Source organism: Polaromonas sp. (genome assembly GCF_036676035.1).
In the GTDB taxonomy this organism is placed as follows: Bacteria; Pseudomonadota; Gammaproteobacteria; order Burkholderiales; family Burkholderiaceae_C; genus Polaromonas.
Window position 1 is genome coordinate 1 of sequence record NZ_JAKFDR010000112.1, and the last position, 57671, is coordinate 57671.

Consider the following 57671-nt stretch of genomic DNA (forward strand, 5'->3'; position numbering starts at 1 on the left):
AAAGCCTGGCCACCGCCTCCTATGCCGAAGGCGGCGGCTTCCTGTCGTCTGCCAGCACCGAGCTGCGCAACAGCGATGCCTTCACCCAGGCCGTGGGCAGCCAGCTGGGCGGGCGCAGCGTCAGCATAGCGTCCGGCAAAGACCTCAGCGTCCAAGGCTCCAGCGTCATCAGCGACCAGCAAACCAGCCTGCTGGCCGGCAACAATATCACCATCGAGGCCGCGCAAAACACCCAGGCCGGCAGCAGCTTCAAGGAAAGCAAAAGCTCAGGCCTGTCCCTGGGCGACGGCATGAGCGTCAGCTACGGCAAGCAGCAGCAAAGCCTGGAGCAGCAAAACCAAAGTACAACAGCGGCAGCCAGCACCGTCGCCAGCATAGGCGGCCACGTCACCCTGGTAGCCGGCAACCAGTACCAACAAGTCGGCAGCGACGTGCTGGCACCAGGCGGCGACATCACGATTGCGGCCAAGAACGTCGAGATCGTCGAAGCCCGGGAAACCAGCCGTACCGACATAGAGCAGAAATCCAAACAGTCCGGCATTACCGTGGGCCTGAGCAACCCGGTGCTCAGCGCCCTGCAGACCGGCCAGCAAATGGTCGAAGCCGCCAGCCAGACCAGGGACGCCCGCATGCAGGCGCTGGCAGCCGCCAGCGCGGCACTCAAAGGCTACAACACCTACAAAGACCTGAGCACCAACGGCAAGTTCGACCCCGCCAAGGCCGCCGAGATCAACCTCACGGTCAGCCTGGGCAGCTCCCAAAGCGAAAGCAAAAGCAGCCAAAACAGCAACAGCGCCGCCGCCAGCACCGTGGCCGCCGGCCACAACGTCACCATCGTCGCCTCCCGCACCGCAGGTGCGTCCACGGACTCGGGCCAAGACAGCAACCTGACGGTGCAAGGCGCCAGCATCAGCGCCGGCCACAACGCCACGCTGCTGGCCGACAACCAGATCAAGCTGCTGGCCAGCCAAAGCAGCGCCAGCCTGAGCAGCTCCAGCATAGGGGCCAGCGTGGGCACCAACCCCGGCGTCACCCTGTCAGCCAGCAAAGGCCGGGGCCATGCCGATGGCGCCGATACGAGTTACACCAACACGCGGGTCAGCGCCGGCAACACCGCCAGCCTGATATCGGGTGGCGACACCAAGCTGATCGGCGCAGTGGTCGCCGCCAACACGGTCCAGGCCGACGTGGGCGGCAATCTCAACATCGAAAGCCCGCAAGACAGCAGCAGCTACACCAGCCGGCAAAGCAGCTCCGGCGGCTCCATCACCATCAGTCCTGCGGGGGTTCCGACCGGTGGTGGCATCAGCGCCTCCAAAAGCAACATCGACAGCAACTACCGGTCCGTCAACCAGCAAAGCGGCCTCAAGGCCGGCGATGGCGGCTTCCAGGTCAGCGTCAATGGCAGCACCGACCTCAAAGGCAGCGTGATCGCCAGCACCGACAAGGCGGTCAACGATCAAAAGAACAGCTTCCAGACTGGCGGCGCCTTAACGATCAGCGACATCCAGAACACAGCGAGCTATCAAGGAAGTGCAGCCGGCATCAGCCTGGATGTGGGCCAGCAGGCCGGCAAGTTCGGGGTCAGCGGTGTCGGCGTGGGGGTTGGCAGCGACAAGGGCCATGCCGGCAGCACCACGAGCAGCGGCATCTCGGGCATGGCCGGCAACACAGCGGTCAGAAGCGCTGATGCGGAAACTGGCATCAAACCAATATTTGACGCTGACAAAGTCCAAAAAGAGATCAATGCGCAGGTGCAGATCATGCAGGCGTTTACCAAAGAGGCGCCCAAGGCAGCGTCCACATTTGCAGCAGGCCAGGCCGCAGAACTCCGAAAACAGGGCCAAGAGGAAGAAGCCAAGAAGTGGGATGAAGGCGGCGTTTACCGTATCGCGCTGCACACCGCTGCCGGGGCCTTGAGCGGGGGCGCGAGTGGTGCAGCAGGCGCAGCCGCCAGCGCCAGTGCTGCGCCCTTGCTGAATGAGTTGCAGGACGGTATCCAGCAAGGACTACAAACAGCGGGCCTGAGCCCAGAAGTAGCCAAGGGCATTGCGCAGAGCGTTGCCGGGTTAACAGCGGCGGGAGTTGGTGCGGCTGTCGGTGGTGTGCAGGGCGCGGCGACTGCGCTGACGGTGGATGTTAACAACCGGCAGCTGCATCCGACGGAAATCAAGTGGATCAAGGATAACGCGAAGCGCTTTGCCCAGCAGCAAAACATCAGCGAAGCCGACGCTGAAAAACGCTTGGCTCAGCAGGCCTTCCGTGAAGTGCAGTTTGGCGCGGAAGGCCAGACCGATGGTAGCGCGCAAGCCTTTCTCAAATCTGCGGGCAACCAGTTGCTGCCAGGAGACCCGAACATTCCGGGCCAGACGATGGGCTATATGTTCAAGGCTGACCCGGTGCAAAAGGCCAGTCCGAACATGTACGCCAACACCGTGGTCAAGGACCCTGAAGCATTAGCTTTCTACGGCAAGAACGGCATCACCCAGCCCACAGCGGCACAGATACAGGCAGCTGTGATTAAAGACGCTGCCGCACGCAACACGCTGACAAATGCCACATTGGGCGTGGCAGGCTTGGCCGTGGTGGCCACACTGCCGCCAGCCTTAAGCTGGTGCCTGACCAATCCAGTGGCGTGTAACCGCATCGTGATTGCGGGTGGTGAAATTGCAGCGGGCGATGCATTGGGGCCAACCAGTCTGGCCGTGCTGGGTACTGCTTCTGCCGTCAAGGCGGTGCGCTCCGCCGATGAGGTTAACGCGGCGATGAAAGCGCGTGGTTGGGAACCGGCATGGTCGCCGGGCACGCCGGTGATTACGACGGAACTCAAGCCGGGGACAAAGGTGCAGATGGTCGTGACGGAGGCGGATTACGCGAAGTACAAGAACGATCCGACGATTCCGCCTATTGGGGGATGGGCCACGTTTGATGATGTTGCCTCGCAGGTTGCCGCACGCCAAGACATGGCTTTGCTCAAGCAGTTCAAACCGGATGTGAAATATGTTATTGAGTACGAGGTGGTAAAACCAATTGCTGCAGATATTGGTTTCGTGGGAAAGCAAACAGAGCCGAGTGGACAGCTGCTGCGGGGTGGTGGCACGCAAGCGGCGTTTGACTGGAAAGATGGAATGAACCGGTCTGACTATCTGCGGATGGTTGGAGTGCCAAAGCAACTGCCCGCCCTTTCGAAGTAAGAGGTTCAGTCATGGAAAAAATTATTGATCCTGTGTCAGTAAGGGACAACGGGAGACTTCGACCGAAAGATCGTTTGCCTAAAAATTTCTACGAACTTGATATTGAGGCATATTGGAAATTTTGGGGGAACGAGGTTGCTACGCGATGGACGTTTCGCGATCAAACATTCCAAGTAGATTTCAAAAGTCGAGGGCTTGGAGTTGTTGAAATCCTTCCTGATGGCAGTGGCTTTCTAGCTATGAAGCAAGAACACTATTCTGAAGCTCACATCCTCAACGGCGACGCCACGGTCAGATTCGTGCTTAAGCCAGCCGTAAACATGCGCGGTTTTGACGCTGCGCGCTTGGCAGTCATTGAGAAGCTAGAGATCGAGCGGGCATACAGGTCAGGAGAGGTGATTAAGTCCTGGCAACCAACCGCCTTGTTTCACTACAAAACACAGCGGCAGGATTGCTTGGAAATCTTCGGTGATGACGGTTTTGGTGATTGCTACTATCGCTATGACACCAATACAGGCGAGCTTCTATCGGCAGAAACCCATCCACGGAGAAGTTGAGCCATGAATTCCAGCGCCACCGCATCATCTCCAACAGTTTCGCGGGCAATTCATGGCAACAGCTGAAGCCGCCAAGCCAAACCATTTCTATGGGCGAAATAGGTCTTCAGCCCAAATGAAACGTGCGCAAGCAGCTATCAATTCAGTAGTGTTTCGCGACAGTGCCGGGACTCTGCGCCCCTGCCGCGAAGGCCTGGCTCTGCCAGTCCAGGCGCAAGCTCATGCAGTAGGCGCTGCCGCCCGAAAGCATGAAGGGCGACAAGTCCACTTCCACCACCGTGTAGCCGCGGCCCTGCAGGCGCTCTCGCAGCGCGGGTGTGCAGCGGCTCATGACGATGTGGCGGCCGACACAAACGGCGTTGAGGCTGAAATGCACCAGGTCGTCTTCGCTGGCCTCGATCAGCAGGCGCTCGTCCACCCGGGTGCGCAGCGTGCGCAGGGCCTCGGGGGTCAGGGCCTCGGGCAGGTAGAAGATCTCGCCGCCGCTGAGCACGCAGAAACACACGTCGAGGTGGTAGCAGCGGCTTGATGTCAGCTCCAGCGGCACGACCTCGTGGCCAAAGTGGCTGGCGATGGCAGCTAGGGCCTGGCGCGACGAGCGTGGCCCAAAGCCGCCCCAGAACTGCTGGCGCGTCGCATCCCAGACGCAGTCGCCCGCGCCTTCCTGAAAGCAGCCCGGCGGCAGCTGCGCCACCTCGCGCAGCAGGCCCTTGGCTTGCAGCGCCTTGAAGATGGCCAGAAAGCGCTCTTCTTCCGCGCGTCGCTCGGGATGCCGAAAACGCGACAGCAAGGCCTTGCCGTCAAGCACCACCGCCGAGTTGGCGGGAAACACCATGTCGGGCAGGCCGGCACTGCCCGGGGCCAGCTCCACCTCGGCACCCGTGCCCTGCAGCGCCTGGCACAGGGCCGCCGATGCCGCCTGGGCCTGGGCATGCATGCCTTGCGGGTCCTGGCGCCAGCGCCCGGGGTCCATCCACGGGTTGATGCTGTACGACACGTTGTAGTGGGTCGGTGCGACCATCAGAAAACGCGGGGGGACTGACATGCGCTGTGCTCCTGCTGCGGTAAATAAGTTTGGGCCGATACGGGCCGGGTTGACGACAGGCAAGCATAAAAACTAATGACCTCAAGCAAAAGCGCAAAAAATGTTCTGTTTGCGCAATAGATCTGTAAAAATGACTGTCATGAATAACGAATTGATCAATCTTGACGATACCGACCGGCAGCTAATTGCCTTGCTGCGCGACGATGCGCGCACCAGCATTTCCGAGCTGGCGAAGCGCCTGAAGGTGTCGCGCGGGACGGCGCAAAACCGCTTGACGCGGCTGGAAAAAGCGGGCGTGATCACCGGCTACACCATCAAGCTCAAGCCGGCCGCGCAGCCGCACCGCATCCGGGCCTGGACCACCATTGCGGTCGAGGGCACCACCGCACCGGCCGTCATCCAGGCGCTGCGCGGCGAGCCGGCGGTCAGCGCCCTGCATTCCACCAACGGCCGCTGGGACGTGGTGGCCGAGATCAGCGCCGACAGCCTTGAAGCCTTTGACCGGGTGCTGGGCAGCATCCGCCAGATCAAGGGCATCATGAACACCGAAACCAATATCCTGCTGTCCACCCACAAAGTTTAAGAGCAGGCTCTCAACAGGCTGCTAACCTAGCGGGATGCGCGAGACCACCAGCCCACCCCCCAGCCCATCCGCCAACCCACCCTTCATCCCCCAGATCACGCTGTACCGCAACTGGCTGAGCGAGACACGCGGCCTGTCCTTCGACAGCTACGACGCGCTGTGGCGCTGGTCCACCACCGACCTGGACGCGTTCTGGCAAAGCGTCTGGGACTACTTCGAGCTGCAGTCGCCGACGCCGCACAGCGCCGTGCTGGCGGAGCGCCGCATGCCCGGTGCCCAGTGGTTTCCCGGGGCGCAGGTCAACTACGCGCAGCAGGTGTTTCGCCATGTGGAGCCGGCCCATGCCGCGGGCTTTGCCGCCATCCTCAGCCGCAATGAAAAGGGCCAGCACCGCGAACTGGGCTGGCCGGAATTGCGCCGGCAGGTCGCCTCACTGGCCCTGCACCTGAAAGCCCAGGGCGTTGAGCCCGGCGACCGCGTGGCCGCCTACCTGCCGAATATTCCCGAGGCCATGGTGGCCTTTCTTGCCGTCGTCAGCCTGGGCGGGGTCTGGAGCATCTGCGCGCCCGACATGGGCACGAACGCGGTGCTGGACCGCTTCAAACAGATCGCCCCCAAGGTGCTGATCGCCTGCGATGGCGTGAGCTACGGCGGGCGCGACTTTGACCGCAGCGCCGTCGTGGCCGAACTGCAGGCCGCGCTGCCCAGCGTGCAGCATGTGCTGCTGTACCGGAATCTGGGGGGTGATCAATTTGCTACGAATTTAATAGCTGACTACGCCGATTTTACGGGGGCTACAGCCAGAAACGACCAGGAGACGGCAGCCTTTGAGCCGCGCTGGCTGCCGTTTGATCATCCGCTGTGGATTGTCTACTCCAGCGGCACCACCGGCCTGCCCAAGCCCATCGTGCACGGCCACGGCGGCACCGTGCTGGTGGCGCTGGCGCTCAAGACCCTGCACAACGACGTGGGCTGCAGTTACGAGGCGAACAGCTGGGGCGAGCGCTACCACTGGTACAGCTCGACCGGCTGGGTCATGTGGAACGCGCAGATGAGCGGCCTGCTCAACGGCACCACCTGCTGCATTTACGACGGCAACCCCGGTGGCTCCAAAGACAAGCCCGACTGGACCACGCTGTGGCGCTTCGCGGCCGACCTCGGCGTGACCTTCTTCGGCGCCGGCGCGGCCTTCTTTGCCAACTGCATGAAGGCGGGCATTGAGCTGTCGCAATGCGGTGACCTGACGAAGGTGCGCGCGCTGGGCACCACGGGCTCGCCGCTGTCGCCCGAAGCGCAGAACTGGGGCACGCAGCAGTTCCGCAAGCTCCATGCCGTTCGCCCTGAGCCCTTCGACGAGCTCAGGACAGGCTCTGTCGAAGGGTCCTTCGACCTTGCTCAGGACAGGCTTCGACAAGCTCAGCCCGAACGGGAAGATATCTGGTGGTGCAATATTTCTGGTGGGACTGACTTTGCAGGGGCCTTTATTGGTGGGAATCGAGAATTACCGTTGGTGCCGGGCGAGATGCAGTGCCGCCTGCTGGGCTGCGCGGTCGAGGCCTGGAACGAAGAGGGCCAGCCCGTCATCAATGAAGTGGGCGAGCTGGTCTGCACGCAACCGATTCCGTCCATGCCGCTGTACTTCTGGGGCGACCAAGGCGCAATGGAGCCCCCGGGCGGCGGTGCCGCCCACCCCCCGAGGGGGTCCGGAACCGGCTCGGGGCGGCCCAGCGCCGAACCCGGTCCGCGCTACCTGTCCAGCTACTTCGACATGTACCCCCATGTCTGGCGCCATGGCGACTGGCTCAAGGTCACGCCCTCGGGCGGCTGCATCATCTATGGCCGCAGCGACGCGACCATCAACCGCCATGGCCTGCGCATGGGCACCAGCGAGCTCTACAGCGCGATTGAAGCGCTACCCGAGGTGCTCGATTCGATGGTGGTCGATCTCGAATACCTGGGCCGTGAAAGCTACATGCCGCTGTTCGTGGTGCTGCGCGCTGGCGTGGCGCTGGACGACGCCATGAAGGCCAGGCTCAACAACGCCGTCAAGACGGCGTTGAGCCCGCGCTTCGTGCCCAACGACATCTTCCAGGTGCCCGAGATTCCGCGCACGCTGTCGGGCAAGAAGCAGGAGCTGCCGATCAAGAAGCTGCTGCTCGGCCAGCCGCTGGAGAAGGTGGTCAACCAGGACGCGATGGCCAACCCGGCCTGCCTGGCGTGGTATGTTCAGTTTTCAGAAAACTACCTGAGCAAATTGAGCAAGAGGGCTGCATGAAACGACGAATGATGACCATGGCCGCGCTCGGCGCACTGGGTTTGCTGACGGCTTGCGCCACCGGCCCGGCCTCTGCGCCGCAGTCAAGCGCACCGGCCGCGCCGGCCGCATCCTCCGGGGTGCGCGTCACCGGCAGCATCTCCTACCTGCAGCGCGTGGCCCTGCCGCCCGATAGCGACGTCATTGTGCAGCTGCGCGATGTCTCGCGCGTGGACGCGAAGGCCGACATCCTGGCCGAGCAGCGTTTTACGGCCCGCAGCCAGGTGCCCCTGCCGTTCGAGTTGACGGTGGATCCCGGCAAGATTGACCCCCGCATGCGCTATGCCGTCGCGGCACGCATAGAACGGGGCGGCAAACTGATGTTCATCAACGACAAGCTCTACCCGGTCCTCACGCAAGGCCACGGCAGCCGTGTCGACCTGATCCTGCACATGGTGGCCAGGCCCTGAGCTGGCGCAGTGCGCCGCGCAGGGCCGCCCCAAGGGAAATTAGCCCCCTCGGGGGGCAGAGAGCTACACGCCAGTGAGCGAACGTGGGGGCCAGTGAAAGCCGCTCAGCCGGCCTGTTTGCGGTTGACCAGCACAATGCCCAGGGCCACCAGCGCCAGCGCCGCGAGCAGGCTGGGCGTTACGTTTTCATGCAGCCACAGCGCGCCAAACAGCAGCGCAAACAGCGGCGTGAGAAACACAAACACCGAGAGCTTGGTGGCCGGGTAGCGCCCCAGCAGCCACATCCAGGCCAGGTAGCTGGCAAACGCGCCCACGGCGGTTTGCGCCAGCAGCGAGCTGATGGCAAAGGGGCTGAACGACCACACCCACGTCTCGCCCAGGCCCAGCGACAGCAGCGGAAAGGCCAGCGCGCTGACCGCCAACTGGTAGAACAGCAGTTTTTCGGCCGCCACCTTGACCAGGCTGGAGGCCCGGATGACCACCGTGGTGAGCCCCCACAGCATGCCCGCAGCGAGCGCCAGCAGATCGCCGTAGGCCGTGGCGGCCTGGCCGCCGGTGAAGCCTTCGCGCAAGGCAAAGGCCACCGCCACAAAGGCAAACAGCAGCCCCGCCCACTGCAGGCCGCGCAGCTTTTCCGCCTTGACCCACAAGGGCACCAGCAGCGCCACCCAGAACGGCGAGGTGTACAGAAACACGGTCAGCCGAGACGCCGTGGTGTGCTGCAGCCCCAGATAAATGCAGGCAAACTCGCCGCCGAACAGCGCACCGGCCAGCAGCCCGGCCCACAGCGAGCCATCGCGCTTGAACAGCGGGATACCGCGCCACAGACACCACAGCCACAGCAAAACCGTGGCACCTACCAAGCGCAAAGAGGCCTGGAACATGGGCGGGATTTCGCTGATGGTGGCCTTGATCAGCACCTGTTGAAAGCCCCAGAACAGGCAGCAGACCAGCAGCAGTGAAATGGCGAGGGCATCGAGGTGGGTCTTGCGTGCGATCATGTCTTGATGGTAGCCGGGCTTCCCGCGGCCCGGCAGCGGGTGACAAGGAATACCATCCACGAACTGACTGGACAAGGTGTTGCTGTGGACCATAAATGGCTGGAAGACTTCATTGTGCTGGCGCGAGAGCGCAGTTTTTCACGGGCGGCCGAACTGCGTCATGTGACGCAACCGCAGTTCTCGCGCCGCATACGCGCGCTGGAGCTTTGGGCGGGCGCGGACTTGATCAACCGCGCCAGCATGCCGCTGGGGCTGACTGCCGCTGGCGAGGAACTGCTGCCGGTGGCACGCCGGGCAGCGGCCAGTCTCAACGACGCCCGCGCCCGTATCCGCCATGCGCGTGGCGGTCTGGACTGGGTCACGCTGGCGACCGGGCGCACGCTGTCACGCACGGCCGTGCCAGACTGGCTCGCACGCGTCAAGCGTTCGGCCGGCGAGTTTCGGCTGCGCATCCTGACAGGCTCCATCCACGAGGGGGCCACGGCCCTGGAGCAGGGCGCCGCCGACTTCCTGTTGTCGTTCACACATCCGCGCCTGCCGCTGCTGCTGGACGAGCAGACGTTTGAAGGCATCACGCTGGGCACCGACGAGTTGGTGGCCGTGAGCGCACCGCGCGGCGATGGCCAACCACGGCATGCCTTGCCTGGCACGGCCCGCAACCCGGTGCCGGTGCTGGGCTATGCCCCGACGCTGGCGCTCAGCCAGATCCTTCAGGACGGGCTCAGCCGCAGTTCGCGCGAGCTGCATCTGCACACGGTGACAGAATCGGACTTCGCCGAGTCGCTGCATGAGCAGGCGCTGCAAGGCGTGGGCATGGCGTGGCTGCCACGCGGGCTGGTGGATGGCGACCTGCGCAGCGGCCGGCTGGTGGAGGCGGACGACAAAGGTGCGGCGGTCCGCTTTGAAATCCGCCTGTACCGCCCACGGAGCCCGCGCAACGAGTTGGTGCAGCGCATCTGGTCGGCCAGCACCACCGCCGGCGCCTGAATACGGGCTCGCATGCTCCTATGCGTGATGCGCATGCGCGGCGCGCGGACGACTTCTAGACTGGCGCCATCAACAAGGAGCCCGTTATGCCTGAAACGTTTACCCTCAACCGCCGCGGCGTGGCCCGCACACTCTGCTTGGCCGCAGCCGGGCTGCTCTGCCTGCCCGCTGCATGGGCGCAGGCCTGGCCCGCCGGCAAGCCCATTTCCCTGGTGGTGGGCTACCCCGCTGGCGGGAGCGTCGACCTGGTGGCACGCATCATTGCGGAGCCGCTGGCCAAGCGCCTGGGCACCCCCGTGGTGGTGGACAACGTGGGCGGCGCCGGTGGAACGATAGGGGCGCAAAAGGTGGTCAGTGCCGCAGCCGACGGCTATACGCTGTTGCTGGGCTCCGGAAGCGAAGTTTCCATCGCAAGGCTCTTCAATGCGGCGGTCAGGTACAACGGCGAAACCGACCTGGCCCCCGTCGGATTGATCGGCGTCACGCCGATGGTCTTCGTGACCAGCCCCCGGACCGGTGTGAAAACCATCGAGGAGGCATTGGCCAAGTCCAGGCGCGAACGCAACCAGTTGAACTTCGCATCGTCCGGCATCGGCACGCCGCTGCATGTTTCAGGCGAACTCATCAACCTGCTGGCCGGAACGACCTTTCGCCATGTGCCCTATCGTGGCGCGGCGCAGCAGCTGCAGGACCTGCTGGGGGGCAATATCGAGTTCAGTGTCTCGGTGCTTTCCTCGGCTTTGCCGCACATCGATTCGGGCAAGATGGTTCCGCTTGGTGTGACGACAGCAACCCGCTCACGGGCGGCGCCGCAGATTCCCGCACTGGGCGAGAACCCGCGCCTGAAAGGCTATGACATGAACGTTTGGTTTGGCCTCTTCGGGCCCGCGAAATTGCCGGCGCCCCTGGTGGCGCGCCTGAACCGGGAGCTCAACGAAATCCTGCGCGAGGAAGCCGTGTGGCAAAAGCTGCAAAAGGCTGGCATTTCCAACGAAGGAGGCACGCCGCAGGCGCTCACGGCCTTTATCCGGGCGGAAACGCAGCGCGTGCGCAGTGTGGTCAACAAGGCCGTGGCGACCGGCGCGGCCTCGTGAGCGGCGGTCCCATCAAGGCCCATGCGGTGCAACTGGAGCCGCCCGGGCTGGCCGGCTGGGCGGCTTCTCCCACAGGGACGGCCTATGTGCACGAGCGTGCCTCGGTCGAGGCCGGTCCGGAAGTGCTGGTGACGGCGCTGGTGCACGGCAACGAGTACTCGGGTGCGTGGGCGCTGGATGCGTTCCTGCGCAGCGGACTGCAGCCCCGGCGGGGGCGTATCACCGCCGCGTTTTGCAACACGGCGGCGTTCGCGCGCTTTGAGGCCAGTCATCCGGACGCATCCAGGTTTGTCGACGAGGACTTCAACCGCGTGTGGTCCGCAAGCATGCTGGATGGCGGCGGACACAGCGCCGAATTGTCGCGTGCCCGCGAAATCCGTCCCTTCGTTGACCGCGCCAGCCATTTGCTGGACCTGCATTCGATGCATGAGCCCTGCGAGCCTCTTCTGGTCACCGGCCTGCTGCCACGCAACATCGCTTTCGCGCAGAGCCTGGGTACGGCGGGCCAGGTGGTCGTGGATGCCGGTCACGCTGATGGCGTGCGCATGCGGGACTACGGGCCGTTCGCGGAAAAAGAGGGTTCCCGCATTGCCCTGCTGCTGGAAAGCGGGCAGCACTGGGAGCTGGCGTCGCTGCAGGCGGCGCGCAATGTGTTGATGCGTTTTCTGGTGGCCTGCGGGGTCCTGGATCATGGCGACGTGCTGCCTGGCTGGTTGCTGCCCGACGCGTTGCCGCCACCGCCGGTGACGGTCACTCACCGCATCGTCGCGCGCTCGGCCGATTTTGCATTTGTGCAGGACTTTCGTGGCGGCGAAATCATTCGCCGCGCTGGCACACCGATTGCGCACGATGCCGGCGAGGCGGTGGTGACGCCTTATGACGACTGCGTGCTGGTCATGCCATCGGTGCGGCAGTTGCGGCCCGGTGTGACCACCGTGCGCCTGGGGCAGCGGGGCGACAGGACGGTGTAGCGGGGGCGGCCAGGTCGCGCAGAACCCGGGTGGATGCTTCAGTCACGGACAGCCGTCGCGCCCGGCGCCTGTCGGCCTTGCAAGGCGTGCCGGATTCACTGAGGAGGCATCAGCGCCGGTTCACAAAGGGTGCTCGGTGTAGAACTTGCCGCCGTGAAACAGCAGCGGCGCCGCGCCGGCGCGGTGGCTGCAGCGCTCCACCTCGCCGACGAAGATCACGTGGTCACCCTCTTCGTAGCGGCTGCGGTTGAAGCATTCGAAGGTGGCGGCCGCGCCGTTGAGCAGGGGAGAGCCGCTCGCGCCTTCGGTGAACAGCACGTCCGCCCAGCGGTCTTCGCGCCGGCTGGCAAAGCGTTCGGCCAGCGCCTTCTGGTCGGCCGCCAGGATGTTGATGGCGTAGTGCGAGCCGGCGCTCAGGGCCGGCAGCGAACCGGCCGCCTGCGACAGGCTCCACAGCACCAGCGGGGGTTCCAGCGAGACCGAGTTGAAGGAGTTGGCGGTCAGTCCCACCAGCTCGCCCGTGGCCGTGCGCGCCGTGACAATCGTGACGCCTGTGGCAAACATGCCCAGCGAGGCGCGGAATTCGCGCTGGGAAAAAACGGGCTTGCTGGCCTTGAGGATCTTGGCGGGGGAGAGCATGGAGGGTAATTTACACGAAGCTTGGGGTGCAGGCCGACCCCTCATTTTGCGCCGGCTGACAAATCCCTGGGGGCTGGCGGGCCTGCCGGAAAGCGGCAAGGACGGGGCGGGTAAACTGGCGCTCATGCCTGTTCGCCGGTTTTTGATGGCCCTGCTCGCTATGTTTTTCATAGCTGCTGGCGCACGCGCTGCGCTGCCCTGTGACGACTTTGTGGCCAGGCTGCCGAATGTCCAGCGCGCCTTGTGCGAGGGTGCGCAGTTGCAGCCCGGGGCGGCCCGTTCGGTCAGGGGCCAGGCACTGTGGGTGCGCGATGTGAAGCCCGACGATGCGAAGCTGCGGGTGCTGGTGGTGGGCGCCATCCATGGCGACGAGCTGTCCTCGGCCTCGGTCGCGCTGCACTGGATCCGGCTGGCCGGGCTCACGCCGGCCCAGACGCACTGGCGCTTCATTCCGGCGCTCAACCCCGACGGCCTGCTGAGCCGGCCGCCGAGCCGCGTCAACGCCCGCGGCGTGGACCTGAACCGCAACTTTCCCACCCCGCACTGGGAGCGTGATGCGGCGCTCTACTGGGAGAGCCGCACGCGCAAGGACCCGCGCCGCTGGCCCGGCCCCAAACCGCTGTCCGAGCCCGAGTCACGGTTTCTGCATGAAGAAATGCAGCGCTTCAAGCCGAACCTGATTGTCAGCATTCATGCGCCGTATGGCGTGCTCGATTTCGACGGCCCGTCGGTGCCGCCGTCCAGGCTCGGCCGCCTGTACCTGGACCAGGTCGGCATCTTCCCCGGCTCGCTGGGCCACTACGGCGGCGTGCACAAGGGCGTGCCGGTGGTCACCATCGAGCTGCCCAACGCCATGCGCACCCCGCTGGACGCTGAAATGCGCCAGATGTGGCTGGACCTGCTGCGCTGGATGAGCGAGCGGGTGGGGCCGGGTGCGGAGCACGCAGCGCGCACGCCTTGAGGGGGTGTCGCTGGTGGGCCCGGTTCTTAAGTCAAAACAGGCCCTGGCCGGCGTGAATCATGCGCAAGCAGCTATTAAAAATATAGCAAACTACTTTTCCAGCACGCCGCACCGCACTAGCGCAGCATGGTCGACATGGCCGACAGGCAGTTGAGCATGCGCACGGCGGCTTGCACCGTGGGGGCGTCAAAGCCGACCTCGTCCCCGTCCAGCCGTTGCAGGGTGGGCCATTGGCAGAACAGGTCGGCCAGTGCCGGTGTCTGGGTCTGGATGCGCACGGCGATGGGACCTTCCAGCACGAAGGGGCGGGCCGTGCGGTGCTGCGCCAGCGCGGCCACCACGCCGGCACGGATGGCGCTGCAGGCCTGCGCGGGCGACAGGCTGATGCCGCTGGTCTGGCCGGTGGCGCGCTTGGTCTGCACAAAGGCGGCCTGCGGGAACAAGGGCCGGTGCTCCTCGATGAACACATCGTCGCCGCTGGCCATCACCACCGGCACGCCGTACTCGCCGGCCAGTGCGCCGTAGATGCCGGCTTCGCCCAGCTCCAGGTTGTTGAGGTACACGCGCGCAAAGGCAAAGCTGTTGATGGTGTGCGCCAAAATGCCACGGCCTTGCCCACGTGAGTGGTAGCCGATCATGCAGACGGCATCCACGCCGTCATCGACCCCGGCCATCATGCTCAGGTAACGCGGCTTGCCCATGACGGCCTGGGCGCGCGCGTCCAGCAGGTCCGGCGGCATGTTGCGAAAGCCGCCGTGCGAATCGTTGACCAGCACCTCGGTGGCGCCCGCCTCGAAAGCGCCGGCAATGGCGGCGTTGGCCTCGTGCGTCATCAGCAGGCGGGCGCGCTCGTACTCGGGGTTGCCGGCGCGCACCTGTTCGGGGTGAAAAACGCCGGCAACGCCTTCGATGTCGGTGGAAATCAGGATCTTCATGGAGCAGCCGTTGTGGGTTGATGGAAGCCGCCGGGCCCGTCGGGCAGCAGATCGGCCAGCGCGCGGCGTTGGTGGCCGTTGCGACCGGTTACGGCGCGGGCGCCGCACAGGGCGTGAATAATCGCCTGCTCGGTGCTGTCGACCACGGCCTGAAACAGCCCATCGATCAGGCCGTCATGCAGCATGGCCACAGCCGGCATGGGGGCGTCAGCTTGTTGGGGAACCGTGTAGGCGGTGGAAAAAGCCAGCGCAATATCGCCGCTGCCGTGGCCGAACACCGAACCCGTGCGGGCCAGGCCCGCGCCGGCGCGCAGCGCCAGCCGGCGCAGCTGGCGCGCATCGAGCGGCGCGTCCGTGGCAATCAGCAAAATGATGGAACCTTTTTCGGGCTCTGCGGCAGCGGGCGTTAGCGAGCTGGCCAGCCGGGCGCCGATGGCATGACCGGCCATCACCAGCTGCGGCAGCTTGCCGTAGTTGGCCAGCACCAGCGCGCCGACGATGTGTTCGCCGCCACCGGGTGCAGGGACGCGGCGCGAGGCCGTGCCTATGCCGCCCTTGAGGCCAAAACTCGACATGCCGCGCCCGGCGCCGACCGAGCCTTCTTCAACGTCCACGCCGGCCTGTGCGCAGGCCTGCAGGTAATGCTGTTCGGTGACGGCCATGCGCTGGATGTCGTTGAGAAAACCATCGTTGCACTCGAACACCAGCGGATTGACCGTGGGCAGGCCGCGCCCGGTTTCGGGATTGACGGCGATGCACTGGCGGATTTGTGCCTCGGCCACGGCGGCGACCGAAAAGGTGTTGGTCAGCGCAATCGGGGTCTCCAGCAGGCCGAGCTCCTCCACCTGCACCAGACCCACGCTCTTGCCGAAGCCGTTGAGCACCACGGCGGCGGCCGGCACCCGGTCGCGAAATAGGTCGCCGGCGTGCGGGCAGACCACCGTCACACCGGTCTGCACTTCTTGCGCGTCGAGTGTGCAATGGCCCACGGTGACACCGGCCACATCGGTGATGGCATTGCGCGGCCCTGGCGGCAGGTTGCCGATGCGGGGCAGCAGATGGCGAAGCATCAGGAAGCGGCCTTCTTACTGGCGGTCAATTTTGGGGTCCAGCGCGTCGCGCAGGCCATCGCCCAGCAGGTTGAAAGCCAGCACCGTCAGGAAAATCGCCAGGCTGGGAAACAGCGCCACGTGCGGCGCGTTGACCATGTCGGCGCGCGCTTCATTGAGCATGGCGCCCCATTCGGGCGTGGGCGGCTGCGCACCCATGCCGAGGAAGGACAGGCTGGCCGCCGTGATGATGGAGGTGCCCAGGCGCATGGTGAAGTACACGACGACAGACGAAATGGTGCCGGGCAGGATGTGGCGCGTGATGATGGTCCAGTCCGAAGCGCCTATGCTGCGCACGGCCTCGACATAGGTCATCTGCTTGAGCACCAGCGTGTTGCCGCGCACCAGCCGTGCAAAGGCCGGCACGCTGAACACCGACACGGCCACCACCACGTTGACCATGCTGCTGCCCAGGATGGCAACCACGCCGAGCGCCAGCAGGATGCCGGGAAAGGCGAACAGCACGTCGGAGACCCGCATCACGATGCGGTCCCACCAGCCTTCGTAGTAGCCGGCCAGCAGGCCCAGCGTGGTGCCGATCAGCCCGCCAATGGCCACCGACAAAAAACCTGCGGCCAGTGAAATACGCGAGCCCACCAGGATGCGGCTGAAGATGTCGCGCCCCAGCGGGTCCACGCCCAGCCAGTGCTGCCACGAGGGGCCGTCGTTGAGTTTGTCGTAGTCGAAGAAATTTTCCGCGTCGTAAGGTGCAATCAGCGGGGCAAATACGGCCACCAGCACCAGCAGCAGCACAAACACCAGAGCCACGACGGCGATGCGCTGTTTCTTGAACTTGCGCCAGAATTCGGTCCAGGGCGTGCGCACAGGCGCGCTTTGCGCCACTGCAGCTGCGGGCGCAGCGACGCTGAGAGGGCTTGTCAAAGAGGTCTGCGTCATGGCCGGCTCACTTGTAGCGAATGGTGGGGTTGATAAAGCCATAAAGCACATCGACAACCAGATTGATCAAAATGAATTCCATCGAAAACAGCAGCACCAGGGCCTGAATGACGGGGTAGTCGCGCATGATCACGGCATCGACCAGCAGGCGGCCCAGGCCGGGCCAGTTGAACACGGCCTCCACCACGATGGAGCCGCCCAGCAAAAAGCCGAACTGCAGGCCCATCATGGTGACCACGGGGATCAGCGCATTGCGCAGGCAGTGCTTGAAAATCACGGTGCGCTCTTTCAGGCCCTTGGCGCGCGCGGTGCGCACAAAGTCTTCCTGGATCACCTCGACAAACGAAGCGCGGGTAAAGCGCGCCATCACGGCGGCCACGGCCGCGCCCAGGGTCAGGGACGGCAGGACGTAGTGCTTCCAGCTGTCGGCCCCCACGGTGGGCAGCCAGCCCAGCTGCACCGAGAAGACCTGCATCAGCAACATGCCGAGTGCAAATGCCGGAAAGGAAATGCCGGATACGGCAATCGTCATGCCCAGGCGGTCAGGCCACTCATTGCGGAACACCGCAGAGCTGATGCCAATGGCCATGCCAAAAATCACCGCCCAGCTCATGCTGGTCAAGGTCAGCAGCAGTGTCGGCATGAAGCGCTCGGCGATTTCGGTGGACACTGGCCGGCGTGTGCGCAGGGAGGTGCCAAAGTCGCCTTGGGCCACGTGCCTGAAGTAGGTGGCAAACTGCTCGGCTAATGGGCGGTCCAGGCCGAGCTCCTGGCGCACCAGCTCCACGGTCTGTTGGTCGGCATCCTGTCCGGCCGCCAGGCGTGCCGGGTCACCCGGCAGCATGTGGACGAACAGGAACACCAGCACCGCGACGATCAGCAGCGTGGGCGTCAGGCCCAGCAGCCGTTTTAAAAAATAGTTCAGCATGATGGAGTCGGGTCAGGGCGCGCGCCAGCGGATGCCGGCGCGCGCAGGGACGGTGCAAAGAGCACGCAAAAAGGAATGCTTACTCGGCGACCGCGATCTCGTCCGCATTGATGTTGCCGTCAGGCATCACGTAGACGCCCGACAGGCGCTTGCTCGTGGCATACAGGTTTTTCTCCGTCACCAGCGGCGCCCAGGGCGCGTCTTTCATGATCTGCTCCTGGGCCTGGCGGTACAGCTCTGTCTTTTCCTTGTCGTCCACCGACTTCAGGGCCTTGGCGATGTAGCCGTCGACCTGCTCGTTGCTGTAGTAGGCGGTGTTGTTCAGCTTGGGCGGCCAGGCTTCGGTGGCCAGCAGCGGACGCAGCGCCCAGTCGGCCTCACCGGTCGAAGCCGACCAGCCGGCGTAGTACATGCGCACTTTCGCGGTTTTGGCGTCCGGCGCGGCTTGCACCCACTCGGTACGCTGGCCGGCTTCCAGCGCCTGCACCGAGAGCTTGATGCCCACCTGGGCCAGTTGCTGCTGCACGAACTGGATGGTTTTTTGCGCCGTGGTGGTGGTGTAGGCACCCCAGAGCACCGATTCGAAGCCGTTGGCGTAGCCCGCTTCCTTGAGCAGCTCGCGCGCCTTCTTCGGGTCATAAGGCCAGGGCGCCATCTTGTGGGCGTACCTCACACCCTGCGGCACGATGCCCTCGGCCGGGACGGCGTAGCCATTGAAGGCAACTTTTGCCAGCGCTTCCTTGTTGATGGCGTAGTTGATGGCTTCGCGCACCTTGAGGTTGTCGAAAGGCTTTTGCAGCATGTTGAAGCTGATGTAGCGCGTGATGATGGACGGGCCGCTCGTTATCTTGAGCTTGGTGTTCTTCTCCAGTTCGGCGGCCTGCTCGTAGGGCAGCGGGAAGGCAAAGTCGGCCTCACCAGTCTGCAGCATGGCGGCGCGCGTGTTGTTCGCCGGCACGGGCTTCCAGGTCAGGCTGTCGACCTTGGGGTAGCCTTTTTTCCAGTAGCCGTCGAATTTCTTGACCTTGACGAAATCGGTCTGCTTCCACTCCACAAACGTGAAGGGGCCGGTGCCCACCGGGTTGAAGGCGATGTCCTTGTTGCCGTACTTTTTGAGGGCCGTCGGGGAGATCATCGCGGCCGAGGCGTGCGCCAGCGAGTTGATGAAAGGGCCAAAAGGCTCCTTGAGCGTGATGCGCACGCTGTACGGTGCGACCGCCTCGACCTTGTCCACGCGGTTGAACTGGTTGAAGCGGGCCAGCTTGTTGTCGGGGTTGAGCACGCGGTCCAGCGTGACCTTGACGGCTTCGGCGTTGAAATCGGTACCATCATGGAACTTCACGCCTTGGCGCAGCTTGATGGTGTAGACCAGGCCATCTTTGGAGACGGTGTAGCTCTCGGCCAGCACGTTCTCGATCTTGAGGTCCTTGTCGAACTGGAACAGGCCCTGGTAGATGGACTTGGTGACCGCCGTGGTCCGCGTGGTGTTGGTGTTGTACGGGTCCAGCGTTTCGGGTGGGGTGTCGATGGCCAGCACCACGTCCTTGGCAGCAAGGGCCGAGCCAGTGGCGGCCAGGGCCAGCAGCGCCAGCAGGCTGGCAGCCAGGGCCTTGGGTCGAAGCGGTGTCATACGTTCTGTCATGGGGAAAACTCCTGGTTCAGGTTGAGGGAAAAATGGATCAATACGCACCGGCAATGCGGTGCTGCGCGACAAAATGGCCGGGGCCGACCTCCACCAGCGGCGGCACGACGGGCTCGTCCCCGACGGCGCGCAGGGGGCTGGGAATCTCGCCCTCCATCAACTGGCGGTTCTGGTGGCGCCGGCTCGGGTCGGCCACGGGTACGGCCGCCATCAGCTTGCGGGTGTAGGCGTGCTGCGGGTTCTCGAAAATGGCGCGGCGCGGGCCGATCTCGACGATCTGGCCCAAAAACATCACGGCCACGCGGTGGCTGATGCGCTCGACCACCGCCATGTCGTGCGAGATGAACAGGAAGGCAATGCCCAGCTCGCGCTGCAGGTCCAGCATCAGGTTGACGATCTGGGCCTGAATCGACACGTCGAGCGCCGACACCGATTCATCGGCAATCACCACCTTGGGGTTGAGCGCCAGCGCGCGTGCAATGGCGATGCGCTGGCGCTGCCCGCCCGAGAACTCGTGCGGGTAGCGCTGGGCGTACTCGGCTGGCAGGCCGACCTTTTCGAGCAGCCAGTCGACGCGTGCCTGGGCCTCCTTGCCGCTGGCGATCTTGTGCACCAGCAGCGGCTCCATGATGGAAAAACCGACGGTGACGCGTGGATCCAGCGAGGCGAACGGGTCCTGGAAGATGAACTGGATGTTGCGGCGCAGGCCCTGCAGCGTGCTGGTCGGCAGGTCGCGGATGTTTTGCCCGCCGAACTCAATGACGCCGCTCTGGCTTTCGACCAGGCGCAGCAGCGAGCGGCCGGTGGTGGACTTGCCGCAACCCGATTCGCCGACCAGCGCCAGCGTCTCGCCGGGCCGGATGTCAAAGCTGACTTTTTCCACTGCGTGCACGCGGCGCGTGACCCGGCCCAGGAGGCCGCTGCGCACGTCAAAGCGCGTCACCAGGTCCTGCACCCGTAGGATGGGCGTGCTGCCCGGGCGGATGGTGTCCTGCGGCTGGGCTGCCTCGCGCGGGGCCGCATAGTCCGCTTCGGTGCGCAGCAGCTCGAACTTGAGCGGCAGCTCGCTGCCCTGCATGGCGCCCAGCCGCGGCACGGCGGAGAGCAGGGCGCGGGTGTAGCGGTGCCGGGGGCGGGCAAAGACTTCTTCGGACGCGTCTTCTTCCACCTTGTCGCCGCGGTACATGACCAGCACGCGGTCGGCCACTTCGGCGACCACGCCCATGTCGTGCGTGATGAAGACCACGCCCATGCGCATCTCGTCCTGCAGCGCGCGAATGAGCTGCAGGATTTGCGCCTGGATGGTCACGTCCAGCGCGGTGGTCGGCTCGTCGGCAATCAAGAGCGAAGGCTTGCACGACAGCGCCATGGCAATCATCACGCGCTGGCGCATGCCGCCAGAGAGCTGGTGCGGGTAGCGGTCCAGCACGTTGCGCGCTTCGGGAATGCGCACCAGCTCCAGCATGCGCAGGGCCTCGGCCCGCGCCGCCGCGGCGTTCTTGCCCTGGTGCACCTGGATGGATTCGGCGATCTGGTCCCCGGCGGTGAACACCGGGTTGAGCGAGGTCATCGGCTCCTGGAAAATCATCGCGATGTCGGCGCCGCGGATGCCGCGCATCACCGGGTCGCGCGCCTGCGCCAGATCGAGCACTTCGCCGCTGCGGCGCCGAAACGCCATGCTGCCGTTGAGGATGCGGCCACCGCCATGCTCGACCAGGCGCATCAGCGCCAGCGAGGTGACCGATTTGCCCGAGCCCGATTCGCCGACGATGGCCAGGGTCTCGCCGCGGTCCACATGGAAGGAGAGCTTGCGCACCGCATCCACCGTGCGCTCGGAGGTGGTAAAGCGCACCGACAGGTTGTTGACGGCCACGACCCGGTTGTCGGGCAGGTCTACGGCGTTGAAGGGGGCGTTGTGTTGCGGGGCTTCAGCCACGATGGATTGCATTGCGGTGCGCTTTTTTGTGTAGGTTTGTGTGGAAACAGCAAGGAGCGTGCCGCAGGCGGCGATCAGCGAAAGATCGCCGTCTGCGGCGCTTCGCCGACGCGGGCCCAGCCGCGGTACATGCCTTCGGTGTTGAAGGGAAGGCTCAGCTTGCCCTGGGCGTCGACGGCAATCAGGCCGCCCCGTCCGCCCATGGCGGGCAGCACGTCCATGACCACCTGCTGCGCCGCCGCGTCCAGCGACAGGCCGCCGTAGGCCATGCGCGCGCAGATGTCGTAGGCCGCCGCGGTGCGTATGAACATTTCGCCGGTGCCGGTGCAGGAGACGGCTGCCGTGCGGTTGTCGGCATAGGTGCCGGCGCCTATCAGGGGCGTGTCGCCGACCCGGCCGGGCCGTTTGTTGGTCATGCCCCCGGTGGAGGTGGCAGCGGCCAGGTTGCCGTGCGCATCGAGCGCGACGGCGCCCACGGTGCCGAATTTGCGGCCCTCATCCAGTGGGGCTGTGTCCGCTGCGGATTGACGAAACACCAGGGCCGCCCCATCGTGGTCCAGCTGGGCCTGGTCGGTGGACAGCGCGCGGTGCAATTGTGCGCGGCGGGCGTCGGTCGAAAAGTAGTCGGGCGAGACCATCTCCAGCCCCAGCCCTTCGGCGAAGGCCTCGGCGCCGGCGCCCACCAGCAGCACGTGCTCGCTGTGCTCCATCACGGCGCGCGCGGCGCGCAAGGGGCGGCGCACGCGGCTCACGCAGGCCACCGCGCCGGCATGCAGGGTGGCGCCGTCCATCACGGCGGCGTCCAGTTCGTGGGTTTCGTCATGGGTGAAGACAGAACCATGGCCGGCATTGAAGAGCGGACAGTCTTCCAGCAGGTCAACGGCCAGGCTGACCGCATCGAGCGCGCTGCCACCACCGGCCAGCAGTTGCTGCGCGGCCCGCAGGATGTCCTGCAGGGCGGCGTGGTAGGCCGTGTTTTGCGCCGCGCTGATGCTGTTGCGGCTCATGGTGCCGGCGCCGCCGTGAATGGCGATGACGGGCAGGGGCTTGGACGGGGTCACTTGGCGGCCTTTGATGACTTGGATGGTTTCGAAACAGCCCGGGCCTTGCGAGGCGCAGGCGCTGCAGCCTCGGGGCGCAGCCGGCTGGCGTGGTTGCCGTGCAGCCAGGGCAGCACCGACTCGGCCAGCTGAGTCGCCGCCTTGAGCGAGCCCTTGGCGCGGTGGGCGACAGCGCTGCACAGGGCTTCGATCAGCGCCAGGGCGCTGGCCTCGGAGCTGGCAAAGTACTGGCTGTCGGTGTGGGCATAAAGCGCCACCGTGGCCAGCGGTGCCAGCGGCGATGTCACGCGATCGGTCAGCGCCAGCACCGGCACGCCGGCTTCGCGCGCCCGGCGCGCCAGCAGCACGGTGTCGGCGAAATAGCGCGGATAGGCGATGGCGATCAACAGGTCCGTGGGCTGCAGGCGCGTCAGGATGCGCGCGCTGTAGGACGAGCTCTCAATGCTGGCCAGCAGCTGGACGTTGTCGCAGTGCAGGTCCAGGCAGCGCTGCAGCAGCCCGCCCAGCCAGCTGCTGGCGCCAAAGCCCATGATGTAGATGCGCCGCGCGTTCAGGATGGCGTTCACCGCCTGCTCGCAGCTGTGGGCATCGAGCGATTGCCGCGTCAGGTCGATATTGCGCTGGCTTTCCGCCAGGGCGGTTGCGAACACGTCAGCCACCGTGGCGGGGTGTTCGAGTTTGCTGCGCAGCTTTTCGACCGGGGCCAGCGTGGACTCGAACCCCAGCACCAGCGCCGCGCGGAACTGCGGGTAGCCGTCAAACTCCAGCGCCCGTGCAAACCGGTTGGCGGTGGCCACCGAAACCCCCAGCGTGGCGGCCAGCTCGTCGATCGGCATGGTGGCCGCCTGCAGGGGGTGGGCCAGCACATAGTCGGCCATCTGCCGGTGCGAGCGTGTCAGCGTTGGCAGCACGCGCGCAATGCGCTGTGCCATCGACGGGTTGCCGGGAAATGTTGCCATCAGCTTGCCAACAGGGTCAGGGTTTCAGGGTTGGAATCAGGATGTATATAAATTTACAAAGTGACGCATGATAACGAAATTTTTGGTCATTCGGAAATAAATGACAACACTATGACAACCTGCCTGGCGATAGGGGGCGTCTACGTGCCAAGGGCAAACCGGCTTCAGGGATGGGTGCCCGGGGCGCTCTGTTGGGGACCTGTTTTTTAAAGGTAAAAACAGGTGCGGCCGGCGCAAATCATGCGCAAACAGCTATCAAAACAATAGCGAATGATTGACCGGACCGGCGCGAGGCTACGAGGGGCTGTTCAGGAAGGTAGCGGCCTGCGCCACGGCCGCCGCATCGGCTTTCACCGCATCGGGCGGCCCGCCCTTGCCCCACAGCTCGCCGCCATACGTCATGGACAGGAACTGCGCGCACAGCTTGACCGAGTCCATCATCGGCTGCGCTTTGGCACGGTCACCGCTGGTGGTGACCAGCCGCAGCGTCTTTTTCGCCATCTCGTCCTTGAACGGCACACCCGGAATGCGCATCCATGCGCTCCAGTGGTCGATATAGGTCTTGAGCGGGGCGGGCATGCTGTACCAGTAGACCGGCGCCACCAGCACCAGGTCGGTGGCCGCGAGGGTGGCGGCCAGCAGTGTTTTCAGGTCGCCGACGGGCATGGCGTACTGGCCGGTGGTGTGGCGCTGGTCCACAAAGGCCGGCAGCGTCATGCGTGAGAGGTGGTGCCAGGTTTGCGTCGTGCCGGCCGGCAGCGTTGCTGCGGCCTGCCGGGCCAGCCACTCGGTGTTGCCGAGGTGGCCGCCGTCTTCAGGGCTTTGGCGGGTGGAGGTGGCGAGGAAGAGGAAATGTCGGGGTTGTCGGGGTGCGCTCATGTGGCGATGGTAGCGCGGCTGTGCCGGGCACGCTGGCGAGAGTCCGGCGCGAGCCGCGGGTCCATCACAGCCCGCGCCAGCCGCCCCAGGCGGTGGACAGTGCCGCCAGCAGCAGGACCACGCCCACCGCCTGGCCGACCCGCACCTGGCCCTCGGGGTTGCGGCGCAGCCAGTCCCGGGCGCCGGCCGCGCCCAGGGCCATGGCGCCGTAGACTGCGGCCTGCGTCAGCGCGATGATCAGGCCCAGCACCACGGCCTGCAGCCAGACCGGCCCGTACTCGGGCCGCAGGAACTGCGGAAAGATCGCCAGCATGAAGACATAGGCCTTGGGGTTCAGCAGGCAGGTCAGCACGGCGCGGCCAAAGGTGGCCGGCAGGGTGCGCGAGCGGGTTTCACCGATCTCGCCCAGCGCCGAAGCGCCGCGCCACAGCGACAGGCCGATCCAGGCGATGTACAGCGCGCCGGCCAGCAGCATGGCATTGAAGGCCGCCGGGAACAGCCTGAGCACCACGCCGATGCCGATGGCGCCCAGGGTGACATGCACCGCACCGCCGGTCACGATGCCGGCCACCGCCGACAGCCCGCAGCGGCGCCCGTCCACCAGCGAGCTGGCCATGACAAAGGCCATGTCCAGCCCCGGCAGCACGATCACGCCGAGCACCATCACGAAAAACAGCCACAGGTGGGCCGTCTGGTTCAAGGCCAGTCCTTCCATATCAGGCTTCCACGCGCGAGTAGTCCATGATCCAGTTGGTTTCCCAAGTCCGGCCCTCGTCGCTTGAATGCGCCTGCTGCCAGCGCGGCTCCGGGGTGTCCAGGTAGGACCAGGTGTAGCGCAGGCGCACTGGCTGGCCCGCTAGTGTGTCGGCGCCTTCGAGCACGCCGCGGCCATCGCTAAAACCGCCCACCACCGGCGGCTGCAGCCAGCCGTCCTGTGCCGACACCCAGTAAGCGCTCCAGCGCTGCGCAGCCGGATCGAACAGGTGGATGGACAGGCCCAGCGGCAGGCCATCGGCATCGCACAGCTCGTCGTAGTTGGCCAGGCCGCCCAGCAGTGGCTCGCAGATCTGCAAGCCCTCGAAAACCTCCCAGTCGTTTCCGTTTTGCGGTGATTTGAGCAGTCGGCGATTGCGCACCTTCCAGCGGCCGAAGAAGAAGTCGAAGTCATGGCTGGCCGTGGGCAGCGGTTCATGTGCAGGTGGCGCTGCGTCCGTGCGCGTGAAGGACATGACCCAGTTGGTCTCCCAGCTCTTGCCGCCATCGGCCGAGTAGGCCTGCTCCCAGCGCGGCGCGCCTGCGCGCGTGCCCGACCAGGTGTAGCGCACCCGCACCGGCCGGCCTTCGTGCTCGTCCACGCCTTCAAAATAACCGGTGCCGTTGATGAATCCCCCTTTGACCGGCGGTTGCAGCAGGCCGTCGCGCGGGTTGACCCAGTAGATCTGCCACTGCTGGGCCTGCAGGTCGAAAAAGCGCAGCGACATGCCGACCGGCCCTGCCTGGGTGCGCAGTTCGTCGGTGTTGCCCATGCCGCCGAGCAAGGGCATGCAGTACTGCGTGGCCTCAAAGCTTTCCCACTCGGTGCAGCCGTGCAGGCGCTGGCGCAGGCGCCGGTTGTGCACCCGCCAGTGGCCATGTAAAAAATCAAAATCATGCAGCCCTTCGGTGGGGTCGATCACGGGTTGGACGGCAGCGTTCATGGCATCACCTCTTTTTGGATTGGCGGCCGGACATCGGCCGCATGAATGCAATGTAAAAGTCAATTAGGGCGATAACAGCCCTGATTAAGTTTTAGACTTGCGCGCATGTACTCACCGACCACACGCGTGCTGACGGTGCTGGAGCTGCTGCAAACCCATGGCCGCCTGAGCGGCGCCGAGCTGGCGCAGCGGCTGGCGGTCGATGGCCGCACGCTGCGCCGCTACATCGCCAAACTCGAGGATCTGGGCATTCCGGTGGTGGCCGAGCGAGGCCGCTATGGCTGCTACAGCCTGATCGCCGGTTTCAAGCTGCCGCCCATGATGTTCACCGACGATGAAGCGCTGGCCCTGTCCATCGGCCTGGTGGCGGCGCGCGGCCTGGGCCTGGCCGAGGCCGCGCCTGCGGTGCAAAGTGCGCAGGCCAAGCTGGAGCGCGTGATGCCCGGCAAACTGAAGCACCGCATCCGGGCGCTGGGCGAGACCGTGAGGCTGGACCTGGGCCGCCCGGTGTCACCCGGTGACAACTCCGCGCTGCTGGCGCTGAGCGCGGCCGCCCATGGCTGGCAGCGCGTGCACCTGAATTACCGCTCCGCGCAGGGCGAGGACAGCCAGCGCGATTTCGACCCCTATGGCCTGGCCTGGCGGGACGGGCGCTGGTATGTGGTGGGCATGTGCCACTTGCGCCACGACCTGCGCTCTTTCCGGCTGGACCGCGTGCTGCAGGTGCAGCCCGTGAATGCGGTGTTCAAGCCGCCGGCGGACTTTGATGCGGTCCGGCATCTGGCGCTGGGCATCGTCACCATGCCGCGCGCCATCAGCATCCAGGTGCTGCTGCGCACCAGCCTTGAAACCGCGCAGTGCGAACTGTCCAAGAGTATTGGCCTGTTCCAGCCCTGCGCTGACGGTGTGTTGCTGCACAGCCAGACCGACAATCTGCGCTGGTTTGCGCGGCAGCTGGCCAGTCTGTCGTTTGACTTCGAGATCCGCCAGCCGCCGGAACTGCACGAGGCGGTGCGGGCCTGCGCCGAGCAGCTGCTGGAGCGGCTCAAGGCCGGCAGCCCGCCGGCAGCAGCCGATTTTCAGGCCGTCCGGGCCGTCAGCCCGGTCGTGGGGCGCTCAAAGCCGTAAAAGCCAAAGGCCATCTCGGGCTGCACGCCGCTGATCAGCTCGGCCAGCGCCTTGCCCGAGCCCGCGCCATGGGTCCAGCCCAGGGTGCCGTGGCCGGCATTGACCCACAGATTGCGCAGCGGGGTCCTGCCGATGTAGGGGATGTTGGTCGGGGTGGCAGGGCGCAGGCCGGTCCAGAAGTGTGGCTGGCCGCCTTCTTCCTCGGTGCGGGTGTCGCACACGCCGGGCAGCACTTCCTCGATGCGCCGGGCCAGCATGTGGCAGCGCGCCCGGGCCAGCGGCGTGTCCAGGGAATGGTCGTAGCCGCCCAGCTCAATCGTGCCGGCCACGCGCAGGTGGTCGCCCAGGCGGCTCATGGCGCACTTGACCTCGTCGTCGATGGTGCTCACAAAGGGGGCCCGTTCGGGCTGTTTGAGCTTGAAGGTGGCGCTGTAGCCCTTGCCCGGGTAGATCGGCAGGTCCACACCCACGGTGCGCAGCAGCGGGGCGCTGTACGAGCCGCAGGCCACGACCACCGCATCGGCCTTGAGTCGCAGATCGTTTTGCAGGTCGTTCTGGCCTGTAGCCCTCGTATTGCGTGCGCGGACAGCTATCGATTCGATAGCGTTTCCGGCCTTGTCGAGCCGGGCAATATCGTAGCCGTACAAAAAGCGGGCGCCGCGCTCGGCACAGCGCTGTGCCAGGGCCTGGGTGAACAGGCGCGCGTCGCCGCTTTCGTCGCTGGCGGTGTAGGTGCCGCCGACGATGCGGTGCGCAAACGACTTGAAGGCCGGCTCAATCCGCAGCAGCTCGTCGCGGCTGACCACCTTGCGCGACACGCCGTACTTTTGCATCAGGAGGGCGGCGTCGCCGGCCATGTCGAAGGACTTCTGGTCGGTGTAGTAGTGCGCAATGCCGCGCTCCAGCCGCTGGTACTCGATGCCGGTGGCGCGCACCACGTCCTTGAGCGCGGCATGGCTGTAGGCGCCCAGCGCCACGATCTGCTGCACATTGCGCTCAAACGCGGCGTCGTTGCACTGGCTCAGAAACTGCAGGCCCCAGCGCCATTGCCGCCAGTCCAGCTGGGGGCGAAACAGCAGCGGCGCCTGCTTGTCGAACATCCACTTGAGGGCCTTGAGCGGGGCCTCGCGGTTGGCCCAGGGCTCGCAGTAGCTCACCGAAATTTGCGCGGCATTGGCAAAACTGGTTTCCCGCGCGGCCTCGGGCTGGCGGTCGACCACGGTGACTTCATGACCGCGCTCGAGCAAATGCCAGGCGGTGCTCACGCCAATAATGCCCGCACCCAAAACAACGACTTTCATGCCAGCAGCCTCCTTAAGCGCAGTGTGCAGGATGTTGCTTTCAATTAAAAGAAAAATTAAACTATCAGTGAAAACATCAGCACAGCTAATACAAAACCACCCCGGGAGACCGCACCATGAGTACCTTTGATCCCGACGCCCTGGAGTGCCTGGCCGCAATTGTGGAAGAGGGCGGCTTCGAGCGCGCCGCCCAGCGCCTGTCGATCACCCAATCGGCGGTGTCGCAGCGCCTGCGGGCGCTGGAGGCGCAGGTCGGCACCGTGCTGATTGTGCGCAGCCGCCCGCTAAAAGCCACGTCGGCCGGCCAGCTGCTGCTCAAGCACACCAAAATGCTGCGCCTGCTGCGCGCCGACCTCGAGCGTGATCTCAAGGAGCTGGCCCCGAGCTCGCTCGGCGGTGCGCGCGAAGAGGAGCGCATCTCGATTGCCATCAACGCCGACAGCATTGCCACCTGGGCTCTGCCCGCGCTCAACGAACTGGCGCGGCAGGGGCTGCCGATGGAAATCATCGCCGACGACCAGGACTTCACCCACGAGTGGCTGCGCGAAGGACAGGTGCTGGGCTGCGTCACCACGCTCAAGCAGGCCTTGCGCGGCTGCAAGGTGGCACCGCTGGGCGCCATGGAGTACATCGCCGTGGCCTCGCCCGGGCTGGTCCAGAGCCGGCTGTGCGCGGCGGGCGACCCGGGCGGCGGCAAGCAAGCGGCAGCTGACGTGCTCACGGCACACAATTTCCGCGAGGTGCCTTTCATTGCCTTCAACCGCAAGGACGACATGCAAAGCGAGTTTGTCGGCAAGGCCTTCGGACTCAAGCGCGTCACGCTCAACCAGCTGTTCGTGCCCTCGTCGGAAGGCCAGGTGCGCGCGGTGCTGGCAGGCTGGGGCGTCAGTGTGGTGCCGCGGCTGCTGGCCCAGCCGCTGATCGAACAGGGTCTGCTGGTCAACATCGTGCCGGCCTGCACGCTGCCGATCGAGCTGTACTGGCACTGCTGGAACCTGGAGTCCGAGGTGCTGGACGCGCTGACCGCGGCGCTCAAGCAGCAGGCGGCCATGTCGCTGGTATGCAGCAGCAGGAAGCCGGCGCCGGTCCTGGCCTGACCCCATCTACAAACCCCGGACCTTTCGCACACTGGGGCAAGGCGTCTGCCGGGCTCCCAAGTGCGGCATGATGCTGCTTTCACGGTGAAGGGCGCAAGGTAATCAAATGTTGAGGTGGCTGGGTCTGCGGTCCCGTCTGGTGCTGCTGGTGCTGATTGCACTGGTGCCTGTGTTCGGCCTGCTCGCCTACTCGTCCGCCCAGAACCGCAAGGCAGCCATCATGCTGGCCGAATCGAACCTGCAGTCTGAAGTCTTGCTGGCGGCCGTGCACCAGCAGCGGCTGGTTGAAATGGTGAGCCATCAGCTTGACGGCATTGCCAGCGACATCAAGAACCTCAACCCCGGCCTGTGCGGGCTGTACCTGAGAAACCTGCACGCCCAGCGCCCGCAGTTCAGCAACCTCGGGGTGGCCGGGCTGGACGGCAAGCTGATCTGCAACGCGCGACAGGTCAGCGGCGATGTTGACGCCGGTGACTGGACCTTTTTCAAGCAGCTAATGGCTGGCCAGCGCTTTGCCGTCGGGCAGTATGGCGGCGAGAGCAGCAGCCAGCAGGCCGGTATCGGTTTTGCCGTGCCGGTGCATGGCAATGAAGGCGCGATCAACGCGGTGGCCTTCGCGGCACTGGGCCTGCCGGCTCTGGACAGCGCCCTGACCAGCGTGTCGGTGCTGCCCGGTGCCAGGCTGGCGGTGCTGGATCGCAACGGCGTCGTGCTGGCCGCGCAGCCCGCCCAGCCGGCGCTGCTCGGCAGCCGGCACCCGGACCTGGTTGTGCAAAAAGCCCTGCAGGGACGGCAGGAGGGCCTGCGGCATGCGCCGGATACGGAGGGCCTGCAGCAGATCTATGCTTTTGCACCGGTGCCTGGCGGTGACGGCGGGGGGCTGTTTGTCGCCATCAGCATGCCGTACGAGCGGATCGCGGCGCAGTCCCGGGACGTACTGGGGTTTGAGCTGCTGGTGCTGCTGGCCGTGACCCTGCTCGGGATTACCGGCGCCTGGTGGATGGGCGACCGCCTGATCGTCAATCCCGCCCAGGCCATCCTCAAGGGAGCCAACGAGGTGGCCAACGGCAACCTGGCGGCGCGGGTCGACGTGGGCCGCCGCTACCAGGGCGAGCTCAGCCAGATTGGGCGCAGCTTTAACCGCATGGCCAGCGCACTGCAGGCGCGCAGGAACGAGCTGGACGCCGCGTTGCGCCATGTCGGCAAGGAGCGCTCCTTGCTGGACCTGATGCTCAACAGCATGAGCGAGGGCGTGATTGCGGCGGACACCGGGGGCCATTTCCTGCTGTTCAATGCGGCAGCCCACCGCCTCTTTCCCTTGCCGATGCCCGGTGCCTCGCTGGACAGCTGGTACCAGAACCATGAAGCGCTGATGCTGGATGGCAAAACCGTCATTGGGCGGCAAGACCGGCCGCTGAGCCAGGCCATCCGCGGCGTCAGCCTCGACAACTGGGACTTGCTGATCCGCGCTCCCGGCATCAATGACCGGGTGCTGCGCATGAACACCCGGCCCCTGCGCGACGCGGGCAAGCAACTGATCGGTGGCGTGGCGGTGTTTATCGACATCACGGAGCGCAAGGCTGCGGAGGCCTTTGCCCGCGCGCAGGAGCAGGTGCTGGCGCTGATAGCGGAAGGCGCACCGCTGCTGCAGTCGCTGGAGGCGATTGTGCGGCTCATCGAAAACCGCGCGCCCGGCAGCCTGTGCGCCATCATGCTGGTGGAGGGGGCGCAGTTGCGCCATGGCGTTGCGCCCAGCCTGCCCGAGAGCTGCAACCAGCAGATGGACGGACTGCGGATCGGCGATGGTGTGGGCGCCAGCGGAACCGCCGCCTACCTGAAACAGCCGGTCGTGGTCGATAACGTGGGCAGCGACCCCTTGATGCAGGACTTCAAGGAGCTGCTGCTGTCGCATGGCCTGCAGGCCTGCTGGGCCATCCCGGTGCTGTCGGGCGAGGGCGAGGTATTGGCCATCTTTGCCATCTACCACCGCACGCCTTGCAAGCCACAAGCCAAAGACCTGGAGATGATGGACAGCGCAACCCGTCTGGCCCGCATCGCACTGGAGCGTGCCCGTGCCGAGGCGGCCCTGACCAGCAGCGAAGCGCGCTTTCGCGAACTGGCGGAGAACATTCAAGACGTGTTTTACAACCGGGACGCGCGCAGCGACCACATGCTCTACGTCAGTCCCGGCTACGAGAAGATCTGGGGGCGCAGCTGCGAGAGTCTGTACGCCAACCCCAAGTCCTACCTCGATGCCATTTTCCCCGAGGACCTGCCTGTGCGGCTGCAGGCCAATGAGCGCAACCACGCCGGGGAGAGCTCCGATGTGGAGTACCGCATCCGCTTGTCCGATGGGCAGACACGCTGGATACGCGACCACTCCTACCCGGTGTTCAAAGCCACCGGTGAGCTGGAGCGCGTGGTGGGCACGGCCCGCGACATCACCGATCGCAAGCTGGCCGATCTGGAGCTGGCGCGCACCAACCGCGCGCTGCAGATGCTCAGCCGCTCCAGCGTCGTCATCAACCGGCGCGACGACGAAATGGACCTGCTGGCCGATGTCTGCCGCGTGGCCGTGGAGGTGGGCAATTACCGCATGGCCTGGGTGGGTTATGCCCAGGACGATGAGCAGCGCAGCATCAAGCCCATGGCCCACGCCGGCGAAGAGGCGGGCTACCTGTCCATGATCAAGCTCAGCTGGCTGGACAGCCATGGCGCCGGCCAGGGCCCGGCCGGTCAGACCATACGCCGTGGCCAGCCCTATCAGAGCAGCGACATCACCGACGCCACCCACCATTTCTACTGGCGCGAAGCGGCCTTGCAGCGCGGCTACCGCAGCGCCATCTGCCTGCCCCTGCGCAACGAGCAGCGCACTTTCGGCGTGTTGTGCCTGTACGCCAGCGAGGCTCAGCGTTTCAGCGATGACGAGATCCGGCTGCTGCAGGAGCTGGCCGACAACCTGGCATTTGGCATTGGCAGCATCCGCTCCCAGCTCGAACGCCGCCGGGTGGAGGAGGCTGCCCGCAAGGCTGACGCCAAGGTGCGCGAGCAGGCATCGCTGCTCGACAAGGCCCATGAGGCGATTCTGGTGTGCGATCTGGAGCACCGCGTGCAGTTCTGGAACCAGGGCGCCGAGCGGCTCTATGGCTGGTCGGCGGCCGAGATGCTGGGCCAGTCCGTCTGGGTGCGCCTCAGCCATGAGGCGCCGGGTTTTTACCGGGCGATGGCGCTGTTGCTGGAGCGCGGCGAATGGGTGGGCGAACTCAGCCAGCGGGCCAAGAATGGGAGCCTGCTGAGCGTGGAGGGGCACTGGACCCTGGTGCGCGATGAGCAGGGGCAGCCGTCGGCGGTGCTGGCCATCAACACCGACATCCGCGAGCGCAAGCGCGCGCAGCAGGAGATCATGCGGCTCAACGCCAGCCTGGAGGAGCGCGTCAAGCAGCGTACGGCCCAGCTGGAATTTGCCAACAAGGAGCTCGAAGCCTTCTCCTACTCGGTCTCGCACGACTTGCGCACGCCGCTCAGCGCGATCGACGGCTTCAGCGACCTGCTGGAAAAAGCCCTGGCGGCGCCGGCCAATCCCAAGACCAGCGAACGCAGCCAGCACTTCATCAGGCGCATCCGCGTCGGCGTGGCCCACATGGGCGAGCTGATTGATGCCCTGCTGTCGCTGTCACAGCTCTCGCGCACCCGCCTGCGCTGGGAGCCGGTCAACCTCAGTGCGCTGGTCCTGGCGGTGTTTGACGGCTACCAAGAGCGTCACCCCGAGCGCGCGGCGCGGCTGGACCTCGAGCCCGGCCTGATGGCGCACGGTGATCCACGCTTGCTCAAACAGGTGTTTGACAACCTGTTGGGCAATGCCTGGAAGTTCAGCGCCGGCCAGCCACAAACGCAGATTGCCTTTGGCTGCGAGACCGGCGACGACGGGGAGAAGGTCTACTTCGTCAGGGATAACGGTGCGGGCTTTGACATGGCCTACGCTAAAAAACTGTTCGGAGCTTTCCAGCGGCTGCACTCCCCCTCGGAATTTGCCGGCACCGGTATTGGCCTGGCCACCGTGCACCGGATTGTGGAGCGCCATGGCGGCCACATCTGGGCCCAGTCTGCACCCCAGCAGGGGGCCACGTTTTACTTCACGCTGGGCACGGTCAAGCCCTGACCGCCAGCGACCCGCAGGTTTTCTGCGAGCAGGGTCTCGCGCAGGGCCTGTGCCTTATCGGCGTCAAACTGCCCCTCGGCCCGTGCCAGCACCTCGCCCTCGCGGTTGATGACCACGGCGTAGACCTGGTCCGTGCTGCCCAGCCCGGCCGAGCGGATGAAGCCGGTTTTGTCGGCAAACACGGGGACCAGTTTGGCGCGCTCGGCCGCCTCCGGGTAGTGCCTGAGCAGCTTGCTCACGACGGCGCTGCGGGCCGCGGCGTTGCCCGGCTCGCCCAGCACCGGCATGCGCAGCCAGGCAATCGACGGGTCGTTCTTGAGGTTCAGGCCCTGGATCCAGCTGTCAATGTGGCCGCGCTTGTCTTTCTGAAAGGTAATCAGGACCAGGGTGCGGTCTGCGTGCAGGCCGGCTGGCACGGCCACCAGTCGCTGGTGGTCCAGCGTTTGCGCCATGAAGGCCGGCAAACGACCCATGACACGGCGCTCATTGGGCGCGGCAAAAGCCAGCACAAAGGCCAGCCCTGCAGCGGCCAGCCAGGCGAAAAAGTAGCTTCCGGTGCTTTTCACAATGCTCTCCAGTGGATGAAGTGCGGCTCAAAAAGTCTTCTGTGCAAGATACAGCCAGGCCCGGCACGATGCAAACCAGCAATTGGAACAAACTGTTTATTTCTGTTTGTTTTGCAAAGTAATTTTGCAGGCCATGGGCTCAAGCCGGGTTCACATTTGTGGTGACATTTGTTGTGACTTAAACCCGGCACCGCAGGCCGCGTACTAGGGCCTGTTAATGCTGTTTTCACCCCGTTCGCATTTGTAAAAATAGCGTTAACAGGCCCTAAACTAAGCGCATGACGATCAGCCCCGGCACGCCCCAGCGCACTTTCCCCCAAGTCAGCCCGGCCAAGGCGTCTTTCAAGGCGCACATGCGGCAGGTCCGCGAAGATGCCATCGTTGAGGCGGCCAACCGCCTGCTGGCCGAAAAAGGCTTTGACCTGATGACCGTGGATGAAGTGGCCGCCGAGGTCGGCATTGCCAAGGCCAGTCTTTACAAACACTTTACGAGCAAGGAAGACCTGGCCGCCGCGGCCATGCTGCGCCTGCTGACGCGCGCGCAGGCCCTGCTGGCCAGCCTGCCGGCAAACGCCCGGCCGCTGGAGCAGCTCAAGGCCGTGCTGCGCTGGATGCTGCAGCTGCAGCTGGCCGGCGACATGCCCGCGCTGCCCAGCCAGAACTCCAGCCTGCGGCTTGCCCTGATGGCGCACCCGGTTTTTCCGGACCAGCTGAGGCAGCTCGGCGCGCAGATCGGCGGCTGGATAGCGGCGGCCCAGCAAGACGGCAGCCTCAACCCACGGCTCCCCGCCGACGTGGTGCTTTACATCTTGTACGCGCGCGCCTGCGACCCGGTGCTGGCATTTTTGAAAGCCGGTGGCCGGTACGGCGACGAGGTGCTGGCTGAGCTCGTGCTGGCCGCCTGTTTTGAGGGTCTGAACGCCCGCTAGCCCTTGTTGTTTGCGTGCAGGTGGCTATGAAAAACATAGCAACTTCCGAGGCGCTGTCCCGGTGCACCAGTCTTTAGCGAACCAGAAGCACCGGTATGTCGCTTTGCGCCAGGACCTGCGTGGCGACCGAGCCCATCACCAGATTGCCCAGCGCGCTGTGGCCGTGCGAACCCATGACGATCAGGTCAAACTTGCCAGCGTTGGCAAACTTGCTGATGGTCTCGCCGGCCGGGCCCACTTTCCAGCTGCTCTTGGCGTCAATGCCATGGCGCAACATGAATTTGCAGACGGGGGCGAGGATTTTTTCCGTCTCGTCGGCGTAGTAGCTGTTCACAATGTCGCGGCTCACGGCAGACCGGGCCAGCGGCGGCAAAGGGGGCTGTGCGGTGAACGCCGTGTAGCGGTGGCTGGTGCCAAACAGGTCGTCATGCGTGCTCAGGTAAGCCAGCATTTTCTTGGTGTATTTGCTGCCATCCACGGCCAGAAGAATTTTCATGCGCAACTCCTCAAACAAGACACCACTTTAGCCCCAACACGGCTCAGTGATTCACCCTGACTCGCCATCCATGGATCCCGGATCAAGTCCGGCGATGACAAGCCAGGGGCAAGGGTCAGGGCCCTGTTTCGATCAGCAGATGAGGCCTGAAAGCGGCCTGCTCGCCTTTGCGCGCATAGCCCAGCGGGTTGGCCACCACGCGGCAGCCGTGCACCACATAATCGCTCGGGCAGTGCAGGTGGCCGTGCAGCCAGACATCGGCCAGCGGCAGCAAGTCATCGAGCGCATTGCAAAACCCGGCGGTGCCCGGCGTCAGGCCGTAGCGCGGGTCGGCGCTGCGCAGGCTGGGCGCGAAGTGCGTCACCACCACCGTGGGGCCGTCAAAAGGCAGGGCCAGCGCCTGCCGCAGCCAGGCCTGGCAGAGCAGCGCCTGCTCGCGCACCTGCCCGGCCAGCATGAGGCTGCCGCCGCGCAGGGTGGCGGCTATGTTCAGGTAGAAATTCGCCGCGCGAAAGGCTTTCTCGCGTGCCTTGAGCTGCGCGGCCAGGGTGAGCGTGCCGGCTTGCGCCGCTTCGGCCGTCAGCGCATCAAAGTCGGCCCACAGCGTGGTGCCGACAAAGCGCACCCCCTGCAGCAGCACGGTCTCGCGCTCCAGCCAGACCATGCCCAGCCGCTCGCAGGTTTCGCGCAGGCGTGCATGCGTCGCGTCGAAGTCCAGCCCGTCGTACTCATGGTTGCCGGGCAGAAACAGCACGGGCACCGGCCAGCCCGCGCCACCCTGAGACACCGGCAGCGGCGAAAAGCGCGCCAGGCCGAAGTCCGCATCCTGGAGCCGGGAGCCCTTTTGGTAAGAGCCAATGTCCCCGGCCAACACCAGCACATCGGCCCCCGGTGCCGGCTGCACGCTGAAGTGCGGGTTGGACTCAAGGTGCAGGTCGGACAGGAGCTGGATGTTCACCGGGTGATTGTGCAGGAAGCTTGGCCGGTGGCTTCCCGCTGCTACCCCAGCGATGGTGTGGGGTGCACAGTCCCTGCCAGGCTCTAAAGCCTGACGCCCGCGCCTTTCACGGCCGGGGCCAGTACGGACACCTGCTCCTTGACGAAGCCCGTGAACGCCGCAGTGCTGACGGGGCTGGTGGAAATCCCCAGGTCCAGCATTTTCTTTTTGATGTCGCTGCTCGCCAGGATCTCGTTGCACGCGGTGTTGAGCCGGAGCGCGACATCGGCGGGCAGGTGCGCCGGCCCGCTCAGGCCGAAAAAGTTGTCCAGCACCAGCTTGCGGTAACCAAACTCGACCACACTGGGCACATCGGGCACCAGGGGCGAGCGGTTGGCCGAGGTCACGGCCAGCGGCACCAGCTGGCCGCTCTTGAAATAGGGCACAAAGGCGGTCAGTACATCAATGCCGACCGGAATCACGCCGGAGATCAGGTCAGTCGTCATGGGCGCCCCGCCCCGGTAGGGAATATGCACCAGGTTCACGCCCATGGCTTTCTTCATCAGCTCACCGTAAATGTGGCCAATCGAGGCCGGGCCACCGGAGCCAAAGTCGAGACGGCCCGCCTTGCGCGCCTGCGCCTCCAAGTCGGTGATGGTCTTGATGGGGGCGGCCGGGTTGGCCATCACCACGCAAGGGGCGTTGCCGATCAGCGCAATGTGCGTAAAGCCTTCTACCGGGTCATAGGGCTGTTTCTCCAGCGCAAAGGGCCCGATCGATATGGGCGTGGAATTGCTCAGCATCAGTGTGTAGCCATCGGCGGGGGCCTGCGTGACCACCAGCCCGCCCACGCTGCCACCGGCGCCGGGCCGGTTGTCCACCACGACCGTCTGGCCGAGTTTTTTGCCCAGCTGCTCGGCCATGACCCGGGCCACGATGTCGCTGGCGCCGCCCGCCGGAAAGGTCACCACGATCTTGATGGGTTTGTCGGGCCAGGCGGCCCGCGCGGGCAAGGCAACGGTTGCCGCGCCGGCGGCCAGCACTTTAAGTGCAGTGCGGCGCGGCAGGCGGGCCGTCGACAGTGTCGGGAACGTGAGGTGAGGCATGGCGGGCTCCTGCATACGGTTGGTGTGCAAAGCCGTACGCAAAAAACATGCCCTGACCGCTGAACGTCACGCGGTTGAATGCCGGATGGCTGACTCTGGGTGCTTCTTTTGCTATAAATAATATAGCTGACTATGCGCGGTTTAATTGGGGTGCAGTACTAATCAGCCCGAGAATGCCTTGTCGGCCGCGCGCACGACCGCCTGGCGCAGCCACATATGCGCGCTGCGCTGCTGCGAACGGCGGTGCCACACCGCATCCACATGCACCATCGACACCTCAAACGGCAGGGGCCGCAGCACCAGTTGCTCGGCGATGCCGGTCACCCGCACAAAATGGCGAGGCAGCACCGTGAGCAGGTTGGAGTTGGCCACCACCCGGCCGGCCGTGAAAAACTGGTTGACCGTCAGCACCACATGACGCTCGCGCCCCAGCGATGCCAGTGACTCGTCAATGAATCCATAGGGCCGGCCCGAGAAGCTCACCAGCATGTGGCGCGCGGCGCAAAAGCGGTTGAGTGTGAAGGGGCCGGTGGCCAGCGGGTGGTCTTTGCGCATGACGCACACGTACTCGCCGTCATACAGCCGCTGGTGCAGGAACGACATGGGTTCGCCGCTTTGAGCTCTGGCCGTCAGGTCGGCCAGCACCGAGGGGAAGTACCCGACCGCCAGGTCGCAGGCCTCCTCGTCCAGCAGCCGCCGCGGGTCGCGTGTGGTCAGCGGCACCACGCGCATCGAGATGCCCGGCGCCTCGCGCTCCAGAATGTCAATCAGCCCCGGCATCAGCTCGGCCGCCGTCGCGTCGGCCATGGCCAGCACAAAGGTGGTGTTGGCCTCGGCCGGTACAAACACATTGGGGATCAGCGACTCCTGCAGCTGGCGCAAGGCCTCGCGCACAGCGGGCCAGATGGCCAGTGCGCGCGGCGTGGGCGCCATGCCCTGGCCGCTGCGCCGCACCAGCTCGTCGCCCAGTGTTTCGCGCAGGCGGCGCAAGGCGTTGCTCACGGCCGGCTGGGTCAGCGACAGGTTGCGCGCCGCCCGCGTCAGGCTGCGTTCGGCCATGACCTCGTCAAACACCCGCAGCAGATTGAGGTCCAGGGTCCGGAAATTGGGCAGATTCATGACATGGGATGGCTTTAAACCCTTAATTATCACTATTGTGAATGACTTACATCATAAAGATAAAGTTGAACGGCATTAGTGATTACCCTAATATTTCCTTACCCGCCGGCAATTGAGCCGGCGGGAAGACACAAAGGGAACCATCATGAGCAGCTTCATCAACATTGAACATTCCACACAGCACCCCGGCGTTGCACGTGTTGAGTCGGCGATCGATGCCGCACAGCAGCTGCGTCGTGGTTTCAGCGGAACGCGCGGCCTGGCCGCCCTGTTATTGGCCGCCATGGTTGCCGCCTTGATGGTGGTTGCCTACCAGGTGATGGACAGCGTGGCCGAGGGCCATCTGCTGGTGATCTGGGTCGCCCTGTGGGCCGTGGCCTTTGCCACCCTGGGCCTGTTTGCCGGCACTGCCCGCAAGCTGGCCGCCAGCCTGAAGGCGGGTCTGGACAGCTGGTCACGCAGCCTGGCCGAAGCCCGCGCCGACGTGCGCACCTGGGAAGCCGCCAAAGCCGACCCGCGCCTGATGGCCGAACTGCAAGCGGCCAAGCTGCGTGCCGAAGCCGCGCAGCCTGATACCGTCGCAACGGCAACGGCCGCCGCACCTGCGCCTGGCCCGGCAGAGCGCACCGTCAAGCTTGGCAGCTCCCTATTGCGCGCCTACCAGCGCAATTACATCTAGCCTCCACGCTAAGGCTCGAAGCCTTTGGTGGGCGGGCGGCGCCAGTCAAGCCGACCACCATGAAAAAAGCCACCCGTGAGGTGGCTTTTTTGCGCCTGTACGAAAGAGCCGCTGCATCTCGCAGCGGTGCGTCCAGCGCAGTACGCGGAAGTGGTAAGCGCAGAGGCCCGTGCGCAGCGCAGGGCCGCCCCAAGCAAGCACAGCCCCCTCGGGGGGCAGCGAAGTACACGCAGTGACGAGCGTGGGGGCGATATCCCTCTAGGCCGCCAGGCGCTTTTCAATCGCCGCCTTGGTCTCCGACAGCTCTTTTGGCAGGTGATGCTCGAGTTGCTTGAACAGTTCGGCGTGCAGTTCCAGCTCTTTCAGCCAGGCCGCTTTGTCGATGCTGGTTACGGTGTTGAACTGCTCGGCGCTGAAGTTCAGGCCGGTCCAGTTGAGTTCTTCGTAGCGCGGGCTCACGCCGGTGATGTGCTCCACACCGCTGGCCTGGCCTTCGATGCGGTCAATCATCCACTTGAGCACGCGCATGTTTTCGCCGTAGCCGGGCCAGACGAACTTGCCGTCCGCACCCTTGCGGAACCAGTTGGTGGTGTAGATTTTTGGCAGTTGGGCGCCGGAGCTGGCGAGCTTTTTACCCAGATCCAGCCAGTGCTGGAAGTAGTCGCTCATGTTGTAGCCGGTAAACGGCAGCATCGCGAACGGGTCGCGGCGCACCACGCCGGCCTGGCCGGTCGCGGCTGCTGTCGTCTCTGAGCCCATGGTGGCGGCCATGTAGACGCCTTCGACCCAGTTGCGCGCTTCGGTCACCAGCGGCACGGTGGTGGAGCGGCGGCCGCCGAAGATGAAGGCGTCGATCGCCACGCCTTTCGGGTCGTCCCAGGCGCTGTCGAGCGCCGGGTTGTTAGTGGCGGCCACGGTAAAGCGCGAGTTAGGGTGCGCGGCCTTGGCGCCGGTTTCTTTGGCGATCTGCGGCGTCCAGTCCTTGCCTTGCCAGTCGATCAGGTGGGCCGGCAGCGCCTTGCCGGGCGCGTCCTGCTCCATGCCTTCCCACCACACATCGCCGTCGTCGGTCAGCGCGACGTTGGTGAAAATGGTGTCGCGGTGCAGGCTGCGCATGCAGTTCGGGTTGGTCAGCATATTGGTGCCGGGCGCCACGCCGAAGTAGCCGGCTTCGGGGTTGATGGCGTAGAGCTTGCCGTCTGCCGCGGGCTTGATCCAGGCGATGTCGTCGCCAATGGTGGTGACTTTCCAGCCGTCAAAGCCGGCGGGCGGCACCAGCATGGAGAAATTGGTCTTGCCGCAGGCCGACGGGAAGGCCGCGGCCACATGGTATTTCTTGCCCTGGGGGTTGGTCACGCCCAGGATCAACATGTGTTCGGCGAGCCAGCCTTCGTCACGTCCCATATTGGAGGCAATGCGCAGCGCAAAGCATTTCTTGCCCAGCAGGGCGTTGCCGCCGTAGCCGGAGCCGTAGGACCAGATCTCGCGCGTCTCGGGGTAGTGCACGATGTACTTGGTCTTGTTGCAGGGCCACTTCACGTCTTTCTGGCCAGCGGCCAGGGGCGCGCCCACGGTGTGCACGCAGGGCACGAAGTCGCCATTGACGCCCAGTACGTCAAACACCGGCTTGCCCATGCGGGTCATGATCTTCATGTTGACGGCCACATAGGGGCTGTCCGACAGTTCGATGCCGATGTGTGCGATGGGCGAGCCCAGCGGGCCCATGCTGAAGGGCACAACGTACATCGTGCGGCCCTTCATGCAGCCATCAAACAAGGGCTGCAGCGTGGCGCGCATCTCGGCGGGCGCCATCCAGTTGTTGGTCGGGCCGGCGTTTTCCTTGTTGGCCGAGCAGATGTAGGTGCGGTCTTCCACGCGCGCCACGTCGCTCGGGTCGGAACAAGCCAGGAAGCTGTTTGGGCGCTTGGCTTCGTTGAGCTTGGTGAAGGTGCCGGCGTCAACCAGATGCTGGCACAGGCGCTGGTACTCGGCATCGCTGCCGTCGCACCAGTGAATGTGGTCAGGCTTGCACAAGGCCACCATGTCGGCGACCCAGGCGATCAGTTTCGCGTTCTTGACGTAGCTGGGCGTGTTCAGTGCAAGTCCCTGCATCGCGGGGTGGTTCATCGAAATACTCCAAAGTTAAAAAGCGTTATTTCGAAAAACGTCGGGTGACGGTCAGGGGTATGACTGTGACGGCGAGACGTTTATCGGAATGGCGCTTTAATCGGATCTGGCGCCGGCCTGACAACAGCCTGCAAAAGACCCGGGCACTACCACTTCGATCGTCCCGGTCGGCGAGCGGGGCTGCAGCGGGGTCTGCTGCGGCGCAAATGTCAAAAAAGCAGCCGGTAGGGTGCTTTTTTCGTTCCACGAGTCGGCCAAGGAATCTAATTCTAAGAACATCAACCGATGGTTACCTGACAGTTACTGGCAAAAGATATGCAAAACTTGCATGGGGTTATGCGTGTGCTATGTTTGGGGTTCAAGAGCTTTGACCGCCGTGTCCTGATGCGCCCTGATTACTCCATTTCCGTCACCATGAGGCTCTTTTACCCATGTTTTCATCTGTATCTGTATTGACGTTCACCCGCCGCGCCAATCTTGGTCATCATCGCCAAGCCCTCCCGGCCCGGCGCCGGATTTGGCTGGCGGGCGCTGTGGGGCTGCTGTGCCAGACCGGCCTCTGGCTGGGGCTGGCCAGCCCGGCATTGGGCCAGGCCACGCCGCCGGCCAAGCCTGCCCTGGTGGCCGCTGCCGCCAATATGCAGCAAGTGCTGACCGAGCTGGTGCCGCTGTTTGAACGCGAGCAAACCGGCAAAGTGAGCATCAACATCGGCTCTTCGGCCAATCTGGTGCGGCAAATCCAGCAGGGCCTGCCGGCCGAGCTGTTCTTGTCGGCCGATGAGGACTTTGCCTTTCGCCTGGCCGATGCCGGCCTGACGCCTGACCGTGGTGTGGTCTACGCCACCGGGCGCATCGTGCTGCTGGTGCCCCGTGGCTCACCGCTGGTGCTCGATGCGCAATTGGAGGGCCTCAAACGTGGCCTGGCCAGCATCGACAAGTTCGCCATCGCCAACCCCGAACTCGCGCCCTATGGCCGTGCTGCCGTGCAGGCGCTGCAAAAACAGGGGCTGTGGAGTGCGCTGAAGCCCAAGCTGGTGCTCGGCGAGAGCATTGCGCAAACCACCCAGTACGTCAGCACCGGCGCTGCGCAGGCCGGTGTGACGGCCCTGTCGCTGGTACTGGCGCCGGAGGTGGCTGCCCGGGTGCGCTATGTGCTGCTGCCCGAGAGCCTGCACGCGCCGGTGCGCCAGCGCATGGTGCTGCTCAAAAACGCCAGCCCGGCCGCGCGGGCGTTTTATGACTTCCTGCAATCGCCGGCGGCCCGGGCGGTGCTCAGCCGTTACGGCTACAGTTAATTTGCTGCTAATTTGATAGCTGTTTGCGCCCTATTCATAAGGGTAAAGGCCTTGTTTGGCTTGTAAAAAGGGCCTGAATGGGTGCCGGAACCCAGTGCAAGCGCTACCCACCGTGACGGCTGCTCATCCTTTGCGACAATGGGGCTTATGGATTGGCAAGCCGCCCGCGTCTCCCTGACCCTTGCTGTCTGCACGGCGGCGCTGCTGTTGCCGCTGGGCGTGTGGCTGGCGCGCTGGCTGGCCACTACGCCCTGGCGCGGCCGGCCGGCGGTCGAGGCGCTGCTGACCCTGCCGCTGCTGCTGCCCCCCACCGTGATCGGTTTTTACCTGCTCGTCACCTGGGGCCAGGGCTCGCCACTCGGCGTCTGGCTGGTCCGTCACCTAGATCTGCGGCTGGTCTTCAGCTTCGAAGGTTTGCTGTTCGCCAGCGTGCTGGTCAACCTGCCCTTCATGGTGCAGCCCCTGCAGCGCGCGTTTGCCGCCATTCCCGGCAGCCTGCGCGAAGCCGCCTGGGTCTGCGGCCTGAGCCCCTGGCGCGCCTTCTGGAAAATCGAGCTGCCGCTGGCCTGGCCCGGCCTGCTGGCAGGCGTGGCACTGACCATGGCGCACACGCTGGGTGAGTTTGGCGTGGTGCTGATGGTCGGTGGCAGCATTGCCGGCCAGACCAAAACCCTGTCGATCGCGATTTACGACCGCGTGCAGGCCTTTGACCTGGCCGGCGCGCACGTGATGGCGCTGGCGCTGGTGCTGTGCTCGCTGGTCGCGCTGGCGCTGGTGTTCGCTGCCGACAAGGCGCGGCCGCTGCAGGAACGCTAACACTCACACATGCTGCAGGTCTCTCTTCACAACGACGGCGCCATCCGGCTCAATGCCGAGTTCGATTGCGCCAACGGCGAACTGCTGGCGCTGGTCGGCCCCTCGGGCAGCGGCAAGACCAGCGTGCTGCGCGGCATCGCCGGCTTGCTGAAGAGCCCGGCGCTGCAAGGCCGCGTCAGTGTGGGCACCGCCGCGCCAGACCTCTGGTTTGACAGCGTCCGCGGCGTCCGCCTGCCACCGCAGCAGCGCCGCGTCGGGCTGGTGTTCCAGCATTACGCGCTGTTTCCGCATCTGTCCGCTATGGAAAACGTAGCTATCGCCGCAGCCAACACAAGGAAAACAAGAGCCAGGCCTGCAGCCTTTTTTGACGAACTGTTCGAGCGCATGGGACTGGCCGGGCTGCAGCAGCGCCGCCCGGCGCAGCTCTCGGGCGGCCAGCAGCAACGCGTGGCGCTGGCGCGTGCGCTGGCACGCGAGCCGCAGGTGCTGCTGCTCGACGAGCCGTTTTCAGCCGTCGATGCGCCGACGCGTCAGACGCTGTACCGCGAACTGGCCGCGCTGCGGCAAAGCGTGGCGATCCCCATGGTGCTGGTCACGCACGACCTGAACGAAGCGCGCCGCCTGGCCGACCGCGTGGTGATTCTCGATGCCGGCGAGTCCCTGCAGATCGGCCCGCCCGCGCGCGTGTTTGCCAGCCCGCGCAACGCCCGCGTGGCCGAGCTGGTGGGCATTCAAAACCACTTTCAGGGGCAGTTTTTCAAGAGCAACGAAGGGGAGCAACCGGGCGTGGGCCATCTGGTCTGGCGCTGTGAGGAACAGGGCCGTGCCGGCACGCCCACTTCACCCGTGACGCTGCAGGTGAGCGACAAAGGCCGGCTGGATGACGGCGCCGATGTGTCCTGGGTGCTGGCCGGCGAGTTGCTCGACATTTCGCGACAAGCGCATGCGCAGGGTGGCAATGAGGTGGTCTGCATGCTGCAGGAAGTGCTGCCGCTGGGCGAAATCAGCCTGTGCACATTGGTGCCCGCGCAGTTGCCGGCGCAGCGGATGACGCTCAACCTGTCAACCGCGCTGTTGCGGCAACTCGGCGCGGTGCCGGGTGCGATGCTTTACGTGCGCATTCCCCCTCAGGCGGTGCACATCATGCCGGTGCGACAGAGCGACAAGTCTTGATTACTGTTTGGCAAAGGTCGCAACGCATGACACCGGCTGCACCCATTGCCGCATGCTGCGAAGCGGTGGGCGGGAAAGAAATCGTCCGCCGGTTGCGGACGGGAAGGTCTTGAAGCTGCTTTTGGGGGCGCTTCAGGCCATGAACACGGCAATGAAGGCCAGCAGGAACATCAGGACGCCACCAACCACCGGCAAAACCACGGGCATGGCGTGCACGATATCCTCAACCACATCCCTTTCGGGGGCTTGCTGGCTGTCGGCGGGTGTGTGCTGGGCGGGGGATGACATGGTGAGTCCTCAATCCTGGAATACGTTCAAACTGGTGCGATTTTACCTGTTTGCGCGGCCGGGTGGGCGGGGTCGCCTGGGCGGGCCCACCGGGCCGGGTCAGTGCTGTTCTTCGGCCTCGAAGCCGGCGGCCCGCAAGGCTGCCAGCACCTGCTCGATGTGGTCGCGCCCGCGCGTCTGGATGACCAGCTCGACCTCCACGTTTTGCGCCGACAGCATCGTGAAGGCGCGCTGGTGGTGCACCTCGTCAATGTTGGCGCCCGCGTCGGCCACGGCGGCGGTGATGTGGGCCAGCGAGCCGGGTACGTCGCGTACGCTGACCTTGATGCGCGCCAGTCGCCCGGCGCGCACCATGCCGCGTTCGATGATGGCGGCCAGCAGCATCGGATCGATGTTGCCGCCGCACAGCACCAGCCCGACTTTCTGGCCCGCAAAGCGTTCGGGGTATTTGAGCAGCGCTGCCAGCCCGACCGCGCCGGCGCCTTCGACCAGCGTTTTCTCGATCTCGAGCAGCATCAGCACGGCCTGCTCGATGTCGCCTTCGTCCACCAGCAGCAGGTCGTCCACCTTTTGCGCAATGATGGCCTGCGTGATCTTGCCCGGCGTGCCGACCGCAATGCCTTCGGCGATGGTGCTGGTGCCCTGTGGAAGCTGGGTGTGCTTGATGGCGTTGTACATCGCGGGAAAGCGTGAGGTTTGCACCCCGATGACCTGGATGCCCGGCTTCAGCGCCTTGGCCGCCGTTGCAACGCCCGAGATCAGGCCGCCGCCGCCGACCGCGATCACCAGGGTGTCGAGCTCGGGCACGGCCCGCAGCATCTCCAGCCCCACCGTGCCCTGACCGGCGGCCACGGCCTCGTCGTCATAGGGATGTACAAAGGTCAGCCGCTGCTGCTCGGCCAGGGCGTAGGCGTGCGCGCGTGCCTCCTCCAGCGTGTCGCCGTGCAGCACCACTTCGGCACCGAAGCCGCGCGTGCGCTCCACCTTCACGCCCGGCGTGAAGCGCGGCATCACGATCACGGCGCGCAGGCCCAGGCGCTGCGCGTGGTAGGCCACGCCCTGGGCGTGGTTGCCGGCGCTCATGGCGATCACGCCGCGCTGCTTTTCGTCATCACTGAGCAGCGTGAGCTTGTTGCAGGCGCCGCGCTCCTTGAAAGAGGCGGTGTACTGCAGGTTCTCAAACTTCAGGTAAATCTCCGCCCCGGTAATTTGCGACAGCGTTTTGGACGCCACACAGGGCGTATCGAGTAAATGGCCTTGCAGGCGCTGGGCGGCCTGTTCGATATCGGTAAGACTGAGCATGATTTTCCCGCAGGCGCGGTTCCAAAAAACAGGGGGGTCTCTGATTGTGGACCCAATAGCCGCGGTTTTGTAGCGCAATTCGTGCGCCCTCTTTTAATTAGAGTCTTCCATGATGCTTCAAGCTGCGTTATGGTGGAGGTTCTGGGAACAGGGTTGCATCCGCGGTGTTTTTTGCAAGCTGGAGGTTTCTCTATGAGCAAGCGTTCGGTCGGTGATCACCAAGGCCGGTGGCTGCTGTCGCCGGGTTTGAAAGAGGCTCCGGTGCTCGATTTGATGTGCTCGCATTTCGTGCTGACGCTGGCCGCCCGGCAGGGTGCCAAGTTCAATGTGCGGCGCGACCTCAACAGCCTGCTCTCCCTGTCGGGCCGCCATCTGGTGTGGCCCTTGCCCGCCATGCAGCGCTTGCGCGAGTTTCTGGGCCGCCGCTGCAAGGACAACGAGCTCTGGCGCGGGCATGAAGAGCTCAGCGACGCCGAATTCATGACCCGGCACGGTACCTGGCGCGGTCCCTACGAGGAAGGCACGCTGTTTTTCTACCTCGACGAGCATGCCAAGGACCAGCCCAAGGATTTGCTCTCGGTGCTGGCCGCCACGGGCGACTGGCTGACCCACGCGCTCAAGAAGCAGTCCACGCTGGTCGAGAAAAACATCGACGCGCTGGCCAACCTGCTGCAGCTCAACCAGGCCGAGCGCGCCTTGCTGCTCTACGGCACGCTGGCGCGCTACCAGCGCGACCTGCGCTCGCTGCTGGTCGAGTTCAAGGTCAACAACGCACCGGAGGCTTACGCCGCCATTGCCGATGTGGCCGGTGTCAAGGCGCCCGAGGTGGCCGAGGCGCTGCGTGCCGGCTCGCGGCTGGAGCGTATTGGCATGGTCGAAAACCTGATCTCCGAGCACAACATCACCGACCTGGCCGACCTGATGAAAGTCAGCGAGAAGCTGCCGCCGGTACTGATGCGCGAGTACCGCGACCAGAGCGAGCTGATGGCCGTGTTCACCCGGCCCGCAGCGCGCAGCAGCCTGGGTCTGTCGGATTTTTCGTTTGTACAGGACGACGTGCAGGTGCTGGTCCGCCTGCTGCGCAATGCGGTGACCCGCCAGGAGCAGGGTGTCAATGTGCTGCTCTACGGCCCGCCCGGCACCGGCAAGACCGAGCTGGCCAAGGTGGTCGCGCAGGCCGCCGGCCTGGACCTGTTTGAAGTCGAGTACGCCGACCGTGACGGCAACTCGCTGAGCGGGCGCGACCGCTACCGTTCGCTGCAGATCGCTCAGGTGTTTTTGAAAGGCAGCGCTCACTCGGCCCTGCTGTTTGACGAGGTGGAAGATGTGTTCCCGCCGCTGTCCAGCGAAGCCGCCCAGCTGATGGCGCGCTCCGAGCAATTGCCCGCGCCGGCGAACAGCTCGGTCAGCGGCAAGGCCTGGGTCAACCAGGTGCTGGAGTCCAACACCGTGCCCACGCTGTGGGTGACCAACCGCATCGAGCAGATTGACCCGGCCTTCCGGCGCCGCTTTGCCTACCACCTGGAGCTGCGCTCACCACCGCCCGGTGCGCGCGAAGGCGTGGTGCGCAAGTCGCTGGAGGGTGTGCAGGTCAGCGAGGCGTTTGTGGCCCGGCTCACCGCGCGCAAGGGCCTGACCCCCGCGCAGATTGGCACGGCGGTGCGGTTTGCCCGGTTGGCCAGCGCACCGGGCGCCCAGGCCGACGCCGAGGGCATGCAAGCCATTTTGGCCGGCGGAGCCCCGGCGCTGATGGAGTCGCTGATCGAGCGCCAGCTCAAGAATGCCGATGTGGCGCTGGGCAACAAGGTCGACGCTTCCAGTGGCCGGCGCAGCGTGACCACCTACGACCTGGCCATGCTCAACGTCGAGTCGCGCTTTGAAGTGCCACGCATCGTTGAAGCCCTCAAGGCGCGCGGCCACGGCACGCTGTGCTTTTACGGCGCACCGGGCACCGGCAAGACCGCGCTGGCCGAGCACATTGCCCGGGCGCTGGACCTGCCGCTGATCATCAAACAGGCCAGCGACCTGATGAGCAAGTACGTCGGCGAGACCGAGCAGAACATGGCCGCCATGTTCCGCGAGGCCGAGCTAGAGAAAGCCGTGCTGCTGCTCGACGAGGCCGACAGCTTTTTGCAGGACCGGCGCGGTGCCCAGCGCACCTACGAGGTGACCGAGGTCAACGAAATGCTGCAGGGCATGGAGCGCCATGCCGGCATCTTCATCTGCACCACCAACCTGCTGGAGAGCCTGGACCAGGCGGCGCTGCGGCGCTTTACCTTCAAGATCAGGTTCAAGCCGCTCACGCGCGAGCAGCGCGAGAAGATGTTTGTGACGGAGGCGCTGGCCGGGGAGGCCGCCCGGCTCACGCCTGCGCTCGCGGCGCGGTTGGCGCTGCTCGACCAGTTGTGTCCCGGGGATTTTGCGGCGGTGAAACGGCAGGTCGACATTTTGTCCACCGAGTTGTCGGCCGAGGAGTTCTTGAGCCAGCTGGAGGCCGAGCACCGCATCAAGCCTGAAGTAAGACAGGTTCGAGGGATGGGGTTTATGCAGTCAAATTGATTGCCAGCCCTTGCTGGTACTGCGCAAGCAGCTATTGACTTGATAGTGAATTCGGGAGGCAGGTGCGCCGCGCCAATCAAGCACGGCAGTCGTCAGACATCCCTCAAAAACCAGGCACTCATCCAACCGTTCACACCTCGATACAAACCGCCAATCTCCTGTCTGCCTGAAACGCTCGAAAAGAAGGCCCGAAAAAGAAAGAGCTATTGCACAATCACCCCGTGCGAAATACCCGTCAATCCACAGGGAGGAGATACGTGGCCGCCTTCATGCAGGCGGTGCTGGGCGTGCTTGTCCTGTGCGCAATCCTGCTCGCCACGCCGGCGCAGGCCAAGACGACGCTGCTGGCGCTGGACTCGGACGCCCACCGGGTCGTCATGGACCCTGCGCTGGAGTACTTTCTGGACACCAGCGGCCTGCTCGGCCTGGACGCGATTGCAAGCCGGTCCGACCTGCATTTTTCACCACTGGATCGCCGCAAGCCCCAGCAGATTGAAGGCGGCGCGCTGTGGCTGCGCTTTGAGGCCGAGGTGCAAAACCCGCAGTTGCACTGGAAGCTGATATTGCCGCTGCCGGGCATAGACCTGGTGACGCTGTATTTCCGCGATGCTCAGGGCCAGTGGGTGCAGCAGCAGGCCGGGGACAGCCTGCGCATGAGCCGCTGGCCGCAGCCGGGGCGCTACCCGGTGTTTTCGCTCTCGCATGAAGTGGGCAAGCCGGTGCGCTACTACCTGCAGATCCACCAGGCCCGCGTGCCGTTCTCGGCGATGCCGCGCGTGGTGAGCGAGGCGCAGCTGACCACCCAGCACCAGACCGACCACCTGCTGCTGGGCATTTACTTCGGGCTGGCGGCGCTGGTGACCTTGCTGGCGCTGGCCAACGCCGTGGCCTCCCGCGACTGGGGCTTTGCCAGCTTCGCGGCCTACATGGCCTTGTACGCCGGCACGCAGGGCGCTTTTACCGGCCTGGCGGGCCTGTACGGGTGGCCCGAATGGCCGGAGCTGAACAATGCGGGCGTTTTTCTGCTGCCCATGGCCACTGCCGCGGCGGCCATGTGGTTTGTGCGCATCGTTTCCCCGCCCAGGCGCTTTTCGCGTGCACTGGACTGGTTTGTGCTCGCCCTGATGGGGCTGCTGCTGGCGGTTGGCGTCATCGATGCCGTCTCGCCCTCGCCCGAAAGCTTTACCACCATCAATGCATTGGCGGGCGCCAGCCTGGTGATGTTGCTGGTGGTGGTGGGCGTGGCCCTGGTTGAAGGCGACCGCCATGCGCGCTGGATCGCGTTGGGGTTGTTGCCGGTGCTGCTGGCCACCCTGTTTCCGCTGCTGCGCAATCTGGGTGCCATCTCCTCAGGTTTTTTGACGGAATACAGCCTGATGCTCGGCTCGGCCGTGGGCGCCCCCATCCACTTTTACGGCCTGCACCGCCGGACGTCGCAGCGCCGCGAGCCCACGACGCGGGCCGCCGCCCTGCGCACCACCGACCCGCTGACCGGTCTGAGTTCGCCCAAAGCGCTGTTTGCCAAGCTGCGCCAGGCGCTGGGCATGGCCGAGCGCTACCAGCAGCCGTTTGCGTTGCTGGTGATCAACCTCACCAACCTGGCCAAGCTGCAAAGCGAGCACGGCCGCGAAACCGGTGACCGCGCCATGGTGATGGCGGCGGCCCGCATCCGTGCGGTGGCCAGGCCGGCCGACACCGTGGCGCGCGTGGACGACAGCCAGTTTGCGCTGCTGATTGAAGGGCCCATCAGCGCCCTGTCCGCCAACGACGTGGCCACCAAGATCCTGGCCAGCGGCTTGCGTCCCTCGCACGAGCTGCCCGATGACGAGCCGCTGCTGTTTCATATTGCCGTGGGGCATCTGGCCGACCCGGCGCGGGCCGCGGCCACCGAGGCAGCGGAATGTCTGGCGCGGATGGTGCAGGCGATCAAGGATATGAACGATGGCTCGCGCAAGGCGATCCGGCTGGTCAGTCTCTGATTTTTGAGCGGAATCGGGCGCTAACCCTGACGGTTTCAAGCCTGAAGTGCAACACGGGGGGTACACAATCAGCTATCAATTAAATAGCTGATTGATCAATGTTGGCGGTGGCTAAAGGCTGATTTGACTAAGAGCCCGCCGCGCAGACCCGAATCACTTCGTTGCCATAAGCTTCCAGCTTCTTGACCCCGATCCCGCTGATCCCTTCCAGGTCGTGCAGGCTGAGCGGCGCCCGCTCGGCGATGGCGCGCAGCGTCGCGTCATGAAAAATCACGAAAGCCGGCAGGTTGTGCTCGCGCGCCACCTCGGCCCGCCAGGCCTTGAGGCTGGCCAGCCGCTCCAGCGCGCCGGCGTTGAGCGAGGCTTCGGCCAGACCCTTGACGGAGGTCTTGGTGCCTTTTCTGGTGCTGTTTTTGCGGCGGTCGGCCTTGCCGCCCAGGGCCTGCTCGCGCAGCATCACGCTGACCTCGCCCTTGAGCACCTGGCGCGCACCGGGCAGCAGCTGCAGCGTGTTAAAGGCGTCGGGATCGACCCGCACCATGCTTTTGGCGATCAGCTGGCGCAGCACGCCGCGCCACTGAACCTCGGCGAGGTCGGCGCCAATACCAAAGGTGCTGAGCTTGTCATGGCTGTGCTGCAAGACTTTTTCGGTCGGTTTGCCGCGCAGGATGTCCATGAGATGGCCTGCACCAAAACTGATGCCGCTGGCTTGCTGCACGCGGTAGATGCAGCTGAGCATCTTGCGTGCAGCCTCTGTTGCGTCCCACACTGCTGGGGGTTGAAGGCAGTTATCGCAATTACCGCAATAAGCTTTGGCCCCCACGCTTGCCACTGCGTGTGCTGCGCTGCCCCCCGGGGGGGCTGAACTTGCTCGGGACGGCCCTTCGCTGCGTTCGCTGGCCCCCACGTTTGTGGGTATCGCCTCCGCGCTTGCCAGCTCCTCGCCGAAATAGGCGAGCAGGGCGGCGCGGCGGCAGCGCGTGTCTTCGGCCAGCGTGAGCAGCGCGTCGAGCTTGCCGCGCATCACCTGTTTGAACTCTTCGCTGGCCGCGTCGCTGGTGTCGATCATGCGGCGCTGGTTCACCACGTCCTGCAGGCCGTAGGCCATCCAGGCGTTGGCGGGCAGGCCATCGCGTCCGGCGCGTCCGGTTTCCTGGTAGTAACCTTCGATGTTTTTAGGCATGTCCAGGTGGGCGACAAAGCGCACATCGGGTTTGTCGATGCCCATGCCAAAGGCAATCGTGGCCACCATCACCACGCCTTCTTCGCGCAAAAAACGGTCTTGCCGCTGCTGGCGCACAGCGGCGTCCAGGCCTGCGTGGTAGGCCAGCGCCTTCAGGCCGGCGTCCTGCAGCATGTCGGCGATTTCCTCGACCCGCTTGCGGGACTGGCAGTACACAATGCCGGCCTCGCCTTCATGTTCGGCCTCGATGAAGCGCAGCAGCTGGCGTGTCGGATCGGCTTTTTCGACGATGGTGTAGCGAATGTTGGGCCGGTCAAAGCTGCTGACAAACGCACGGGCATCCTCGAGCTTGAGCCGCTCAATCATGTCCTGGCGCGTCAGCGCGTCGGCGGTGGCCGTCAGGGCGATGCGCGGCACATCGGGAAAGGTTTCGTGCAGCAGGCTCAGACTGCGGTACTCGGGCCTGAAGTCGTGGCCCCACTGGCTCACGCAATGCGCCTCGTCAATCGCAAACAGGCTCAGCAGGCCGCGCTCGTGCAGCGAGCGCAGCAGGTCCTTCATGCGCGGCGTGTTGATGCGCTCGGGCGCGGCGTACAGCAGGGTCAGCTCGGCGCGCAGCAGCAGCTTTTCAAGCTGGCTGCTTTCCTCAAAGCTCTGGGTGGAGTTCAGAAAGGCGGCCGACACACCGGCCTCATGCAGCGCGCCGACTTGGTCGTGCATCAGCGCAATCAGCGGCGAGATCACCACCGTCACGCCATGCCCGGCGTTTTGCCGTGCAATCGCGGGGATCTGGTAGCACAGCGACTTGCCGCCGCCGGTGGGCATCAGCACCAGCGCATCGCCGCCTTGCACCACATGGTTGACGATGGCTTCCTGCGGGCCGCGAAAGCTGTCGTAGCCAAAGACCTGGCCGAGGATGTCTAGCGGAGTGGGGTGGGGTGTGGCGGTGGACAAGGCAGGAAGGGGGTTCGGGGTTGGCGGTTTTTCACTATCAAAACAATAGCTGCTGGTGCATATTCAGAAAGGACAAGAGCCCTGTTTGATGTGAAGCAGCGGCGTGGGCTACATCTGCTCCCAGGGCAGGCCGTCAAAGCGCCAGCCCGACAGCGTGGAGCGACGAAACTGCGCGTCGAGTTCGCCCTCGAAGCCGTGCACCACATGCTGCACATCCGAGAAGCCGGCGGCTTCCAGCGCCTTGCCGGCATCCAGTGTGCGCTTGCCGGATCGGCAGATCAGCAGCACCGGCTGGCCCTTGCCCTGCGCTTCGCGGACCACGGCCTCGGCAAAACGCTGCGGGTCGGGCTGCAGGTCCGGGTACTCGTACCAGGGCACATTGACCACGCCGGGCGGGCGGCCTACATACAGCGACTCGATTTCCATGCGCACGTCCACAAACAATGCATCAGGGTTCGCCTGCAGCCAGGTCCAGGCTTCTTGGGGTTGGAGGTTTTTCATGGCTCGGTTCGGCTAATAGCCCTTATTGTCGGGGAAGATTGAGCCCCCACGTTCGCGCACTTCGTGTAGCTCTCTGGACGTGCTGCCGCGAGACGCGGCGGCTCTTCCGCCCGTCCAAGCCTGCGCAGGCAGGCTTGGAGCCGCGGGCGTCAGCCCCTCGGGGGCTGTGCTTGCTTGGGGCGGCCCTGCGCTGCGCACGGTGGCCTTCGCGCTTGCCATACCTCCGTTCGTCCTGAGGTATCGAAGGATGCCCCCGAGGGGGCTGAACTTGGCTCGGGGCGGCCCTTCGCTGCGTTCGGTGGTCCGTCGGGAAATTGTCCCGTGATTTCCTGGTTTAAGCGAGGTCATCCTAAAATGCAGCCATGAAGCAGCCCATCTACACCCGCGCCCAGCAACTGCCTGCCATTCTGGAACAACGCATCGCCATCCTCGATGGCGCCATGGGCACCATGATCCAGCGCTTCAAGCTGAACGAGGCCCAGTACCGCGGCGAACGCTTCAAGGATTTTCACAAGGATGTGAAGGGCAACAACGAGCTGCTGAGCCTGACGCGCCCCGACGTGATCCAGGACATCCACGAGGGCTATCTGGCAGCCGGCGCCGACATGATAGAAACCAACACCTTTGGCGCGACCACCGTGGCGCAGGCCGATTACGACATGGCCGAGCTGGCGGTCGAGATGAACTACGCGTCAGCCCGCATTGCCCGCGCCGCCTGCGACAAGTTCTCCACGCCCGACAAGCCGCGCTTTGTCGTCGGTGCGCTGGGCCCCACGCCCAAAACTGCCAGCATCAGCCCCGATGTGAACGACCCCGGCGCACGCAACACCAATTTTGAAGAACTGCGCAAGGCCTACTACGAGCAGACCGAGGCGCTGGTCAAAGGCGGCAGCGATGTGCTGCTGGTCGAAACCATTTTCGACACGCTCAATGCCAAGGCGGCCCTGTTTGCGATCGACGAGTTTTTTGAAAATTCAGGCGAGCGCCTGCCGCTCATCATCAGCGGCACCGTCACCGATGCCTCGGGCCGCATCCTGAGCGGCCAGACCGTCACCGCCTTCTGGCACAGCGTGCGCCATGCCGAGCCGCTGGCCATCGGCCTGAATTGCGCGCTGGGCGCGACGCTGATGCGCCCCTATATCCAGGAGCTGGCGCGGGTGGCGGGCGATACCTTCATCAGCTGCTACCCCAACGCCGGTCTGCCCAACCCCATGAGCGACACCGGTTTTGACGAGACGCCCGACGTCACCTCGCGCCTGCTGCGCGAGTTTGCCGATGAAGGCCTGGTCAATATCGTGGGCGGCTGCTGCGGCACCACGCCCGAGCATATTGGCGCGATTCACCAGGCGGTGGCACCGAAGGCGCCACGCCTGCGTCACATTTTTTACCAGGAAGCGGCGTAAATGCTGTTAAAGGCCGTTAAAAGCCGTGGTCAGGACTTGATGGCCGGAGTCCTATTAAAATAGGGGCTACTCAAGGAGCGTTGCAGCGAAACCATTGTTTCGTCAGGCTTGGGTAGACCGGGTTTCTTCATGGAGCCCTTTGCAACGACGCTCACCTTTGTTCCAAGGTGAGTGCATGTCCGAAATTCAAGACCCCATTGCTGTTCCCCCCATGAAACTGTCCGGCCTGGAGCCGGTCAGCATCGGTGTCGCCTATTCAGTTGGGGACAGAGCTGAAGGTCTGTCCCCAAGAGCCACGTTCGTCAACATTGGCGAGCGCACCAACGTCACGGGCTCCAAGGCCTTCGCCCGCATGATCCTGAACGGCGAGTACGAGCAGGCGCTGGTCGTGGCACGCCAGCAGGTCGAAAACGGCGCGCAAATCATCGACATCAACATGGACGAGGCCATGCTGGACAGCCAGGCCGCCATGGTGCGTTTCCTGAACCTGATTGCCAGCGAGCCCGACATCGCCCGCGTGCCCATCATGATCGACAGCTCCAAGTGGAGCGTGATCGAGGCCGGCCTGCGCTGCATCCAGGGCAAGGGCATCGTCAACTCCATCTCGATGAAGGAAGGGCTGGAGCCCTTCAAGCACCAGGCCAAGCTGCTCAAGCGCTATGGCGCGGCGGCCGTCGTGATGGCCTTCGACGAAAAAGGCCAGGCCGACACCTACGAGCGCAAGATCGAAATCTGCGAGCGCGCCTACCGCGTGCTGGTCGATGAAGTCGGCTTCCCGCCCGAAGACATCATCTTCGACCCCAATATCTTCGCCATTGCCACCGGCATCGAGGAGCACAACAACTACGCGGTCGACTTCATCAACGCCACGCGCTGGATCAAGCAGAACCTGCCCGGCGCCAAGGTCTCGGGCGGCGTGTCCAATGTGTCTTTCAGCTTTCGCGGCAACGACCCGGTGCGCGAGGCGATCCACACCGTGTTCCTCTACCACGCGATCCAGGCCGGCATGGACATGGGCATCGTCAATGCCGGCATGGTCGGCGTCTATGACGACCTGGAGCCGACGCTGCGCGAGCGCGTCGAAGACGTGGTGCTCAACCGCGCACCCAGCTACAAGCCGGGCGAGCCCGAACTCACACCCAGCGAACGGCTGATTGAAGTCGCCGAGAGTGCGAAAAGCGGCGCCAAGGACGACAGCAAGAAAAACGAATGGCGTGCGCTGCCGGTGCGCGAGCGTCTGTCGCATGCGCTGGTGCACGGCATGAACGAATTCATCATCGAAGACACCGAAGAGATGTGGCAGGCCATCAAGGCCGGTGGTGGCCGCCCGCTGCACGTGATCGAGGGCCCGCTGATGGACGGCATGAACGTGGTCGGCGACCTGTTCGGCCAGGGCAAGATGTTCTTGCCGCAGGTGGTCAAAAGCGCCCGCGTGATGAAGCAGGCCGTGGCGCATTTGCTGCCTTATATCGAAGCCGAAAAGCTGCTGCTGGAGGCCGCCGGCGGCGACGTGAAGACCAAGGGCAAGATCATCATCGCCACTGTCAAGGGCGATGTGCACGACATCGGCAAGAACATCGTGACCGTGGTCCTGCAGTGCAACAACTTTGAAGTCGTCAACATGGGCGTGATGGTGCCCTGCCACGAGATCCTGGCGCGCGCCAAGGTCGAGGGCGCCGACATCGTGGGCCTGTCGGGCCTGATCACGCCCAGCCTGGAAGAAATGCAGTACGTAGCAAGCGAGATGCAGAAGGACGAGCATTTCCGCATCAAGAAAATTCCGCTGCTGATTGGCGGCGCCACCACCAGCCGCGTGCACACCGCGGTCAAGATTTCGCCCCACTACGAAGGCCCGGTGGTCTATGTGCCCGATGCCTCGCGCAGCGTCAGCGTGGCGCAGAGCCTGCTGTCGGATCAGGCCGCCAAATACATAGCCGAGTTGAACGCGGACTACGAAAAGGTGCGCACCCAGCACGCCAACAAGAAGCAGACGCCGATGTGGCCTTTGCCGAAGGCGCGCGCCAACAAGACGCCGATCGACTGGGTCCATTACACCCCGCCTCGCCCGAAGTTCATTGGTCGCCGCGTCTTCAAAAACTTCGACTTGAACGAGCTGGTTCCCTTCATCGACTGGGGGCCATTTTTCCAGACCTGGGACCTGGCCGGCGCCTTTCCGGCGATCCTGAAAGACGAGGTGGTGGGCGCCGAGGCCGTGCGCGTGTATGCCGACGCGCAGCGCATGCTCAAGCGCCTGATCGAGGGGCGCTGGCTCACCGCCAGCGGCGTGATTGGTTTGTACCCGGCCAACAGCGTGGGTGACGATATCGAGATCTACACCGACGAGTCGCGCAGCAAGGTGGCCATGACCTGGTACGGCCTGCGCCAGCAGGCTGAAAAAACCGCCGTGGACGGCGTGATGCGCCCCAGCCGCTGCCTGGCCGATTTCGTGGCGCCCAAACTACTTGCTCCTGAATTGATAGCTGCCCGTGCAAGTTTTGCGGCGGCTACAGGCCAAAATGGCACTGAAAAAAGTGACCGAATCGCCGACTACATCGGGGTCTTTGCCGTCACCGCCGGCCTGGGCGCCGAGAAGAAGGAAAAGTACTTCCTCGACGACCACGACGACTACTCGTCCATCATGCTCAAGGCGCTGGCCGACCGGCTGGCCGAGGCCTTTGCGGAAGGCATGCACCAGCGCGTGCGCACCGACCTCTGGGGCTATGCGCCGGCGGAGTCGTTGGACAGTGAAGCGCTGATTGCCGAAAAATACCAGGG

At 64.8% G+C, this 57671-nt stretch carries 46 protein-coding genes and 1 riboswitch (1 of these 47 running past the window's edge); of the genes, 21 read left to right on the forward strand and 25 right to left on the reverse strand.

All coding sequences use genetic code 11. The features are described from left to right. Both V6M61_RS15955 and V6M61_RS15960 read left to right on the forward strand, forming a co-directional pair. On the forward strand, positions 1-3194 hold a 3194-nt coding region (locus V6M61_RS15955), incomplete at its 5' end, for a hemagglutinin repeat-containing protein (protein WP_332777567.1). A gap of 11 nt (positions 3195-3205) precedes the next feature. Continuing rightward, positions 3206-3751 (forward strand): hypothetical protein, encoded by a 546-nt coding sequence (locus V6M61_RS15960; RefSeq protein ID WP_332777568.1) that lies wholly within the window; start codon positions 3206-3208, stop codon positions 3749-3751. Between the two features lie 142 nt (positions 3752-3893). Here the strand turns inward: V6M61_RS15960 and V6M61_RS15965 are convergent, their stop codons facing one another. Continuing rightward, positions 3894-4796, reverse strand: coding sequence for a dimethylarginine dimethylaminohydrolase family protein (locus V6M61_RS15965; RefSeq protein ID WP_332777569.1), 903 nt, complete (start codon positions 4794-4796; stop codon positions 3894-3896). A gap of 151 nt (positions 4797-4947) precedes the next feature. Here V6M61_RS15965 and V6M61_RS15970 point away from each other — a divergent pair, with 151 nt between their 5' ends. The 3 genes from V6M61_RS15970 to V6M61_RS15980 are packed head-to-tail and all read left to right on the forward strand — an operon-like array spanning position 4948 to position 8103. Next, complete coding sequence (locus V6M61_RS15970; protein ID WP_332777696.1) at positions 4948-5379, forward strand: Lrp/AsnC family transcriptional regulator; 432 nt, start codon at positions 4948-4950, stop codon at positions 5377-5379. Between the two features lie 34 nt (positions 5380-5413). Beyond that, the gene (locus tag V6M61_RS15975; RefSeq protein WP_332777570.1) at positions 5414-7654 is read left to right on the forward strand and encodes an acetoacetate--CoA ligase; all 2241 of its coding nucleotides are present in this window, start codon (positions 5414-5416) and stop codon (positions 7652-7654) included. After that, on the forward strand, positions 7651-8103 hold the full coding sequence (locus V6M61_RS15980; RefSeq protein WP_332777571.1) for a YbaY family lipoprotein: 453 nt from the start codon (positions 7651-7653) through the stop codon (positions 8101-8103). The genes V6M61_RS15975 and V6M61_RS15980 overlap by 4 nt, the downstream gene beginning before the upstream one ends. Positions 8104-8207: 104 nt before the next feature. On the opposite strand, the gene V6M61_RS15985 is transcribed toward V6M61_RS15980, so the two are convergent. Then, entirely contained in the window at positions 8208-9104 is an 897-nt protein-coding gene (locus tag V6M61_RS15985) for a DMT family transporter (RefSeq protein WP_332777572.1), read from the reverse strand. 84 nt (positions 9105-9188) lie between these two features. On the opposite strand from V6M61_RS15985, the gene V6M61_RS15990 reads away from it, so the two are divergent. The 3 genes from V6M61_RS15990 (at position 9189) to V6M61_RS16000 (ending at position 12156) form a co-directional block, all read left to right on the forward strand. After that, positions 9189-10091 (forward strand): LysR substrate-binding domain-containing protein, encoded by a 903-nt coding sequence (locus V6M61_RS15990; RefSeq protein WP_332777573.1) that lies wholly within the window; start codon positions 9189-9191, stop codon positions 10089-10091. Between the two features lie 86 nt (positions 10092-10177). Further along, positions 10178-11185 (forward strand): Bug family tripartite tricarboxylate transporter substrate binding protein, encoded by a 1008-nt coding sequence (locus V6M61_RS15995; RefSeq protein ID WP_332777574.1) that lies wholly within the window; start codon positions 10178-10180, stop codon positions 11183-11185. Further along, on the forward strand, positions 11182-12156 hold the full coding sequence (locus V6M61_RS16000) for a succinylglutamate desuccinylase/aspartoacylase domain-containing protein (protein ID WP_332777575.1): 975 nt from the start codon (positions 11182-11184) through the stop codon (positions 12154-12156). Before V6M61_RS15995 ends, V6M61_RS16000 begins: the two co-directional genes overlap by 4 nt. A gap of 120 nt (positions 12157-12276) precedes the next feature. Here the strand turns inward: V6M61_RS16000 and V6M61_RS16005 are convergent, their stop codons facing one another. Further along, positions 12277-12795 carry a flavin reductase family protein gene (locus V6M61_RS16005; RefSeq protein ID WP_332777576.1) on the reverse strand — a complete coding sequence of 173 codons (519 nt, stop codon included), beginning with the start codon at positions 12793-12795 and terminating at the stop codon, positions 12277-12279. Positions 12796-12841: 46 nt separating this feature from the next. On the opposite strand from V6M61_RS16005, the gene V6M61_RS16010 reads away from it, so the two are divergent. Next, entirely contained in the window at positions 12842-13756 is a 915-nt protein-coding gene (locus V6M61_RS16010) for a M14 family zinc carboxypeptidase (RefSeq protein WP_332777577.1), read from the forward strand. A 116-nt stretch (positions 13757-13872) separates the two neighbouring features. Here V6M61_RS16010 and V6M61_RS16015 read toward each other — a convergent pair whose 3' ends face one another. The 11 genes from V6M61_RS16015 to V6M61_RS16065 all read right to left on the reverse strand — a co-directional run bounded on the left by V6M61_RS16015 (position 13873) and on the right by V6M61_RS16065 (position 25799). Next, on the reverse strand, positions 13873-14691 hold the full coding sequence (locus V6M61_RS16015; protein WP_332777578.1) for a M55 family metallopeptidase: 819 nt from the start codon (positions 14689-14691) through the stop codon (positions 13873-13875). Next, complete coding sequence (locus V6M61_RS16020; RefSeq protein WP_332777579.1) at positions 14688-15761, reverse strand: DmpA family aminopeptidase; 1074 nt, start codon at positions 15759-15761, stop codon at positions 14688-14690. Before V6M61_RS16020 ends, V6M61_RS16015 begins: the two co-directional genes overlap by 4 nt. 15 nt (positions 15762-15776) lie before the next feature. Next, the gene (gsiD, locus tag V6M61_RS16025) at positions 15777-16697 is read right to left on the reverse strand and encodes a glutathione ABC transporter permease GsiD (protein WP_332777580.1); all 921 of its coding nucleotides are present in this window, start codon (positions 16695-16697) and stop codon (positions 15777-15779) included. Positions 16698-16704: 7 nt separating this feature from the next. Further along, entirely contained in the window at positions 16705-17625 is a 921-nt protein-coding gene (gene gsiC, locus V6M61_RS16030) for a glutathione ABC transporter permease GsiC (RefSeq protein ID WP_332777581.1), read from the reverse strand. 79 nt (positions 17626-17704) lie between these two features. Then, positions 17705-19267, reverse strand: coding sequence for a glutathione ABC transporter substrate-binding protein GsiB (gene gsiB / locus V6M61_RS16035; RefSeq protein WP_332777582.1), 1563 nt, complete (start codon positions 19265-19267; stop codon positions 17705-17707). Between the two features lie 37 nt (positions 19268-19304). Beyond that, on the reverse strand, positions 19305-21215 hold the full coding sequence (locus V6M61_RS16040; protein ID WP_332777583.1) for a dipeptide ABC transporter ATP-binding protein: 1911 nt from the start codon (positions 21213-21215) through the stop codon (positions 19305-19307). Between the two features lie 62 nt (positions 21216-21277). Continuing rightward, on the reverse strand, positions 21278-22264 hold the full coding sequence (locus V6M61_RS16045; RefSeq protein ID WP_332777584.1) for an isoaspartyl peptidase/L-asparaginase family protein: 987 nt from the start codon (positions 22262-22264) through the stop codon (positions 21278-21280). Beyond that, positions 22261-23223: a MurR/RpiR family transcriptional regulator gene (locus V6M61_RS16050; RefSeq protein ID WP_332777585.1), complete on the reverse strand. Its 963-nt coding sequence runs from the start codon at positions 23221-23223 to the stop codon at positions 22261-22263. The genes V6M61_RS16045 and V6M61_RS16050 overlap by 4 nt, the downstream gene beginning before the upstream one ends. Before the next feature lie 294 nt (positions 23224-23517). Then, entirely contained in the window at positions 23518-24102 is a 585-nt protein-coding gene (locus V6M61_RS16055; RefSeq protein WP_332777586.1) for an NAD(P)H-dependent oxidoreductase, read from the reverse strand. Between the two features lie 64 nt (positions 24103-24166). Then, a complete protein-coding gene (locus V6M61_RS16060) occupies positions 24167-24802 on the reverse strand; it encodes a LysE family translocator (protein WP_332777587.1) in 636 nt (211 codons plus the stop codon). A gap of 16 nt (positions 24803-24818) precedes the next feature. Next, a complete protein-coding gene (locus tag V6M61_RS16065; RefSeq protein WP_332777588.1) occupies positions 24819-25799 on the reverse strand; it encodes a hypothetical protein in 981 nt (326 codons plus the stop codon). 105 nt (positions 25800-25904) lie between these two features. Between V6M61_RS16065 and V6M61_RS16070 the strand changes: the two genes are divergently transcribed. Then, positions 25905-26927, forward strand: coding sequence for a helix-turn-helix transcriptional regulator (locus V6M61_RS16070; protein ID WP_332777589.1), 1023 nt, complete (start codon positions 25905-25907; stop codon positions 26925-26927). On the opposite strand, the gene V6M61_RS16075 is transcribed toward V6M61_RS16070, so the two are convergent. After that, positions 26879-28258 carry a D-amino acid dehydrogenase gene (locus V6M61_RS16075; RefSeq protein ID WP_332777697.1) on the reverse strand — a complete coding sequence of 460 codons (1380 nt, stop codon included), beginning with the start codon at positions 28256-28258 and terminating at the stop codon, positions 26879-26881. The genes V6M61_RS16070 and V6M61_RS16075 overlap by 49 nt on opposite strands. A gap of 86 nt (positions 28259-28344) precedes the next feature. Here V6M61_RS16075 and V6M61_RS16080 point away from each other — a divergent pair, with 86 nt between their 5' ends. Both V6M61_RS16080 and V6M61_RS16085 read left to right on the forward strand, forming a co-directional pair. Next, the gene (locus V6M61_RS16080) at positions 28345-29325 is read left to right on the forward strand and encodes a LysR family transcriptional regulator ArgP (RefSeq protein ID WP_332777590.1); all 981 of its coding nucleotides are present in this window, start codon (positions 28345-28347) and stop codon (positions 29323-29325) included. A 106-nt stretch (positions 29326-29431) separates the two neighbouring features. Next, positions 29432-33484 (forward strand): PAS domain S-box protein, encoded by a 4053-nt coding sequence (locus V6M61_RS16085; RefSeq protein WP_332777591.1) that lies wholly within the window; start codon positions 29432-29434, stop codon positions 33482-33484. Here the strand turns inward: V6M61_RS16085 and V6M61_RS16090 are convergent. Beyond that, positions 33454-34050, reverse strand: a complete 597-nt coding sequence (locus tag V6M61_RS16090; RefSeq protein WP_332777592.1) for a hypothetical protein — start codon at positions 34048-34050, stop codon at positions 33454-33456. The genes V6M61_RS16085 and V6M61_RS16090 overlap by 31 nt on opposite strands. A 278-nt stretch (positions 34051-34328) precedes the next feature. Here V6M61_RS16090 and V6M61_RS16095 point away from each other — a divergent pair, with 278 nt between their 5' ends. Beyond that, positions 34329-34979: a TetR/AcrR family transcriptional regulator gene (locus V6M61_RS16095; RefSeq protein WP_332777593.1), complete on the forward strand. Its 651-nt coding sequence runs from the start codon at positions 34329-34331 to the stop codon at positions 34977-34979. Positions 34980-35052: 73 nt separating this feature from the next. On the opposite strand, the gene V6M61_RS16100 is transcribed toward V6M61_RS16095, so the two are convergent. From V6M61_RS16100 to V6M61_RS16115, 4 genes are all read right to left on the reverse strand, one after another. Then, on the reverse strand, positions 35053-35475 hold the full coding sequence (locus V6M61_RS16100) for a universal stress protein (RefSeq protein ID WP_332777594.1): 423 nt from the start codon (positions 35473-35475) through the stop codon (positions 35053-35055). Between the two features lie 115 nt (positions 35476-35590). Further along, the gene (locus V6M61_RS16105) at positions 35591-36433 is read right to left on the reverse strand and encodes a metallophosphoesterase (protein WP_332777595.1); all 843 of its coding nucleotides are present in this window, start codon (positions 36431-36433) and stop codon (positions 35591-35593) included. Between the two features lie 83 nt (positions 36434-36516). Beyond that, positions 36517-37518, reverse strand: coding sequence for a Bug family tripartite tricarboxylate transporter substrate binding protein (locus V6M61_RS16110; RefSeq protein ID WP_332777596.1), 1002 nt, complete (start codon positions 37516-37518; stop codon positions 36517-36519). Positions 37519-37680: 162 nt separating this feature from the next. Further along, positions 37681-38637 carry a LysR family transcriptional regulator gene (locus V6M61_RS16115; RefSeq protein WP_332777597.1) on the reverse strand — a complete coding sequence of 319 codons (957 nt, stop codon included), beginning with the start codon at positions 38635-38637 and terminating at the stop codon, positions 37681-37683. A gap of 145 nt (positions 38638-38782) precedes the next feature. Between V6M61_RS16115 and V6M61_RS16120 the strand changes: the two genes are divergently transcribed. Continuing rightward, on the forward strand, positions 38783-39316 hold the full coding sequence (locus V6M61_RS16120; RefSeq protein ID WP_332777598.1) for a hypothetical protein: 534 nt from the start codon (positions 38783-38785) through the stop codon (positions 39314-39316). Between the two features lie 258 nt (positions 39317-39574). Here V6M61_RS16120 and V6M61_RS16125 read toward each other — a convergent pair whose 3' ends face one another. Then, a complete protein-coding gene (locus tag V6M61_RS16125) occupies positions 39575-41443 on the reverse strand; it encodes a phosphoenolpyruvate carboxykinase (GTP) (RefSeq protein WP_332777599.1) in 1869 nt (622 codons plus the stop codon). A 431-nt stretch (positions 41444-41874) separates the two neighbouring features. Between V6M61_RS16125 and modA the strand changes: the two genes are divergently transcribed. The 3 genes from modA to V6M61_RS16140 all read left to right on the forward strand — a co-directional run bounded on the left by modA (position 41875) and on the right by V6M61_RS16140 (position 44727). Beyond that, the gene (gene modA / locus V6M61_RS16130; RefSeq protein ID WP_332777600.1) at positions 41875-42738 is read left to right on the forward strand and encodes a molybdate ABC transporter substrate-binding protein; all 864 of its coding nucleotides are present in this window, start codon (positions 41875-41877) and stop codon (positions 42736-42738) included. A 147-nt stretch (positions 42739-42885) separates the two neighbouring features. After that, complete coding sequence (modB, locus tag V6M61_RS16135; RefSeq protein WP_332777601.1) at positions 42886-43554, forward strand: molybdate ABC transporter permease subunit; 669 nt, start codon at positions 42886-42888, stop codon at positions 43552-43554. A 9-nt stretch (positions 43555-43563) separates the two neighbouring features. Then, positions 43564-44727 (forward strand): ABC transporter ATP-binding protein, encoded by a 1164-nt coding sequence (locus tag V6M61_RS16140; RefSeq protein WP_332777602.1) that lies wholly within the window; start codon positions 43564-43566, stop codon positions 44725-44727. A 132-nt stretch (positions 44728-44859) separates the two neighbouring features. Here the strand turns inward: V6M61_RS16140 and V6M61_RS16145 are convergent, their stop codons facing one another. Continuing rightward, complete coding sequence (locus tag V6M61_RS16145; protein WP_332777603.1) at positions 44860-45015, reverse strand: hypothetical protein; 156 nt, start codon at positions 45013-45015, stop codon at positions 44860-44862. Between the two features lie 99 nt (positions 45016-45114). Continuing rightward, a complete protein-coding gene (locus V6M61_RS16150; RefSeq protein WP_332777604.1) occupies positions 45115-46317 on the reverse strand; it encodes a threonine ammonia-lyase in 1203 nt (400 codons plus the stop codon). A 192-nt stretch (positions 46318-46509) separates the two neighbouring features. Between V6M61_RS16150 and V6M61_RS16155 the strand changes: the two genes are divergently transcribed. Next, entirely contained in the window at positions 46510-48876 is a 2367-nt protein-coding gene (locus V6M61_RS16155; RefSeq protein ID WP_332777605.1) for an ATP-binding protein, read from the forward strand. A 221-nt stretch (positions 48877-49097) separates the two neighbouring features. After that, positions 49098-50855, forward strand: a complete 1758-nt coding sequence (locus V6M61_RS16160) for a sensor domain-containing diguanylate cyclase (RefSeq protein WP_332777606.1) — start codon at positions 49098-49100, stop codon at positions 50853-50855. A gap of 127 nt (positions 50856-50982) precedes the next feature. Here the strand turns inward: V6M61_RS16160 and V6M61_RS16165 are convergent, their stop codons facing one another. Both V6M61_RS16165 and V6M61_RS16170 read right to left on the reverse strand, forming a co-directional pair. Beyond that, complete coding sequence (locus V6M61_RS16165) at positions 50983-52992, reverse strand: RecQ family ATP-dependent DNA helicase (protein ID WP_332777607.1); 2010 nt, start codon at positions 52990-52992, stop codon at positions 50983-50985. A gap of 108 nt (positions 52993-53100) precedes the next feature. Continuing rightward, entirely contained in the window at positions 53101-53493 is a 393-nt protein-coding gene (locus V6M61_RS16170; protein WP_332777608.1) for a rhodanese-like domain-containing protein, read from the reverse strand. Between the two features lie 362 nt (positions 53494-53855). On the opposite strand from V6M61_RS16170, the gene V6M61_RS16175 reads away from it, so the two are divergent. Together V6M61_RS16175 and metH are read left to right on the forward strand one after the other, a co-directional pair. Further along, positions 53856-54896: a homocysteine S-methyltransferase family protein gene (locus V6M61_RS16175; RefSeq protein WP_332777609.1), complete on the forward strand. Its 1041-nt coding sequence runs from the start codon at positions 53856-53858 to the stop codon at positions 54894-54896. 66 nt (positions 54897-54962) lie between these two features. Continuing rightward, a riboswitch (S-adenosyl-L-homocysteine riboswitch) is annotated at positions 54963-55056 on the forward strand. A gap of 15 nt (positions 55057-55071) precedes the next feature. After that, positions 55072-57671 carry the 5' portion of a methionine synthase gene (gene metH, locus V6M61_RS16180; protein WP_332777610.1) on the forward strand. 271 nt of this gene lie beyond the right edge of the window, so 2600 of the gene's 2871 nt are visible here — the first part of the coding sequence; the start codon lies at positions 55072-55074; its stop codon lies beyond the right edge, outside the window.

What these genes read in the sequence shown, in the direction of transcription:
- V6M61_RS16050 (WP_332777585.1), bottom strand. Translation starts at nt 23,223, where the DNA reads ATGGCAACATTTCCCGGCAACCCGTCGATGGCACAGCGCATTGCGCGC.
- V6M61_RS15965 (WP_332777569.1), bottom strand. Translation starts at nt 4,796, where the DNA reads ATGTCAGTCCCCCCGCGTTTTCTGATGGTCGCACCGACCCACTACAAC.
- V6M61_RS16095 (WP_332777593.1), top strand. Translation starts at nt 34,329, where the DNA reads ATGACGATCAGCCCCGGCACGCCCCAGCGCACTTTCCCCCAAGTCAGC.
- V6M61_RS16120 (WP_332777598.1), top strand. Translation starts at nt 38,783, where the DNA reads ATGAGCAGCTTCATCAACATTGAACATTCCACACAGCACCCCGGCGTT.
- V6M61_RS16080 (WP_332777590.1), top strand. Translation starts at nt 28,345, where the DNA reads ATGAGTACCTTTGATCCCGACGCCCTGGAGTGCCTGGCCGCAATTGTG.
- V6M61_RS16155 (WP_332777605.1), top strand. Translation starts at nt 46,510, where the DNA reads ATGAGCAAGCGTTCGGTCGGTGATCACCAAGGCCGGTGGCTGCTGTCG.
- V6M61_RS16005 (WP_332777576.1), bottom strand. Translation starts at nt 12,795, where the DNA reads ATGCTCTCCCCCGCCAAGATCCTCAAGGCCAGCAAGCCCGTTTTTTCC.
- V6M61_RS15960 (WP_332777568.1), top strand. Translation starts at nt 3,206, where the DNA reads ATGGAAAAAATTATTGATCCTGTGTCAGTAAGGGACAACGGGAGACTT.
- V6M61_RS16085 (WP_332777591.1), top strand. Translation starts at nt 29,432, where the DNA reads ATGTTGAGGTGGCTGGGTCTGCGGTCCCGTCTGGTGCTGCTGGTGCTG.
- V6M61_RS16110 (WP_332777596.1), bottom strand. Translation starts at nt 37,518, where the DNA reads ATGCCTCACCTCACGTTCCCGACACTGTCGACGGCCCGCCTGCCGCGC.
- V6M61_RS16020 (WP_332777579.1), bottom strand. Translation starts at nt 15,761, where the DNA reads ATGCTTCGCCATCTGCTGCCCCGCATCGGCAACCTGCCGCCAGGGCCG.
- V6M61_RS15995 (WP_332777574.1), top strand. Translation starts at nt 10,178, where the DNA reads ATGCCTGAAACGTTTACCCTCAACCGCCGCGGCGTGGCCCGCACACTC.
- V6M61_RS16070 (WP_332777589.1), top strand. Translation starts at nt 25,905, where the DNA reads ATGTACTCACCGACCACACGCGTGCTGACGGTGCTGGAGCTGCTGCAA.
- V6M61_RS16145 (WP_332777603.1), bottom strand. Translation starts at nt 45,015, where the DNA reads ATGTCATCCCCCGCCCAGCACACACCCGCCGACAGCCAGCAAGCCCCC.
- modB (WP_332777601.1), top strand. Translation starts at nt 42,886, where the DNA reads ATGGATTGGCAAGCCGCCCGCGTCTCCCTGACCCTTGCTGTCTGCACG.
- V6M61_RS16140 (WP_332777602.1), top strand. Translation starts at nt 43,564, where the DNA reads ATGCTGCAGGTCTCTCTTCACAACGACGGCGCCATCCGGCTCAATGCC.
- V6M61_RS16115 (WP_332777597.1), bottom strand. Translation starts at nt 38,637, where the DNA reads ATGAATCTGCCCAATTTCCGGACCCTGGACCTCAATCTGCTGCGGGTG.
- gsiD (WP_332777580.1), bottom strand. Translation starts at nt 16,697, where the DNA reads ATGACGCAGACCTCTTTGACAAGCCCTCTCAGCGTCGCTGCGCCCGCA.
- V6M61_RS16065 (WP_332777588.1), bottom strand. Translation starts at nt 25,799, where the DNA reads ATGAACGCTGCCGTCCAACCCGTGATCGACCCCACCGAAGGGCTGCAT.
- V6M61_RS16150 (WP_332777604.1), bottom strand. Translation starts at nt 46,317, where the DNA reads ATGCTCAGTCTTACCGATATCGAACAGGCCGCCCAGCGCCTGCAAGGC.
- V6M61_RS15980 (WP_332777571.1), top strand. Translation starts at nt 7,651, where the DNA reads ATGAAACGACGAATGATGACCATGGCCGCGCTCGGCGCACTGGGTTTG.
- V6M61_RS16170 (WP_332777608.1), bottom strand. Translation starts at nt 53,493, where the DNA reads ATGAAAAACCTCCAACCCCAAGAAGCCTGGACCTGGCTGCAGGCGAAC.
- V6M61_RS15985 (WP_332777572.1), bottom strand. Translation starts at nt 9,104, where the DNA reads ATGATCGCACGCAAGACCCACCTCGATGCCCTCGCCATTTCACTGCTG.
- V6M61_RS15975 (WP_332777570.1), top strand. Translation starts at nt 5,414, where the DNA reads ATGCGCGAGACCACCAGCCCACCCCCCAGCCCATCCGCCAACCCACCC.
- V6M61_RS16055 (WP_332777586.1), bottom strand. Translation starts at nt 24,102, where the DNA reads ATGAGCGCACCCCGACAACCCCGACATTTCCTCTTCCTCGCCACCTCC.
- V6M61_RS16125 (WP_332777599.1), bottom strand. Translation starts at nt 41,443, where the DNA reads ATGAACCACCCCGCGATGCAGGGACTTGCACTGAACACGCCCAGCTAC.
- V6M61_RS16040 (WP_332777583.1), bottom strand. Translation starts at nt 21,215, where the DNA reads ATGCAATCCATCGTGGCTGAAGCCCCGCAACACAACGCCCCCTTCAAC.
- V6M61_RS16175 (WP_332777609.1), top strand. Translation starts at nt 53,856, where the DNA reads ATGAAGCAGCCCATCTACACCCGCGCCCAGCAACTGCCTGCCATTCTG.
- gsiC (WP_332777581.1), bottom strand. Translation starts at nt 17,625, where the DNA reads ATGCTGAACTATTTTTTAAAACGGCTGCTGGGCCTGACGCCCACGCTG.
- modA (WP_332777600.1), top strand. Translation starts at nt 41,875, where the DNA reads ATGTTTTCATCTGTATCTGTATTGACGTTCACCCGCCGCGCCAATCTT.
- V6M61_RS16100 (WP_332777594.1), bottom strand. Translation starts at nt 35,475, where the DNA reads ATGAAAATTCTTCTGGCCGTGGATGGCAGCAAATACACCAAGAAAATG.
- V6M61_RS16015 (WP_332777578.1), bottom strand. Translation starts at nt 14,691, where the DNA reads ATGAAGATCCTGATTTCCACCGACATCGAAGGCGTTGCCGGCGTTTTT.
- gsiB (WP_332777582.1), bottom strand. Translation starts at nt 19,267, where the DNA reads ATGACAGAACGTATGACACCGCTTCGACCCAAGGCCCTGGCTGCCAGC.